This window comes from Stutzerimonas stutzeri (assembly GCF_002890915.1).
In the GTDB taxonomy this organism is placed as follows: Bacteria; Pseudomonadota; Gammaproteobacteria; order Pseudomonadales; family Pseudomonadaceae; genus Stutzerimonas; species Stutzerimonas stutzeri_AF.
The window spans coordinates 57,672-113,986 of the sequence record NZ_POUT01000005.1 but is presented as its reverse complement, the minus strand read 5'-3'; the positions used below and the strand labels follow the sequence as shown (position 1 = coordinate 113,986).

Below are 56,315 nucleotides of genomic sequence, written 5' to 3'. Positions count from 1 at the left end.
GGCAGGTTGAAGCGGCCGTTGAGTCGGCGGGCGAATTTTTCCGCGCGGGCGCTCATCTCGCTCGGGCTGCCATCCATGTTCAGTGGCAGTCCGACCACCAGCGCATCGGGTTGCCATTCGCGCAGCAGCGCTTCGACCTGCTGCCAGTCCGGCACGCCATTCTGCGCCTTGAGCACGCACAGCTCGCGGGCCTGGCCGGTGACGACCTGGCCGACGGCCACGCCGATCTGCTTGGTGCCGTAGTCGAAGCCGAGCAGCAGACGAGGCCCACTCATGCGTGGCCGACCTGGGTGCTGAGCAGGCGCAGGTCGATGCCCAGGGATGCGGCGGCGGCATCCAGGCGCTGCTCGTGCGGCAGGTCGAAGAGGATGTCCGGGCGCGCCGGGCAGCTCAGCCAGGTATTGTCGGCCAGTTCGGCTTCGAGCTGGCCGGCTTCCCAGCCGGCGTAGCCGAGTGCGACGAAATAGCGCTCGGGGCCCTGGCCATCGGCGATGGCGAACAGCACGTCCTGAGAGGTGGACATGCCCAGCGGGCCGAGCGAAAGGGTCGCCTGGAACTGCTGGTCGGCCGGGTGCAGGACGAAGCCGCGATCGGTCTGCACCGGGCCGCCGGAGAAGATCGGCAGGCTCTGGCAGGGCGCGGGTACCGGCTCGTCCGGGCGCAACTGCTCGAGGATGTCGGCCAGGCTCAGGCCGCTCGGGCGATTGACGACCAGGCCCATGGCGCCTTCCGGCCCGTGCTCGATCAGGTAGACCAGGGCCTGGGCAAAGTTCGGATCGGCCATCTGTGGCATGGCGATCAGAAAGTGATGCTTGAGGTAGCTGGGCGCGGTGTTTTTCATGCGCGTTAGCTTAAGCGTTGCACTGCTTTCCGGCTACAGCTGCGACGCTTCGTCCGGGGCCCGAATCAGCGGCTCGACAGCCTGTCGCCGCGCTCGAAACGCCAGGTGCGGATGATCTCCACCTGGTCGAACTTCTGCGCCAGCTCGCCGGTGAACGGCGCGAAGGGCGCGGCCAGGCGCACGATGCGCAACGCGGCTTCGTCCAGCACGGCCTGCCCGGAGGATTCGATGACGCGCAGTTCGTGCACCGTGCCGTCGCTCTTGATCGTCACCAGCATGCGCAGGCTACCGTAGATCCGCTGGCGGCGGGCCTCGTCCGGGTAGTTGAGATTGCCGATGCGCTCGACCTTCTTGCGCCATTCGTCGCGGTACCAGGCGCTGATGTCGCGCATGGTGGCGGCGCTGTTCTGCCGGCTGACCCGTGGTCGTTTGGCGTAGCGTTCGACCTCCTGTGCCAGTTCCGCCTCCAGGCTGGCGATCTCGGCGCTCAGCTGCGAACTGTCGAACGCCGGGGCCGGCTGCGGCTTGGGTTGCGGTTGCGCCTGCTGCTTGACCTCGGTCTTGTCCGGCTGCGGGCTGCGCGTGGCAACGGCGGTCTTGGCCGGTTCCGGACGCGTACTGCGCGGCGGCGTGGCGGGCGGGGTGACCTTGCGCACCTCGGTGTCCTGGAACGGCGCCTGCTCGGTGGTCTTCGGCGAGGCCTTGTGCTCGAGGGTGCCGCTGCCCTGCTGGTTGTCCTGGGCGAGGAAGTCGGCTTCCTTCGGCTTTTCCTCGCTCTTGAAGGTCGAGAGGGTGATCTCCAGCGTCTTGCTGACCTGTTTCGGTTCGGCCAGGGTGAAACCCAGGCCGAGGATCAGCGCCAGGTGCAACGCGGCGGCCAGGAACAGGGTGAAGCCGAGCCTGTCCGCCGGGCGGACTCGGGTGATTTCAGGCGCGGGATGGCGGGTAACTGCGTTCATCGCATACAGGGTCGGCTCGGAGTGCCGCGCAGTCTGCCGGCTTTGAGCGCGAAGCCGCAAGCTTGGCGCTCAAAGCTGTTAGCTGGTTCAAGCTTGCAGCTTGGCGGCGATGGCTTCCATCAGTCGCTCGCCGATGCGGGTGTCGAAGGCGTTGTCGATTTCGCGGATGCAAGTCGGGCTGGTGATGTTGATTTCGGTGAGGTAGTCGCCGATCACGTCCAGGCCGACGAACAGCAGGCCGCGCTTGCGCAGCTCGGGGCCGACGATGGCGGCGATCTGGCGATCGCGGTCCGACAGCGGCTGCGCGACCCCGCGGCCGCCGGCGGCCAGGTTGCCGCGGGTTTCGCCGGCCGCCGGAATCCGCGCCAGGCAATAGGGTACCGGCTCGCCGTCGATCATCAGGATGCGCTTGTCGCCATCCTTGATCGCCGGGATGTAGCGCTGCGCCATGATCTGCCGGCTGCCGTGCTCGGTGAGCACCTCGAGGATGACCGAGAGGTTCGGGTCGCCCTCGCGGTGGCGGAAGATCGAGGCGCCGCCCATTTCGTCCAGGGGTTTGAGAATGATGTCACGCTGCTCGCGGGCGAACTCGCGCAGAATGTCTGACCGCCGGCTGACCAGCGTCGGGGGCGTGCACTGCGGAAATTGCGTGGCGAAGAACTTCTCGTTGCAGTCGCGCAGGCTCTGCGGGCGATTGACCACCAGCGTCCCGGCCTTCTCCGCCAGCTCGAGCAGATAGGTCGCGTAGACGTATTCGCTGTTGAAGGGCGGGTCCTTGCGCATGAGGATCACGTCCAGATCGGCGAGGGCGGCGTCGAACTCCTCGTCCGCCTCGAACCAGTGCTGCGGATCGTTGAACACCCTGAGCGGCCGCATGCGGGCGCGGGCCTGGTCGCCGAACTGATAGAGGTCGCGCTGCTCCATGTAGAACAGCGTCCAGCCGCGGGCCTGGGCGGCCAGCAGCATGGCCAGCGAGCTGTCCTTCTTGAAGGCGATCTGCGCGATAGGGTCCATGATGATCCCGACGCGAACGGTCATGAGTTGTTCTCCGCAAGTGGGGCAGCAGAGGCTGCCAAATGGCTGAAATGTCGCTGCAGATTGGCGGCGGTTGTGCACTGGGTCAAGGAAAATCCCGCTGCTTTTGCGGTTGATAGCATGGGCTTGAGGAGTGTGCTAAAAAGGTCCCGCGATTGGGTGCAGCCCATCGATGGCAGGGCCTGCGGCGCACTGACATAACGATAAACTACGACTCACCGAGGCGATGGTAGGGCGAAATGGAACAGCACTCCGAGGGCTTGAAGGTCATGGTGATCGACGACTCGAAAACGATTCGTCGCACCGCTGAAACCCTGCTGAAGAAAGTAGGTTGCGATGTCATCACCGCAGTGGACGGTTTCGATGCGCTCGCCAAGATAGCGGACACTCATCCCCGCATAATCTTCGTCGATATTATGATGCCGAGGCTGGATGGTTATCAGACCTGCGCCCTGATCAAGAACAACAGTTCCTTCAAGTCGACGCCGGTGATCATGCTGTCCTCCAAGGATGGCCTGTTCGACAAGGCGAAAGGGCGTATCGTCGGCTCCGACCAATACCTCACCAAACCGTTCAGCAAAGAAGAGCTGCTCGGTGCGATCAAGGCGCACGTGCCGGATTTCGCACCGGTGGAGCAAGCATCCTGAAGTTCGGCATAGTGTGCCGCTGAAGCCTTCCTATGGAGAAAACATGGCTCGCGTTCTGATTGTTGATGATTCGCCGACCGAAATGTACAAGCTCACCGCCATGCTGGAGAAGCACGGTCACGTGGTGCTCAAGGCCGAGAATGGCGCCGATGGCGTCGCCCTGGCCCGCCAGGAGAAACCGGACGCGGTGCTGATGGATATCGTCATGCCGGGTCTGAATGGCTTCCAGGCCACCCGCCAGCTGACCAAAGATGCGGAAACCAGTCACATTCCGGTGATCATCGTCACCACCAAGGACCAGGAAACCGATAAGGTCTGGGGCAAGCGTCAGGGCGCCAAGGATTACCTGACCAAGCCGGTGGACGAGGCGACGTTGCTGAAAACCCTGAATGCCGTTCTGGCAGGCTGACGCCGGGGTAACCCAAACTCGGACAAAGGGACATGGCCAGCATGGCTGACATGCAAACGCCGTTTCAGCGATTGCTGGAGCTGGACAACCGTTGCCGCGCACTCGCGGCAGGCCTGCCTTCTCGGCAGGAAGCCGTACAGACCTGGGGAGGGATCGGTTTTCGCATGGGGGGGCGGCTGTTCGTCGCGCCGATGGGGGAGGTTGGCGAGATTCTGCACGAGCCTCGCTACACCCTGCTGCCTGGCGTCAAGAGCTGGGTCAAGGGTGTCGCCAACGTGCGTGGCAGGCTGCTGCCGGTGATGGATCTTTGCGGCTATTTCGGCCTGGAGCTGTCGCCGTTGCGCAAGCAGCGGCGGGTGCTGGTGGTCGATCACCAGGAAGTGTTCGCGGGCCTGACCGTCGACGAGGTCTTCGGCATGCAACATTTCCCGGTGGAGACCTTCTCGGAGCAGTTGCCTCCGATCGAGGCGTCGATCCAGCCGTTCATTCATGGTGTGTTCCAGCGCGAGCAACCCTGGCTGGTCTTCAGCCCGCACGCGCTGGCTACGCATCAGGCGTTTCTGGACGTCGCTTTTTGAGTTGTAGGTGGGGTCGACCGAGGTCGGCCTTTTGGTTCTTGGATGGAAGCGCACGGAGGTCCAGGCGGGGGCCGGATAATGAAAAGAATGAATGCAAATGCTTTGTTGAGCGGTGTACGCAGCACGACGCTGACCACCGGTCTGTTCATCGTGCTGATCGTTTCGATCGTGCTGCTGTTCGCGAACTTCGCGTACGTCAACACGCAAGCGGACCACGATAACGAGTACATCGCTCACGCGGGAGAGCTGCGCGTTCTGTCCCAGCAGATCGCCAAGGACGCCGTGGAAGCGGCGGCGGGTACCCAGGAGGCATTCGCCTCGCTGAAGCAGGCCCGCAACGAATTCAACCAGCGCTGGGGTTATCTCGCGCAGGGTAACGAGAGCATCGGCCTGCCGGCCGTGCCCGAGTCGCTGAGCACCGAGGTCAACGCGGTGGAGCAGGACTGGAACACCCTGCGTCGCGACACCGACGCCATTCTCGCCAGCGAGCAGACCGTTCTCTCGCTGCATCAGGTGGCCAGCACCCTGGCCGAAACCATTCCGCAGCTGCAGGTCGAGTACGAGGAAGTCGTCGACATCCTGCTCGAGAGTGGCGCCCCGGCGGCCCAGGTCTCGGTGGCCCAGCGTCAATCGCTGCTGGCCGAACGTATTCTCGGCTCGGTGAACAAGGTGCTGTCCGGCGATCAGGACTCGGTACAGGCCGCGGACATGTTCGGTCGCGATGCCAGCCTGTTCGGCCGCGTATTGAACGCGATGATCGAGGGCAACGTGGCGATGGGCATCACCGCGGTATCCGACGCGGAAGCGCGGGACCGGCTGGCCGAGATCGCCGAGCTGTTCCAGTTCGTCTCCGGCTCGGTGGACGAGATTCTCGAAACGTCGCCGGAGCTGTTCCAGGTCCGCGAATCGGCCAACAGCATCTTCGAGGTTTCGCAGACGCTGCTGGACAAGACCTCCGCCCTGTCGCAAGGCCTGCAGAACCGCGCGGACGCCCGCTATCTCAATACCATCCTCGGCTACGTGCTGGGCGCGCTGGCATTGGCCTCGATCATCCTGATCGGCCTGGTCATGGTTCAGGAGGCGCGTCGCCGCCTGAGCGAGACCGCCGAGAAGAACGAACGCAACCAGGCCGCGATTCTGCGTCTGCTCGACGAAATCGGCGACCTCGCCGACGGTGACCTGACCGTGGCCGCGACGGTGACCGAGGACTTCACCGGTGCGATCGCCGACTCGATCAACTACTCCATCGACCAGCTGCGCGAACTGGTTGCCACCATTAACCAGACCGCCGTCCAGGTATCGGGTGCCGCCCAGGAAACCCAGGCGACCGCCATGCACCTCGCCGAGGCATCCGAGCACCAGGCGCAGGAAATCGCCGGCGCTTCGGCGGCGATCAACGAGATGGCCGTCTCCATTGACCAGGTATCGGCCAACGCCGCGGAATCGTCGGCGGTAGCGGAGCGCTCGGTAGCCATTGCCAACAAGGGCAACGAGGTGGTGCACAACACCATTACCGGCATGGACAACATCCGCGAGCAGATCCAGGACACCTCCAAGCGGATCAAGCGTCTCGGCGAATCGTCCCAGGAGATCGGTGACATCGTCAGCCTGATCAACGACATTGCCGACCAGACCAACATCCTCGCCCTCAACGCGGCGATCCAGGCCTCCATGGCCGGTGACGCGGGTCGCGGCTTCGCGGTGGTAGCGGACGAAGTACAGCGCCTGGCGGAACGTTCCTCGGCGGCGACCAAGCAGATCGAGGCACTGGTCAAGACCATTCAGACCGACACCAACGAGGCGGTGATCTCCATGGAGCAGACCACCTCGGAAGTGGTGCGTGGGGCGCGTCTGGCCCAGGACGCCGGTGTGGCGCTGGAAGAGATCGAGAAGGTATCCAAGACACTCGCGGCGCTGATCCAGAACATCTCCAACGCGGCGCGCCAGCAGGCGTCGTCCGCCGGCCACATCTCCAACACGATGAACGTGATTCAGGAGATCACCTCGCAGACTTCCTCGGGTACCACCGCTACCGCCAAGAGCATCGGTAACCTGGCGAAGATGGCCAACGAGATGCGCCATTCCGTTTCCGGCTTTACCCTGCCGGATGCTCAGGATCAGGCCTGACTTGACGAGCGCGGCAGTCGCTGAAGGCTGCCGCCGATGATCATGCGCGAGGGGCAGGGCATGCAGCCGAGGTTTGACTGGGCATTGGAGCCCTTGGCCGATATGTCGCCGGCGGAATTCCATGACTGGCAGGCGCTTCTCGAAGAGCGCTCCGGCATGGTGGTCAGCGAGCGCAGGCGCACGTTTCTGCAGACCAATCTGAGCGCGCGCATGCGTGAAGTCGGGGTGCGCGATTACGCTAGCTACTATCGTCAGGTTACCTCCGGCCCGCGCGGGGCGGTGGAATGGTCGACGCTGATGGACCGACTGACCGTGCAGGAGACGCGTTTCTACCGCCATCCGGCATCCTTCGAACTGCTCGAAGGCTACCTGCGCCAGCGCCTCGAACAGGGCGCGCTGGAGCGCCCCTGGGCGCTGTGGAGCGTGGGCTGCTCGAGTGGCGAGGAGACCTACTCGCTGGCCATCACCGCCGCCGAGGTGTTGCGCGATGGCGAGGCTGCCGGCCGCTTCGGCGTCACCGGTACCGACATCAGCCTCAGCGCCCTGGAAAAGTCGCGCGCGGCGGTCTATGGCGCGCGCCGGCTGGAACAGGTGGCGACGGGCTTGCGCGAGCGCTATTTCCAGCCGCTGCTGCCCGATCGCTTTCAAGTCTTGCCCAGCCTGGCCGCACGCGTGTGCTTCGCCAGGCTCAACGTGCTGGAGCTGGCGAATGCGCCGCTTTCCGGCATGGACGTCATTTTCTGTCAGAACCTGTTGATCTACTTCCGCCGCTGGCGTCGCCGCGAAATCCTCAACCGCCTGGCCGAGCGCCTGGCGCCGGGAGGTCTGCTGGTGATCGGGGTCGGTGAAGTGGCTGGTTGGCAGCATCCGGAGCTGTTGCCGGTGGCCAACGATCAGGTTCTGGCCTTTACCCGGAAAAGTTTATGAGCGGAGTCGCTATGGGTGATCGGCATGATTATGTCGCCCTGGAGTGGGTGAAAGGCGAGATTGCCGAAACGCTTAAGCAGGCGCGTCAGGCGCTGGAAGCCTTCGTCGAGAATCCGCAGGACTCGACCCGGATGCGCTTCTGCCTGACCTATGTGCATCAGGTCCATGGCACTCTGCAGATGGTCGAGTTCTTCGGTGCGGCACTGCTCGCCGAGGAGATGGAACAGCTGGCACAGGCGCTGCTCGACGAGCGCGTGGCCAACCAGGCCGAGGCGCTCGAGGTGCTGATGCAGGCGATCCTGCAGATGCCGGTCTATCTGGACCGCATCCAGAGCGCGCGCCGCGACCTGCCGATGGTGGTGCTGCCGCTGCTCAACGACCTGCGGGCCGCCCGTGGCGAGAAGCTGCTTTCGGAAACCAGCCTGTTCTCGCCCGACCTGTCCGGGCGCACCCCGGCATTGCCGAGCGAGTCGGTCGAGCGCCTGCGTACCGAGGGCTTGCCGGTGCTGCTGCGCAAGCTGCGGCAGATGCTGCAGGTCGCCCTGGTGGGGGTGATCCGCAACCAGGAGCTGCCGACCAACCTGGGCTACATGGCCCGCGTCTTCGCCCGTCTGGAGATGCTCTGCAAGGACGCGCCGCTGGGCGCCTTGTGGCAGATCGCCTCGGGCATGGTCGAGGGCCTGGCCAGTGGTGGTGTGGCCAACGGCACCTCGGTGCGCACGTTGTTGCGCCAGGTGGACAAGCAGCTCAAGCGACTGGTCGAACAGGGCGCCGATGGCCTCAATCAGGCCGCGCCCGACGAGCTGATCAAGAACCTGCTGTTCTATGTCGCCAAGGCCCCGGGGCAGACGCCGCGCATCCAGGCATTGAAGGCTCACTACCGGCTCGATGACGCGCTGCCCGACAGCGCCGTGGTCGATCAGGAGCGCGCCCAGCTGGCGGGACCCGACCGTGGCGCGATGCGCTCGGTGGTGGCCGCGCTGTGCGAGGAACTGGTTCGGGTCAAGGACAGTCTCGACCTGTTCGTGCGCAGCGATCGCAAGGTCATCACCGATCTGGCCGGCCTGGAAGTGCCGCTCAAGCAGATCGCCGATACCCTGGCGGTGCTCGGCTTCGCGCAACCGCGCAAGATCGTGCTCGACCAGATCGCCCTGGTCCAGGCACTGGCCCAGGGGCGGCGCGAGCCCGACGACGCCGTGCTGATGGATATCGCCGGGGCGCTTTTGTATGTCGAGGCGACGCTGGCCGGCATGGTCGGCGGGCCAGCCGAGGAGCGCAACGAAGACAGCCACCTGCCGACCACCGATGTGGCGCAGATCCACCAGCTGGTGATCCGTGAGGCGCGCACCGCTCTGGAGCAGGCCAAGGACGCGATCATCGAATTCATCGCCTCGCAATGGAATCACGAGCACCTGGCCCGGGTGCCGGAACTGCTCACCCAGGCCCGCGGCGGTCTCGCCATGATCCCGCTGGAGCGTGCTGCGGCATTGCTCGGCGCGTGTAACGGCTACATCCAGGAACAGCTGCTGGCGCACCAGGCCGTGCCCGACTGGCAGAGCCTGGATACGCTCGCCGATGCGATCACCAGCGTCGAGTATTACCTCGAACGCCTGAGCGAGGACTGCGGTACTCAGGGCGACCTGATCCTCGACGTCGCCGAGGAGAGCCTGCAGAACCTCGGCTATTCCCTGCGCGATGCGCAGCTGGCGCCAGCGATGCAGCCCTTGGCCGCTGCCGGGCTCGACGATCCGCTGGAAGAGATCGAGGTATTGCCCGAAGAGCTGGAGCCTGAGCCGAGCGGCGAGGCGTTCGAGTCAGCCGCCGCCAGCGAAGCGGAGCCGGCGTTTTACGCCGAGCCGGAAATGCCGTTCGAAGCGGCGGCTTTTCCGGTCGATGCCCAACCGGCGACTGACCTGGCCGGCGAGTCGTTCGAGGAAGAGATCGTTTTCAGCCTGCCCGAGGAGCCGCAGGCCGAGCGGCCAGGCATCGCCGAAGCTGCCGCGCCGGCTGAGCCCGACGAGCCGGCGCTGGCTGACTGGAGCGAGGCGCAGTTCGCCGAGCTCGAGCTGCCGGAAGTCACCCTGCCAGCCTTCGCCGAGCCGGAGCCCACGCAGCCTGCAGACGCCGAGCCGACGATCAGCCTGGAACAGGTCATGGCCGCCCCGGTTGCGGCGATCAACCCGCCGGCCCAGGACGTCCCGCCGAGCCTGTTGCCGCCGCCTGCCGACGAGGAGCCGGTCGACGAAGACCTGCTGGATGTCTTCATCGAGGAAGCCGCCGAGGTTCTGGAAACCATTGCCGAGCACCTGCCCGCCTGGGTCGCGAACCCCGAGGACAAGGACGCGCTGGGCGAGGTACGCCGCGCCTTCCATACGCTCAAGGGCAGCGGCCGGATGGTGCGGGCACTGATCATCGGCGAGCTGGCCTGGTCCATCGAGAACCTGCTCAACCGCGTGCTGGATCGCAGCATCGAGCCCGCCGAGCCGGTCAAGCAGGTGGTGAAGGATGTCGTCGCGCTGATGCCGGAGCTGGTCGAGGAATTCGCCGCCAAGGCCCAGCGCCAGCGCGATGACGTCGACCGCCTGGCCGCGATGGCACATGCCTTGGCCAAGGGACAGCCGATCCAACCGCCGCCGGCCGGCACAGTGCCGTCCAAACCCGAGCAGCCTGGCGCCGGTGCGGCGGCGTCCGACGAGAATGCGCTGGACCCGCAACTGCTGGAGATCTTTCGCAACGAGGCCGAAGCACACCTGAGCACGCTGGTCAGCTTCCTCGCCGATTGCGCGCAGCGCCTGCCGCAGCCGGTGACCGACGCCCTGCAGCGCGCCCTGCATACGCTCAAGGGTAGCGCGCACATGGCCGGCATCCTGCCGATGGCGGAGATCGCGATGCCGCTGGAGAAGATGGTCAAGGAGTTCAAGACCAACCTGATCCAGATGGACCTGGCCGAAGCCGAGCTGCTGCACGATGCCGAACAACTGCTGCGCCAGGGCCTGGCCAATCTCGAGCATGAGCCGCTGGCGCCGATCGAGGGGGCGGCCGCATTTCTCGAGCGGGTACATGCCCTGCATCAGGCCCGGCTGGCCGAGGCCGGCGCACGCAAGGAAAACGAGACCGGCGAGACGCGCGATCCGAGCATGATCGCCCTGTTCCTCTCCGAGGGAATGGACATCCTGCTGGATGCCGAGAACCTGCTGCGCAGCTGGCGCGAACACCCTGCCGAGCGTCAGGAGCTCTCCGCGTTGCTGCAGGAGCTGACCACGCTCGGCCAGGGCGCGCGAATGGCCGATCTGCCGCAGATGGACGCACTCTGCCAGGTGTTGCTGCGGCTGTATGCGGTGGTCGAGGAGGGGCGCCTGGCGGTCAGCGAGCGCTTCTTCGATGACGTCCAGCAGGGCCATGAGGCGCTGGTCGGCATGATGGACCAGGTGGCCGCGGCGCTGCAGGTCAGCGAGCAGGCGGAACTGGTCGCTCGGCTGGAGGCATTGCTCGATGAGGCGGTCGATCCGCTGGCGCTCGAGCAAGAGACGCTGGAAGAACTGCAACCGGCTGCCGTCGAGGCTCCCTTGCCGATGGCAGGCTCCTTGGCCGAAGCCGAAGCCGAAGCCGAAGCCGAAGCCGAAGCCTGGCCTGCCGCCGATGTCCCCGCTGCCATCGATGACGACGAAGAGGATCTCGACCAGGAAATGGTGGAAATCTTCCTCGACGAGGCCGTCGACCTGATGGAAAGCGCGGGGCATGCACTGGACCGTTGGCTGGCCGATCCGGCCAACCAACTGGCGCTCTCGTCGCTGCTACGCGACCTGCATACCCTCAAGGGTGGCGCGCGGATGGCCGGCATCCGACCGATCGGCGATCTGGCGCACGAGCTGGAGTCGCTCTACGAGGGGCTGTCCGACGGCCGCTATACGCATTCCGCACCGCTGGCTGCGTTGCTGCAGCGCAGTCACGATCATCTGGCGCTGCAGCTCGAACAGTTGCAGCGCCAGCAACCGATGACCAGCGCCGGCGAGTTGATCGCATCGATGCGCGCCTTCCGCCAGGGCGTCATGCCGACGTTCGACACCGTCGACATGGGGCGAGCCGAAGACGCCGCAGTGCCCGAAACCAGCGAGCCGGACGCGGCCGGGATCGCGGATGCTCCGGCCGAAGCCGAAGCCGAAGCCGAAGCCGAAGCCGAACTCGATGAGCCGCTGCCGGAGTTCGACTCCTTTGAACTTTCGGCGATCGATTTCGACGAGGTGGCGCCCGAAAAAAAAACGATGGACGACCAACCGCTGGTGATTGACCTTGCGCCGGCGCCCGCCGAAGCCGAGCCGCCGTCGGCGGATGGCCCGACCGGGCCGCAGGCGGTGCCGGACGAGCGCGATGCCGAACTGGTGGAAATCTTCCTCGAGGAAGGTTTCGACCTCATCGAAAGTGCCGCGGGCGGTTTGCAGCGCTGGATGGCCGATGTCGACAACAGCCTCGAGCTCGAGGCGCTGCAACGCGACCTGCACACCCTCAAGGGTGGTGCGCGCATGGCCGACATCCGCGAGATCGGCGACCTGGCCCATGAACTGGAGTATCTCTACGAAGGGCTGTGCGCCGGCAACTATCGCGCCAGCCCCGAGCTGTTCGGCCTGCTGCAGGCGTGTCAGGATCGCCTGGCCGAAATGCTCGAGGCCGTGCGCGACCAGCGGGCCGTGCCCGCCGGTGATGGCCTGATCGAAACCATCCGGCGCTTTCGCAGCAACCCCGATGAACAGCTGAGCATGCCCAGCAGCGTTTCGCTGAAGGCGGCCCAGGACGACGCCCAGCCGGCTGCCGAGGCGGAGATCCTCGACATCTTCGTCGAGGAGGCGGATGACCTGCTGGAGGAAATGGAGTCGGCCCTCGGGCGCTGGGATGCCGTGCGTGACGATGCCGCGCCGCTGGGTGACATGCTGCGCGTCCTGCATACCCTCAAGGGCGGTGCGCGGCTGGCCGGGCAGAGCGCCCTGGGCAACCTGGCGCACGATCTGGAACAGCGCCTGAGCGAGGCGCAGCTGCAAGGCGCGCCCTGGCCGGACAGCCTGTTCCTCGACATACAGCAGGGTTACGACGCGCTGCTCAAGGACGTCGAACAGCTGCGGGCGAGCCTCGCCGTGGACGGCGCCGATGAACCCGTGCCGGCGCCTGCCGAGCCGGAGCCGGCGCGTCCGAGCGCGCCGCCGGCGCTGCAGCAGCCGATCGTCGCGGTCAGCACCCAGTCCGCGCCGACCAGTACGCCGGCCAAGGTACTGCCGTTCATCCGCCGGGCACAGCAGGCCGCTCAGGAGGCCGCCGCGCGGCGCGCACCGCAGGAACTGGTCAAGGTCCCGGCGGAATTGCTCGAAGGGCTGGTCAACCTCGCCGGCGAGACCTCGATCTTCCGGGGCCGCGTGGAACAACAGGTGAGCGACGTCGGCTTCACCCTCGGCGAGATGGAAGCCACCATCGAGCGTGTACGCGATCAGTTGCGCCGGCTGGATACCGAGACCCAGGCGCAGATCCTCAGCCGCTACCAGGCCGAAGCCGAGCGGGCCGGCTACGACGACTTCGATCCGCTGGAAATGGACCGCCACTCGCAATTGCAGCAGCTGTCGCGGGCGCTGTTCGAGTCGGCTTCCGACTTGCTCGACCTGAAGGAAACCCTGGCGGCGCGCAACCGTGACGCCGAAACCCTGCTGCTGCAGCAGGCTCGGGTCAACACCGAGCTGCAGGAGGGCCTCATGCGCACGCGCATGGTGCCGTTCGAACGGCTGGTGCCGCGGCTGCGGCGGATCGTTCGGCAGGTCGCCGGCGAGCTGGGCAAGCAGGTCGAGTTCCTCGTCGGCAATGCCACCGGCGAGATGGACCGCAGCGTGCTGGAGCGCATCGTCGCGCCGCTGGAGCATATGCTGCGCAACGCGGTGGATCACGGCATCGAGTCGGTGGAGCGCCGCCGCGCCGCCGGCAAGCCCGAACAGGGGCGCATCCGCCTGGATCTGGCGCGCGAGGGTGGCGATATCGTCCTGACCCTGGCCGATGACGGTGCCGGTATCAACTTCGACGCGGTACGCCGCAAGGCGATCGAGCGCGGGCTGATGACCGCCGATAGCGATCTCACCGAGCACGAGATCCTGCAGTTCATCCTCGAGGCCGGCTTCTCCACCGCCGAGCGGGTCACGCAGATCTCCGGCCGTGGCGTCGGCATGGACGTGGTGCACTCGGAGGTCAAGCAGCTCGGCGGCTCGATGAGCATCGAGTCGACGCTGGGCCAGGGCACCCGCTTCCTGATCCGCCTGCCGTTCACCGTGTCGGTCAACCGCGCGCTGATGGTCTATTCCGGCGAGGACCTCTATGCGATCCCGCTGAACACCATCGAAGGCATCGTGCGGGTCTCGCCCTACGAGCTGGAAGCCTACTACCAGCCCGGCGCGCCGCGCTTCGAATATGCCGGGCAGGCCTACGAGCTGCGCTACCTGGGCGAGCTGCTGAACAACGGGCAGAAGCCCAAGCTGGTCGGGCAGAGCCTGCCGCTGCCGGTGATCCTGGTGCGCTCGAAGGAGCACAGCGTCGCGGTGCAGGTCGACAGCCTGGCCGGCTCGCGGGAAATCGTGGTGAAGAGCCTCGGCCCGCAGTTCGCCGGAGTCCACGGCATTTCCGGCGCGACCATCCTCGGTGACGGGCGCGTGGTGGTGATTCTCGACCTGCTGGCGACCATCCGCGTGCTCCATGCGCACCTGCTGACGCAAATGCAGCAGCCGCGCCTGCTCGACCAGGCGCCGGAGGCCGTCGAGGTGGAGAGCGAGCGGCCGACGCTGGTCATGGTGGTGGACGACTCGGTTACCGTACGCAAGGTCACCAGCCGCCTGCTGGAACGCAACGGCATGAACGTGCTGACCGCCAAGGACGGGGTCGACGCCATTACCCAGCTGCAGGAGCGCAAGCCGGACGTCATGCTGCTGGATATCGAGATGCCGCGCATGGACGGCTTCGAAGTGGCCACTCTGGTACGCCACGACGAGCGCCTCAAGGACCTGCCGATCATCATGATCACCTCGCGTACCGGCGAGAAGCACCGCGATCGGGCGCTGGGCATCGGCGTCAACGAATACCTCGGCAAGCCGTACCAGGAGTCGCTGCTGCTCGAGACCATTCAACGGCTGGTCAAGAGCGATGACTGAAGCCATGGCCGCTCGCATCGCGGTCCTCGCCGACACCTCGCTGCAGCGCCATGTGTTGCAGCAGGCGTTGAGCGCCAATGGCTACCAGGTCGTGCTGAACAATGACCCGGGGCGCCTGGAACCGGCGGACCTGGACGGCACCGAGGCCGACCTCTGGCTGGTCGACCTGGCGCAGACCGAGGATTCGCCGCTGGTCGATGCCTTGCTCGAGCGCGACCGCACGCTGGTGCTGTTCGGCGAGGGGCACGCGCCCGAACGCAACTCGGAGCATTATCCGCGCTGGGAGCGGCGCCTGTTCGGCAAGCTCAAGCGGCTGGTCGGCGATTCCACCCATGCGGTGGGGCCCCGTCTCGAAGTGCTGAAGGGCGAGGCACAGCGCCCCGCCCGGCTGGAATTGCCGCGGGCGCTGGCCGGCAGCGAATCGCAAGCCGGTGCGCCCGCGGCCCAGGTCTGGCTGCTGGCCGCCTCGCTGGGGGGGCCGGAAGCGGTCAAGGCTTTTCTCGATGCCTTGCCCGGGGGGCTGCCGCTGGGTTTCATCTATGCCCAGCATATCGAGGCCAGCTTCGAGTCGGCCTTGTCCCAGGCGGTCGGGCGGCACAGCCAGTGGCAGGTCCGGCAGGTGGGTACGGACGAGCCGGTGCGTTGTGGCGAGGTGATCATCGCGCCGATCGGCGAGGAACTCTGTTTCGCCCCCGATGGCAGCCTGCGGCTCAGCGGTCGCTGCTGGCCGGAGCCCTACAGCCCCTCGATCGATCAGATGATGCTCAACCTGGCCCAGCAGTTCGGCGAGCGCTGCGGCGTCATCGCATTCAGCGGCATGGGCAGCGACGGTAGCGCTGCCGCCGCCTACGTCCTGCGCCAGGGCGGACGGGTCTGGACCCAGCGCGCCGATTCCTGCGCCTGTTCCAGCATGCCCGACACCCTGCGCGAAGGGGGCTACAGCTCGTTCAGCGGTAGCCCGCGCGAGCTGGCGCAGGCCCTGGTCATTCATCTCGCGAAGCAGGCCGCTCCGGTCGCCGCGCTCCTCGAACAGGATATTTCATGAGCCAATCGGTTGTTTCCCAGGATAGCCAGAGCAGTCTCACCGGGTTGCTGGTGCCCCTGTCCGATCGCACCCTGCTGCTGCCCAACGTGGCGGTGGCCGAGCTGATTCCCTACCGCGCGCCGCAGGCGGCGCAGGGGGCGCCGGCATGGCTGCTCGGCCAGGTGCAGTGGCGCGACCTGAGCCTGCCGCTGCTGTCCTTCGAGGCGGCTTCCAGCGGTCAGCCGGTGCCGATCGGCAATGGCGCGCGGGTCGCCGTGCTCAACGCGATCGGCGGCCGCGAGCACGTCAAGTTCATCGCTCTGCTGGTACAGGGGATTCCGCATTCGATCAAGGTCGACGATAGCCTGGCGCGGGCGGAGGCCGAGCTTGCGCCGCTGGAGCTGGACGCGGTGAACCTGGGCGATGTGCAGGCACGGATTCCCGACCTGGTCGGGCTCGAGCAGAAACTGGCGGATGCCGGGCTGATCTGAATCCGCCTGTTGGGGTCATGTGGGTCGGTTGGCGCTGGGGGTGGGGACCGACGTGAAGGCGTTGGGCTTCGTCGCTGCGCTCCTCAGCGGAACGCCGCCCGCCCCAACCTACATGCCCGACTTGACCTGCGCTCTGACTCCGCCTGTCGGTGCCACGGGTAGGTTGGCGCTGAGCGCAGCGAAGCCCAACAAGGATTGGCGTGAGGCTGCACGCCCCAAGGTCTGGTGGGCCTCTAGAAATCGCCCCACAACTGCTGCGCCACGCTCAGCGCCACCACCGGTGCCGTCTCGGTACGCAGCACCCGCGGGCCGAGGCGGGCGGGGTGGAAGCCGGCTGCACCGGCGCGTTCGACCTCGACATCGCTCAGGCCGCCCTCGGGGCCGATGAGGAACGCCAGCGTCTGCGGCCTGGCATGACTCGCCAGCGGTGCGGCGACCGGATGCAGCACCAGTTTCAGTTCCGCTTCGACACTCAGCCAGTCGTCGAGGGTGCGTGGCGTATGGATAACCGGTAGTACCGAGCGGCCGCACTGTTCGCAGGCACTGATGGCGATCTGGCGCCAGTGCGCCAGGCGCTTGTCGGCACGCTCATCGTTCAGGCGCACCTCGCAGCGTTCGCTGACGATCGGGGTGATCTGCGCGACGCCCAGTTCGGTCGCCTTCTGGATGGCCCAGTCCATCCGCTCTCCACGCGACAATCCCTGCCCGAGGTGGATTCGCAGCGGTGACTCCGGCTGGCCGGGCAGCTGTTCCTGCAACTCGACGACCACCGACTTCTTGCCGACGTCGGCGAGCACGCCGCGGAATTCGCTGCCGCTGCCGTCGAACAACTGCACCGCGCAACCGGCGGACAGCCGCAGCACCCGGCTGATGTAGTGAGCCGCTGCCTCGGGCAGCGGGTGCTGGCCGAGGGCTAGCGGGGCATCGATGAAGAAGCGAGAGAGGCGCATAAGGGCAGCTGTAAGCGGCAAGTTGGAAGCGGCAAGTCTAAAGCATCAGTGGACTGGCTCGCAGGCGCATTTCTTGAAGCTTGCCGCTGCCGTCAGCCCGGATCCCGAAACCCCGGATACCGGCCGGCCGGTACCGCCACGCTCACCGCCTCGCGGGTCGCGATGTCGATGCCTTCGCTGGCAACCTCGGCGAGGAAATCGATCTGTTCCCCGGTGATGCAGTAGGGCGGCAGGAAATACACCACGCTGCCCAGCGGGCGCAGCAGGGCGCCGCGCTCCAAGGCGTGCTGGTAGACCTTGAGGCCACGTCGCTCCTGCCAGGGGTAGGGGGTGCGGCTGGCCTTGTCCTGGACCATCTCGATGGCCAGCGCCATGCCGGTCTGGCGCACCTCGGCGACCTGCGGGTGCTCGGCCAGGTGCGCGGTGGCGCTGGCCATGCGTGCGGCCAGCGCCTTGTTCGCCTCGATGACGTTGTCCTCGGCGAAGATGTCCAGCGTCGCCAGCGCCGCGGCGCAGGCCAGCGGGTTGCCGGTGTAGGTGTGCGAGTGGAGGAAGGCGCGCAGGGTCGAATAGTCGTCGTAGAAGGCCTGGTACAGCCGGTCGGTGGTGAGTACCGCGGCCATCGGCAGGTAGCCGCCGGTCAGCGCCTTGGACAGGCAGAGGAAATCAGGGGTGATGCCGGCCTGCTCGCAGGCGAACATCGTCCCCGTGCGGCCGAAGCCGACGGCGATCTCGTCATGGATCAGGTGCACCTCGTAGCGGTCGCAGGCTTCGCGCAGCAGCTTGAGGTAGACCGGATGGTACATGCGCATGCCGCCGGCGCCCTGGATCAGCGGCTCGACGATGACCGCGGCGATCTCCCGGTGATGCTCGGCCAGGGTGCGCTCCATGTACGCGAACATGGCGCGCGAGTGCTCTTCCCAGCCCATGCCCTCGGGCCGCAGGTAGCAGTCCGGGCTCGGCACCTTGAAGGTGTCCAGCAGCAGCGGTTTGTAGGTGTCGGTGAAGAGCGCGACGTCGCCCACCGACATCGCTGCGACGGTTTCGCCGTGGTAGCTGTTGCTCAGGGTGACGAAGCGCTGCTTCTCCGGCCGGCCGCTGTTGCGCCAGTAATGGAAGCTCATCTTCAGCGCGACCTCGATGCCGGTCGAGCCGTTGTCGGTATAGAACACCCGTTCCAGTCCGGCCGGCGTCAACGCGACCAGCCGCTCCGACAGCTCCACTACCGGCTGGTGGCTGAAGCCGGCGAGCATCACATGTTCCAGTTGATCGACCTGATCCTTGATGCGCTGGTTGATGCGCGGGTTGGCATGGCCGAAGACGTTCACCCACCAGGAACTGACTGCATCCAGGTAGCGCTTGCCGTCGAAATCCTCCAGCCACACGCCCTCGCCGCGGCGGATGGGGATCAGCGGCAGCTGTTCGTGGTCCTTCATCTGGGTGCAGGGGTGCCAGAGCACGGCGAGGTCGCGTTGCATCCAGCTGTCGTTCAGGCTCATCGTCGCTCCTTTGCAGTGTGTCGGCGCAGCCTAGCAGAAGTGCGCCGCCGCGATTGAGTTGGGTAATTCCTATCGACTAGTTCGATGTTTCAGAGCGAAAAAATGCGCTCTATACCGATATATGACGGGCTAGGCTAGTGGCCTTCGAATTGAAGGAACAGGTCGATGCACTGGCGCAACTCCCCCACCCACTATGGATTGACCAGCATCCTGCTGCACTGGCTGGTCGCCGTCGCGGTATTCGGCCTGTTCGGCCTGGGCTTGTGGATGGTCGGCCTGAACTACTACAGCAGCTGGTATCGCACTGCTCCGGAGCTCCACAAGAGCATCGGCATCGTGCTTTTCGCCGTGATGCTGCTACGGGTGCTGTGGCGCCTTCTCAGCCCCGGCCCGGCCGCGCTGGCCAGTCATGGGGCGCTGACCCGGCTGACGACCAAGCTTGGCCATGGCCTGCTGTATGCCGGGCTGTTCGCCGTGATGATCTCGGGTTACCTGATTTCCACCGCCGACGGCCGGCCCATCGGCGTGTTCGGCTGGTTCGAGGTGCCGGCGCTGATCAGCGGCCTGCCCAGGCAGGAAGATATCGCCGGCCTGGTTCACGAATATCTCGCCTGGGCGCTGGTGATTCTCGCGGGGCTGCATGCCCTGGCAGCGCTCAAACACCATTTCATCGATCACGATACGACGCTCAAACGCATGTTCGGGCGCGTGGATGGTTAATCGAAGTCCGTCAGGAGAACCCATGATGTTGAAGAAAACCCTCGCCGCATTCGCCCTGGGCTCAGCCCTGTTCGCCGGTCAGGCCATGGCCGCCGACTATGTCATCGACAAGCAGGGCCAGCACGCCTTCGTCAACTTCAAGATCAGCCACCTCGGCTACAGCTGGTTGTGGGGGACCTTCAAGGACTTCGACGGCCGCTTCAGTTTCGATGCCGCCCAGCCGGAAGCGAGCAAGGTCAACGTCACCCTGAAGACCGCCAGCGTCGATACCAACCATGCCGAGCGTGACAAGCACCTGCGCAGCGACGATTTCCTCAACGTCGGCAAGCACCCGACCGCGACCTTCGAATCCACCTCGGTGAAATCCACCGGAGAAGGCACCGCCGACATCAGTGGCAACCTCACGCTGAACGGTGTGACCCAGCCGGTGGTGATCGCCGCCCGCTTCATCGGCGAAGGCGACGATCCCTGGGGTGGCTACCGCGCCGGTTTCGAGGGCAGCACCACGCTGACGCTCAAGGACTTCGGTATCAAGATGGACCTCGGCCCGGCGTCGCAGACGGTCGACCTGATCATCTCCGTCGAAGGTGTGCGGCAGTAGGTTGCACGGGATGTGTCATGGACGCCGGCGTATGCCGGCGTTCTGTTTTGTGGCGCAGCGACAGGTGCAGTGATGGACAGTGGACAGAGCCTGTCTGGCTCAGAGGTTTTGCAACATTTAGTCAGCCCTGAACGGTTTACAGACAGTCTTGGATGTAAGTATATTCCCGTAATTCCGCCAGCCGCGTCTGCGCTCGGCCGTCATTCTTTGCGCCTGCAGCTTTTCAAGAGGTTTCCCATGCCAATCAAGCCAGCCAGTGCTGCCCTGATCTCCATTCTTGCCGTGGCTGTTTTCCTTGCAGGCTGCGAGGAGCAGGCGCCGCCGCCTGCCCAGGAGGCGCCGCGGGTCGGCATCGTCACGCTGCAGGCCGAGCCGTTCGCGCTGACCACCGAGTTGCCCGGGCGCACCCGCGCCTACCGCATCGCCGAGGTTCGGCCGCAGGTCAATGGCATCATCCAGAAGCGCCTGTTCACCGAAGGCAGCGACGTGAAGGCCGGCCAGCAGCTGTACCAGATCGACGCGGCGGTATACGACGCGACGCTCAAGAGCGCGCAGGCCAGCCTGGCGTCGAGCAAGTCGCTGGCCGAACGCTATGCCGAGCTGGTCAAGGACCAGGCCGTCAGCCGGCAGGCCTACGACGAGGCGCGTGCCGCCAGCCTGCAGGCCGAGGCGGACGTCGAGCGCGCTCGCATCGACCTGCGCTACACCAAGGTGCTGGCGCCCATTTCCGGGCGCATCGGCCGCTCCGCCGTTACCGAAGGAGCACTGGTCAGCAATGGCCAGGCGCAGGAGCTGGCGACCATCCAGCAGCTGGATCCGATCTACGTCGACGTCACCCAGCCGGCGCGCGAGCTGCTCGCCTTGCGGCGTGACCTGGCCGAGGGCCGTCTGCAGAAGGCCGGCGAGAATGCCGCCAAGGTGACCCTGACGCTGGAAGACGGCAGCGCGTACCCCCATGAAGGCAAGCTCGAATTCAGCGAGGTCACGGTGGATTCCGGCACCGGTTCGGTGACCCTGCGGGCGGTGCTGCCCAACCCCGACAAGGTGCTGCTACCCGGCATGTTCGTGCATGCGCAATTGGTGGCGGGCCTGAAGAGCGAGGCGATCCTGGTGCCGCAGCAGGGCGTGACCCGCAATGCCAGGGGCGAGCCCACGGCAATGGTGGTCAATGCCGAGAACAAGGTCGAGCTGCGCCGGATCAGGACCGAGCGCACGGTCGGCAATCGCTGGCTGGTGGGCGAGGGGCTGCAACCGGGCGATCGGGTGATCACCGAGGGGCTGCAGTTCATCCAGCCGGGCGTCGAGGTCAATGCCGTGCCGGCGACCAATGTCGACAATATCGGGGCGCCTGCCGGGCCCCAAGGCCAAGAAGGCTGAGGGGTTCCTAGTTCATGTCCAGATTCTTTATCGACCGGCCGATCTTCGCCTGGGTGATCGCTCTGGTGATCATGCTGGCCGGTGGCCTGTCCATCCTCAATTTGCCGGTCAACCAGTACCCCAGCATCGCCCCGCCGGCGATCGGCATCCAGGTCAACTATCCGGGCGCCTCGGCACAGACGGTGCAGGACACCGTGGTGCAGGTCATCGAGCAACAGCTCAATGGCATCGACGGGCTGCGCTACATCAGCTCGGCGAGCAACTCCGACGGCAGCATGGAAATCACCGTCACCTTCAACCAGGGCATCAATCCGGATATTGCCCAGGTGCAGGTGCAGAACAAGCTGCAGCTGGCCACGCCGCTGTTGCCGCAGGAGGTCCAGCAGCAGGGCATCCGCGTGACCAAGTCGGTGCGAAACTTCCTCATGGTGGTCGGGGTGGTTTCCAGCGACGGCAGCATGACCCAGAGCGACCTGGCCGACTACATCGTCTCGAATATCCAGGACCCGCTGTCGCGTACCCGTGGCGTCGGCGACTTCCAGGTGTTCGGTTCGCAGTATGCGATGCGCATCTGGCTGGACCCGGCCAAGCTGAACAATTTCCAGCTGACCCCGGTGGACGTGAGCAACGCCATCCGCGAGCAGAACGTGCAGATTTCCTCGGGCCAGTTCGGTGCGTTGCCGGCGGTGCCGGGGCAGCAACTGAGCGCGACCATCATCGGCAAGACCCGCCTGCAGACCCCCGAGCAGTTCCGCGAGATTCTGCTCAAGGTCAACAGCGACGGTTCCCAGGTGCGCCTGAAGGACGTCGGCCAGGTCGAACTCGGTGCCGAGCGCACGGCCATCACCGCCTTGTACAACGGCAAGCCGGCCGCCGGTATCGGTATCAAGCTGGCTACCGGTGCCAATGCGCTGGATACCGCCAAGGCGATACGCCAGACGCTGGCCGAGCTGCAGCCGTTCTTCCCGCCGGGCGTGGAGGTGGTCTATCCCTATGACACCTCGCCGGTAGTGGCGACCTCGATCAACAACGTGGTGCACACGCTGTTCGAGGCCATCGTGCTGGTGTTCCTGGTGATGTACCTGTTCCTGCAGAACTTCCGCGCGACCCTGATTCCGACGCTGGCGGTGCCCGTGGTACTGCTGGGCACCTTCGGCCTGCTGGCCGCCTTCGGTTTCAGCATCAACACCCTGACCATGTTCGCCATGGTCCTGGCCATCGGTCTGCTGGTGGACGATGCCATCGTCGTGGTGGAGAACGTCGAGCGGGTGATGGCCGAGGAAGGCCTGTCGCCGGTGGAGGCCACGCGCAAATCCATGGGGCAGATCCAGGGCGCGCTGGTGGGGATCGGCCTGGTGCTTTCGGCGGTGTTCGTGCCGATGGCCTTCTTCGGCGGCTCGACCGGCATCATCTATCGCCAGTTCTCCATCACCATCGCCTCGGCGATGGGCCTGTCGGTACTGGTGGCACTGATCTTCACGCCGGCGCTGTGCGCCACCATGCTCAAGGCCAGCGACGGCGAGCACCAGCAGAAGCGCGGCTTCTTCGGCTGGTTCAACCGCACCTTCGACCGCGGCGTGCATCGCTACGAGCGGGGCGTGGCCGGGGTGCTGAAGCGCAAGCTGCCGTTCCTGGTGGTCTACCTGGTGATCGTCGCGGCCATGGCGCTACTGTTCACCCGCCTGCCCAGCGCCTTCCTGCCGAACGAGGACCAGGGCGTGCTGTTCGTCCAGGTGCAGACGCCGGCCGGCTCCACCGCCGAGCGGACGCAGAAGACCGTGGACGCCATGCGCGAGTACCTGCTGGAGGAAGAGGGCGATGTGGTCCGCTCGGTGTTCACCGTCACCGGCTTCAACTTCGCCGGGCGCGGGCAGAACTCGGCCATCGCCTTCGTCAGCCTCAAGCCCTGGGGTGAGCGTACCGCAGCCGGCTCCAGCGTCTTCGAGCTGGCGCAACGCGCGCAGCAGCGTTTCTTCCAGTTCCGCGACGCGCAGGTATTCGCCTTCGCCCCGCCGGCGGTCATGGAGCTGGGCAACGCCACCGGCTTCAACTTCTACCTGCAGGACCAGGCGGGCCTCGGCCACGACGCCCTGATGCAGGCGCGCAACCAGTTCCTGCAACTGGCGGCGCAGAGTCCGGTGCTGCAGGCCGTGCGGCCCAACGGGCTGAACGACGAACCGCAGTACCAGCTGCTGATCGATGACGAGAAGGCGCGCGCGCTGGGCGTATCGCTGAGCGACATCAACAACACCCTGGCGGTTGGCTGGGGCTCCAGCTACGTCAACGACTTCATCGACCGTGGCCGGGTGAAGAAGGTCTACGTGCAGGGCGATGCGCCTTCGCGCATGACGCCCGAGGACCTGGACAAGTGGTTCGTGCGCAACGACCAGGGCGAAATGGTGCCGTTCAGTGCCTTCGGCAGTGGCGAATGGATCTACGGCTCGCCGAAGCTCGCGCGCTACAACGGCGTGCCGGGGATGGAAATCCTCGGCGAACCGGCGGCAGGCTACAGCACCGGCGATGCCATGGCCGAGGTGGAGCGGCTGGCACAGCAGCTGCCGTCCGGCGTCGGGGTGTCCTGGACCGGGCTTTCCTTCGAGGAAATCCTCTCCGGCGGCCAGGCGCCGGCGCTCTATGCGCTCTCGCTGCTGGTGGTGTTCCTCTGCCTGGCGGCGCTGTACGAGAGCTGGTCGATCCCCTTCGCGGTGATGCTGGTGGTGCCGCTGGGCGTCATCGGCGCGGTGCTGGCGACCACCGGCCGCGGCCTGACCAACGATGTGTTCTTCCAGGTCGGCCTGCTGACCACCATCGGCCTGACGGCGAAGAACGCCATCCTGATCGTCGAGTTCGCCAAGGACCTGCACCGCGACGGCATGGAACTGTTCGAGGCGACGGTGCAGGCCTGCCGCATGCGTCTGCGCCCGATCATCATGACCTCGCTGGCCTTCACCCTCGGCGTGGTGCCACTGGCCATGGCCAGCGGCGCCGGCGCCGGTAGCTCGCACGCCATCGGTACCGGGGTGATCGGCGGGATGGTCACCGCCACCGCGCTGGTGATCTTCTGGGTGCCGCTGTTCTTCGTGCTGGTGACCTCGATTTCCAGTCGCAAGTCCGAGCAAGGTGAACAAGCGAAGGGGGATGCCCAGTGAACAAGTCCTTATTGAGCCTGGCATTGCTGGCCGCCCTGAGCGGCTGCTCGCTGATCCCCGACTATCAGCGGCCGCAGAGTCCGGTCGCCGATGCCTGGCCCGAGGGGCCGGCCTATGCCGCCAGCGCGGCACAGGCGCAGCGCGAGCTGGGCTGGCGCGAATTCTTCCGCGACCCGACGTTGCAGCAGCTGATCGAAGTGGCGCTGGAGAACAACCGCGACCTGCGCGTGGCGGCGCTCAACGTCGATGCCTACCGTGCGCTGTACCGCGTCCAGCGCGCCGACCTGCTGCCGGCGGTGAGTGCCGATGGCGCGGGCAGCCGCAGCCGCACGCCCGGCGATCTGAACATGACCGGCGAGCCGGCGATCAGCAGCCAGTACAGCGCCACCTTCGGCGTATCCTGGGAGCTCGACCTGTTCGGCCGGCTGCGCAGCCTGCGCGACCAGGCGCTGGAAGAATTCTTCGCCAGCGAGGCCGCGCAGCGCAGTACCCAGATCAGCCTGATCGCCAGTGTCGCCAACGCCTGGCTGACGCTGCAGGCCGACCAGGCACTGCTGCAGGTGACCCGCGACACGCTCAAGACCTACGAGCAAAGCTTCGACTTGACCCAGCGCAGCTTCGATGTCGGCGTCGCCTCGGCGCTGGAGCTGCGCCAGGCGCGCAGCGCCGTCGACACCGCGCGGGTGAGCATCGAACAGTACACTCGCCAGGTGGCACAGGATCGCAACGCCCTGACCCTGCTGCTCGGGCAGAACCTGCCCGCCGGTTTGCCGAGCGAGGGCGGCCTGGAGCGCACCCAGCTGGCGGCCCTGCCGGTCGGCCTGCCCTCCGATCTGCTCTACAAGCGCCCGGACATCCTCCAGGCCGAGCACCAGCTCAGGGCGGTCAATGCCAGCATCGGCGCGGCGCGGGCTGCGTTCTTCCCGCGCATCAGCCTGACCGGTGCGGCGGGTACTGCCAGCAGCGAGCTGTCCGGCCTGTTCGATGGGGGCTCGGGTTACTGGAATTTCGCGCCGAGCATCAGCGTGCCGATCTTCAATGCCGGTCAGCTGCGGGCCAATCTGGATTACGTCCGGATCAGCGAGAACATCCAGGTGGCGCAATACGAACAGGCCATCCAGACCGCGTTCCGCGAGGTCGCCGACGGCCTGGCCGCCCAGGCCACCTACAGCCGCCAGGTCCAGGCGCAGCGCGATCTGCTGGAAACCAGTGAGGCCTACTACAACCTCGCCGAACGTCGTTATCGCACCGGCGTGGACAGCTACCTGACCCTGCTCGACGCCCAGCGCCAGCTGTTCAGCGTGCAGCAGCAGCTGATCGGCGACCGCCTCGCGCAGATGGTCAGCGAGGTCAATCTGTTCAAGGCGCTCGGCGGCGGCTGGCAGGAAAACGGGCAGGCGCAGGCCGGAAACGACTGAGGCGCCATCGGCGGTCACGGGGGGTCGTGACTGGCCGGAGCGCAGACCGGCAAAGCGCACAAACGAAAACGCCGCCCATTCGGGCGGCGTTCTTGTATGCGCTTCGGTTCAGCGATTGCGCGTCAGCAGCGCCGGTTTCTCGCCGCGCGGCCGGCTCGGCAGTTGCTCGAGCTGCTCCAGGCTGGGCAGGCGGTCGATCTTCGACTCCTTGTGGATGATCACCGGCTGCTTCTCGCGCGGCTTGGCCGCTTCCTGGCGCGTCACCGCCGGCTCTTCGATACGGCGGCCCTCGTTCTTGCGCCGCGGCTGGCCGTTGCGCCCCTGGCCCTGGCCACCACGGGCGGCCTGCCCCTGCCCCTGGCGCTTGCCTTTGCCCGAGGCGGCACCCGCGCCGGCAGCATGCGGCTGGGCATTGCCCTGGCGAGCGGAAGCGCCTGGGCGACGGCCGCGGTTCTGTTTGTTCTGGTACGGGCTGACGTAGTCGACGCGATTGCCGAAATTGTCCACGTCGTCGTCGAGAAACTCCTCGGGATCACGATCCGCTGGCAGTTGCGGTGGCCGGGTGATGGCCTGGGCCTCGCCGGTCGCCCCATCGCGTGCGGGCTTGCGGGCCTTGCTCTTGTTGCGGCGGTTGCGTTCCTTCTGTTCGGCGCCTTTCTCGGCCGGCTTGTCGCGCTCGCCGCGGGCCTTGCGTTCGCCGCGCTGCGGCCGGGGCTGGCGCGGTTCGCGGGCTTCGGGCTTTTCCGCCTCGATGCTGCTGGCGTCGAAGCCCATCGGATCGCCATCGGCAATCTTCTGCTTGGTCAGGCGCTCGATGCCCTTGAGCAGCTTCTCCTCGTCCGGCGCGACCAGAGAGATGGCTTCACCGCTGCGCCCGGCACGGCCGGTACGGCCGATGCGGTGCACGTAGTCTTCCTCGACGTTGGGCAGCTCGAAGTTGACCACATGCGGCAACTGGTCGATGTCCAGGCCGCGGGCGGCGATATCGGTCGCCACGAGGATGCGCACCTGGTTGGCCTTGAAGTCGGCCAGGGCCTTGGTCCGGGCGTTCTGGCTCTTGTTGCCGTGGATCGCGGCGGCCGGCAGGCCGTGCTTCTCCAGGTACTCGGCCAGGCGGTTGGCGCCGTGCTTGGTACGGGTGAACACCAGCACCTGTTCCCAGGCGCCCTGGGTGATCAGGTGCGCGAGCAGGGCGCGCTTGTGGCTGGCGGCAACGCGGAACACGCGCTGCTCGATGCGCTCGACGGTGGTGTTCGGCGGGGTGACCTCGATGCGCTCGGGTTCGTGCAGCAGCTTGGCGGCGAGGTCGGTGATGTCCTTGGAGAAGGTGGCCGAGAACAGCAGGTTCTGGCGCTTGGCCGGCAGCTTGGCCAGCACCTTCTTGACGTCGTGGATGAAGCCCATGTCGAGCATGCGATCGGCTTCGTCGAGCACGAGGATTTCCACGTGGGCCAGGTCGATGGCCTTCTGGTTGGCCAGGTCGAGCAGGCGGCCCGGGCAGGCGACCAGCACGTCGAGGCCCTTGGCCACGGCCTGGATCTGCGGATTCATGCCGACGCCGCCGAAGATGCAGGCGCTTTTCAGCGGCAGGTCGCGGGCATAGACCTTGAAGCTGTCATGGACCTGGGCGGCAAGCTCGCGGGTCGGGGTCAGCACCAGTACGCGCGGCTGTTTCGGGCCGTAGCGGTGCTCGCGGTCCGGGTGGCCGCCGGGGAACAGCAGTTCGAGTACCGGCAGGGCGAAGCCGCCTGTCTTGCCGGTTCCGGTCTGGGCGGCGACCATCAGGTCGCGGCCTTGCAACACGGCGGGGATGGCCCGCTGTTGCACGGGAGTAGGCTGGGTATAACCGGCGGCCTCGACGGCACCGGCCAAAGCCTCGGAGAGACCGAGGGAAGCAAAGGACATGAGTAATCCTGTCTTGTTAGGGGCGTGGCCCTTGGGATGATCATGCCTGGCTTGAATCGCGACTGGCGTGCGATCCCGTCCGGTCCTGCCGCGATCTGCTGATGGCGGCATCCGGGCGTAAGCCTGGCGGAAGCGCGGAGTATAACAGAGCCTGTCAACGCCGCATTGCTTTGACAGTGTCGCAGGTCACGGGTTCATTAGCCAGCTCCGTATTGCTACGGAGCCGGGAAATTTCACCGAGGCAGCTTCAGGTTGTTCCAGATCGCCAGGCTCGGCTCGGCCTGGTTCAGCGTGTAGAAGTGCAACCCCGGCGCGCCGCCGGCCAGCAGCTTCTCGCACATCTCGCTGATGACCTGCTCGCCGAAGGCCTGGATGCTGTCGATGTCGTCGCCGTAGGCCTCCAGCTGCTTGCGCACCCAGCGCGGGATCTCGGCGCCGCAGGCATCGGAGAAGCGCGCCAGCTTGCTGTAGTTGGTGATCGGCATGATGCCCGGAACCACCGGGATGTCGACGCCCAGCTTGCGTACGCGCTCGACGAAATAGAAGTAGCAGTCGGCATTGAAGAAGTACTGGGTAATGGCGCTGCTGGCACCGGCCTTGGCCTTGTGCACGAAGTTCGTCAGGTCGTCCTCGAAACTGCGTGCCTGCGGGTGCATCTCCGGGTAGGCGGCGACCTCGATGTGGAAGTGGTCGCCGGTCTCAGCACGGATGAATTCCACCAGGTCGCTGGCGTGGCGCAATTCGCCGTTGGCCAGGCCCATGCCGGATGGCAGGTCGCCGCGCAGGGCGACGATGCGCTTGATGCCGGCGTCGCGGTAGATGTTAAGCAGCTCGCGCAGCTCCTGCTTGCTGTCGCCGACGCAGGACAGGTGCGGCGCGGTCGGCACCTTCACCTCGCTGTCGAGTTGCAGCACGGTGTTCAGGGTGCGATCGCGGGTCGAGCCGCCGGCGCCGTAGGTGCAGGAGAAGAAATCGGGCTGGTAGCCGGCCAGCTGGCGAGCCACATTCAGCAGTTTTTCATGCCCGGCTTCGGTCTTGGTGGGGAAGAACTCGAAGCTGATCGACGGGCGATTCGCAGAAGTCATCAGTAATTCCTTTGACTGCTTCAGGCGCAGGGTGGAAAGCGCGCGCAGCACTTTCCACCGCCTGGGATGGGCAGGTGGAAAAGGCCTGTGGCCGTTTTCCACCCTACGGCTATCAGTAGCGGTAGCTGTCCGGCTTGAACGGGCCTTCGACCGTTACGCCGATGTACTCGGCCTGCTTGGCGGTCAGCTGGGTGACCACGCCACCGAAGCCCTTGACCATTTCCAGCGCCACTTCTTCGTCGAGCTTCTTCGGCAGCACCATGACGGTGACGTTCTTGCTCTTCTCGGCCACCGGCAGGTTGGCGAACTTCTCGTTGTAGAGGTGGATCTGCGCCAGCACCTGGTTGGCGAAGGAACCGTCCATGATCCGGCTCGGGTGGCCGGTGGCGTTGCCCAGGTTCACCAGGCGGCCCTCGGCCAGCAGGATCAGGTAGTCGTCGTTGGCCGGGTCGACGGTCTTGCCGGTGCGGTGGATCTTGTGCACCTGCGGCTTGACCTCTTCCCAGCCCCAGTTGGCGCGCATGAAGGCGGTGTCGATCTCGTTGTCGAAGTGGCCGATGTTGCACACCACGGCGCGCTTCTTCAGCGCCTTGAGCATATTGGCGTCGCAGACGTTGACGTTGCCGGTGGTGGTGACGATCAGGTCGATCCGGCCCAGCAGGGCGCTGTCGACGCAGGTCTCGGAGCCGTCGTTGATGCCGTTCTGGTACGGGGAGACGACTTCGAAGCCGTCCATGCAGGCCTGCATGGCGCAGATCGGATCGACTTCCGAGATCTTGACGATCATGCCTTCCTGGCGCAGCGACTGCGCCGAGCCCTTGCCCACGTCGCCGTAGCCGATGACCAGCGCCTGCTTGCCCGACAGCAGGTGGTCGGTGCCGCGCTTGATGGCGTCGTTGAGACTGTGGCGGCAACCGTACTTGTTGTCGTTCTTGCTCTTGGTGACCGAGTCGTTGACGTTGATCGCCGGCACTTTCAGGGTGCCGCCCTTGAGCATGTCGAGCAGGCGGTGCACGCCGGTGGTGGTTTCCTCGGTGATGCCGTGCACGCGCTCGAGCACCTGCGGGTACTTGTCGTGGAGAACCTGGGTCAGGTCGCCACCGTCGTCCAGCACCATGTTGGCGTCCCATGGCTGGCCGTCCTTGAGGATGGTCTGCTCGATGCACCACTCGTACTCTTGCTCGGTCTCGCCCTTCCAGGCGAACACCGGGATGCCGGCGGCGGCGATGGCGGCGGCGGCCTGGTCCTGGGTGGAGAAGATGTTGCAGCTCGACCAGCGCACCTCTGCCCCCAGCGCGACGAGGGTCTCGATCAGCACCGCGGTCTGGATGGTCATGTGGATGCAGCCGAGGATTTTCGCGCCCGCGAGCGGCTGCTCGGCGGCGTACTTGCGGCGCAGGCCCATCAGCGCCGGCATTTCCGATTCGGCGATGATGATCTCGCGGCGGCCCCAGGCGGCCAGGGAAATGTCGGCGACCTTGAAGTCGGTGAAACCGGCAGGCGTCATGACAGCACTCATCGAAGAGTTCTCCATTCGTAGTATGCGAATGGGCGCCGTTGATGCGTTCGAGGAAACGCCCCATCCGAGCCTGACAGGCGAGAACCGGATTCGACCTTCGCCAGGTTCGAAACGGTTCTCCATCTGCTGCAGCGCCCCTCGGACGGGTGGCGGGCACGGCCGAAGCGGAGTCGACCGGGAAAAGCCCGGCGATTATAGCCGCGCCGGCGGGCAATCCCAAGCCCGGCGCCGGCGAACTCGGCCGTGTGCTCGGGGGTCGTAATTTCAGGTTCGGTGCAAAGGCGCCGGGCGAGATCCAGGAGAACGCCATGAACCTTTTGCTGCGCATTGCGCCCCTGTTCCTGCTCGGCGCCTTCAGCCTGCCGGCCGCTGCCCAGTCCTGCTATGTCCGCAGCGAAGCCTCCGGTGCGGTGCCGTCGCCGGTGGTGACCGAGCACTGTTTCGAGTTCCACAACCTGGATAAGGACGACGCCATGGACTGGCTCTGCCAGGACGACGGGGCGGTCGAAAGCTCGCGACGGGAAATCCGTGCCAGCTGCCCTGCGGGGTACTTCGGCATCTGCACCGCGCCGATGACCCCGGAGACCCTGGCCAACGAGCGCGCCGCCGGCTCCCAGGCGGCCAATGGCACCTGGCCGACCACCGTCGATGACGATGCGCGGATCGTGACCTATCACTACCAGGCCACGAACCGGGCGCAGGCGCGGGCCGAATGCGAAAGCGCGGGCGGCACCTGGTCGCGCTAGGCGCGAACGGCGGTGTCCGCGCAGCCGATGCCCGAGCGATTTGTTCAACCGCGCCGGGGCGGGGATAATCCCGCGCTTTGCATCGATGAGTGGTTGAACCATGAAGCTGAGACTGCTGAGCCTGTCCCTGATCGCCGCCCTGGCCCTGAGCGCTTGCGATCGGGTCGACCCCAACTCACCGCTCGGCAAGCGCAAGGCGATCTACCAGCAGATGCTCGACACCAAGGAGGACCTTGGCGGGATGCTGCGCGGTCGCCTGGCCTTCGATGCGGAGGGGTTCGCTGCCGGCGCGGCCAGGCTCGACGAACTCTCGCGCCAGCCCTGGCAGCACTATCCCGAGGCCAAGGAGAAGCAGAGCGACGCGCGCGACGACGTCTGGCAGCGCCAGGAACGCTTCAACGAGATGGCGCGTGAACTGGAAGGCACCACTGCCGCGCTGGTCGAGGTGACCCGCGCCTCGACGCCGACGCCCGAGGGTGTGGCGCCGGCCTTGCAGCGGGTCGAGGATGCCTGCGAAGCCTGCCACAAGGAATTTCGCGCCTACTGACCGGCATTCACTGCCGCAGGGCGCCGAGCTTGTGCCGGGCCTTGGCCAGCTGGTTCCTGCGCAGTTCGATCAACTGCGCATCGCCGGTACCCAGCGCCTCCCGCAGGAGCGTCTCGCGGCGCTCCACCCGGCGGACGGCCTGTTCGTACTCGACCTGGTGAGGGTGCAGCGCGACCAGCCCCTGGCACCGTTCGGTCAGGCCCTGCAGTTCGCCGTTCAGGTGGGCCTGGCGCAGCTTGTCGCCCCGCAGGCGCGCCTGCTGTAGCTGCTCGCGCAGTGACTGGCGCTGTTCGTTGCAATAGGCGTCGGGTTGCGCCGCCGCCGGCAGCGGACTGGTGGCAGCGCAGGCGAGTAGCAGGGCAAGCGGCAGATGCCTGGCAGTCATGCCTTGCCTCCGTAGTTGTTATTCAGCTTCTATCGACCGCGGCGCCGGGCGAAAGTCCCTCAGAAGCCGGATATCCCGGCGCCATGCAGGCGCTCGCGCAGGGGCTGTAGCTCGTCGGCGCTGAAGAAGGCCTGCAACTGGCGGGCCCGACCCGGCCCGATGCCGGGCTCGGCCTGCCATTGGGCGGTGCTGCGCGCGGCCAGGGTGTTCCAGTCGGTCGTGGCGGCGAGCGATACCTTGGCCGGCAGGCCGAGCGCCCGCAGCCATTGCGGCAAAGACCTGCTGCGTGCCTGGGCGAAGCTGGCGGCCAACGCTTGCGCCCGCGCCGCGCCGATGCCGGGCAGCTGGCGCAGTGCCGCGGCGTCCAGTTCCAGCCAGGCGAGCAGGTCCGGCAGCAGGCCCGCCTCCAGCAACGCCTGCCAACTGCCGATGCCGACGCCGGGAAGGTCGAGGCCCTGCTTGCCGCTCAGCCAGGCCAGGCGGGCGAGGAACTGCTGGCGACAGCCCGGCGTCGGTCGCCAGCAACTGTGGGCGTGATGCAGCGCCGGATCGGGCGCCACCACCACAGCGCGTTCGTGGGTGCGCCAGACCACGGCATCCAGCTGCGGGATGGCCTGGCCGGCGAGCACGATGGAAATCTGGTCGCCCGGGCGCAGGTCCAGCGCCTGCCAGCGTTGCAGCGATCCCAGGCTGAGCCTGCCGATGCGCCGATCGTCCAGTTGCACCGGTTCGAGCTGCAGCAGCGGCGTGATCCGGCCGCTGCGGCCGATGCGAAACTCCACGGCGCGTACCTGCGCCAGCGCCCTGCGCAGCGGGTACTTCCAGGCTGCCGCCCAGTGCGGTTCGGCCTGCCAGCGTTCGGCCGGCGGCCGCTGCCCCTGGCGCAGCACCACGCCGTCGCTGGCGAAGGGCAGCGGCTGGCGATACCAGTGCTGGCGCAGGCGGCTGGCCTGGGCGGCGTCCTGCAGGCGCCGGGTGAAGCGTTGGCTGTCGCCGAAGCCCAGCGCCGCCAGGCGTTCGAGCCGCGTGGGCATGGCCTGCGGACCATTGGGCCAATCCCAGACGAACAGGCCGATCCGCGCGGCGCTGGCGGTTTCGAGCTGGCGGCTCGCCATGGCCCCGGCGACCCGACTGCGTGCGCCCCCGCTACCGGCCACGGCTTGCACATGCCGCTCCAGCCGCCAGTAGAGTTCGCCCTGCAGAATCACCTCGCCCGGCTCCGCCAACTGCTGCGGGATCATCGGCAACTGCCGGGCCCTGGCGGTCCAGTCCTGGCCGCTGCGACCGTCGCCGCGGCTGATGGCCTGCTGCAGGTGGCCGTCGCGATAGACCAGGGTGACGGCTACGCCGTCGACCTTGGGCTGGATCCACAGGTCCGAGCGCTGCGCGATCCATGTGCGAACGGCGTCTTCGTCGGCGAGTTTGGCCAGCCCGGTCTGCCGCACCGGATGCACCAGCGGCCCGCCGGCACTGGTCAGCGGGTCGGTCTGCCGATAGCCGTCCGTGGAAAAGCAGCGCTGCCAGCCGTGCAGGCGGGCGCGGCTCTGGTCGTAGAGTTCGTCGTCCACCAGTGACAGGCCGCGTCGGTGATAGGCCTCGTCCCAGCGGACGAGTTGCTGCTGGAGATGGAGGATTTCCCGTTGTGCCCGCGCGGGAGTCCAGTCCGGGCAGGCGGCGAGGAAAGGCGAGACGAGGCACAGCGATAACGCGATCAGGCGTTGCATGGTGAGCTTCCTTGCTCCGATAGCGGGATACGCCTGCCGTGACGGCAGGCCGAGGCGCCATTGTCGCCGGCTTGCCGCTGGCTGGCCGTGCGTCAGCGCATATTGAACAATTCCTGGTGGAAATCCTTCGGCGGCAGGCCGTGGCGCTGCAGATCCTGGCGCAGATCGTGGCCGAAGCCGGCCGGGCCGCAGAACCACAGGTCGCAGTCCTGCCAGTGCGGCGCCAACTGGCGCAGGCGCTCGGGGGACAGCCGGCCGTTCTCGCTGGCCACCAGCACGTGCAGGCGCACGCGGGCGCGCTCGGCCAACTGTTCGATGCGCTCGATGAAGCCACGGTCCGGCGCGCTGGTGCAGTAGAACAGATCGGTGTTGCCGCCCTGGCCGCTGTCCGCCAGGACCTGCAGCCGGCCGATGAAGGGAGCGATGCCAATGCCGCCGGCCACCCAGATCTGCCCGGGCTTGTCGCCGTGGAAATCGAAGCAGCCGTAGGGCCCCTCGACCGTGACCAGATCGCCCACCTTCAGGGTGTCCGGCAGGGTACGGGTGTAGTCGCCGAGCCCCTTGATGGAGAATGCCAGCCGGCCGTCATTGCGCCAGGCCGACGAGAGGCTGAACGGGTGCGGGCCCTCCCTGGGGTCGAAGGTGACGAAGGCGAACTGCCCGGCCTCGTGGCCCGGCCAGGCGCCGTCGAGCTGGATTTCGACCCGCAGGACGCGGTTATCCTGATGGTGGGTCAGTGCCTCTATGCGGCCGACCACCTGGTGCTTGCGGCCGATGCGACGCAGCAGCGAGATGCACGCGGCCACCGAGCCGGCGGCCAGCATCAGCGCCAGCACCACGCCCAGCGGCGAGCGCCAGTACGCCGCCGGCGTCAGCACCAGCGAATGCAGCACCAGCAGCAGGTAGATCAGCGCCAGCCAGCGGTGCGTCTTGAAGAACCAGCGGTAGGGAAAGCGCTTGACCAGCGCCAGCACGATCAGGATCGCACCGGCGTAGAAGGCCCACTCGCCGAGATCCTCGGCCGGCCCATGGAGGTCGCGCAGGAGGCCGGCGATACCTCCGGCCGCTTGTTCGGCGCCGCGACGTGCCGGCCGCTCCAGCCAGCCGAAGCCGACCAGCCATTTCGGTATCTGCCCCCAGCCCCAGTGGACGGTGGCGATCACCAGGGCGCTGATGCCCAGCCATTTGTGCAACCGGTAGGTCTTGTCCAGGCCGTCGAAGAAGCGTTCGAACCGTTTCGGCCGGGCGGCCAGTACCACCGCGACGCTCATCGCACCGATGGCCAGCACACCGCTGTAATTGACCAGCGCCTTGCGCAGGGGCCAGAACGGGTAGCGCGCCATGATGAAGTCATCGACCAGCAGCCATAGCAGGGTCAGGCCGACGAACAGGGCTGCATAGGTCAGTTTGATCGATCTCATAGGGACAGGTCTCCTCGCTGGCTCGGGACGCCAGCTTTTCCGAGCATGCGCCACATGGGTGCGCGGCCGCCATGATCACGGTCAGTAGTTACCCCCTGGATGTCTGAAAGGGAACGCCCCTGGCCGGGCTTTTTATCTACAATTCGGCCCCTCAATCCCTCGAAGAGAAGCGCCCGTGCCCTCCGTCATCTCCATCGAGCAGCTCACCAAGACCTACGCGTCCGGCCATCCGGCGCTGAAGCGGATCGACCTGCAGATCCGCAAGGGCGAGATCTTCGCCCTGCTCGGCCCCAACGGCGCCGGCAAGACCACGCTGATCAGCATCATCTGCGGCATCGTCAACCCCGGCAGCGGGCAGGTGCGGGTGGATGGCCACGACATCATCCGCGACTACCGCGCCGCGCGCGCGAAGATCGGCCTGGTGCCGCAGGAACTGTACAACGAGGGCTTCGAGAGCGTCTGGGCGACGGTGCGCTTTTCCCGCGGGCTGTTCGGCAAGGCACCGGACGACGCCTATCTGGAGCGGCTGCTGCGCGACCTGTCGCTGTGGGACAAGCGCGATGCGCGCATCCTGGAGCTTTCCGGCGGCATGAAGCGCCGGGTGATGATCGCCAAGGCGCTGTCCCACGAGCCGTCCATCCTGTTCCTCGACGAGCCCACCGCCGGCGTCGACGTCGAGCTGCGCCGCGACATGTGGGAGATGGTCCGCGGCCTGCGCGCGCGCGGGGTGACCATCATCCTCACCACCCACTACATCGAGGAGGCCGAGGAGATGGCCGACCGCATCGGGGTGATCAGCAAGGGCGAGATCATTCTCGTCGAGGACAAGGCCGTGCTGATGCACAAGCTCGGCAAGAAGCAACTGACGCTGCAACTGCAGCGCCCGCTGGCGGCGATCCCGCCCGAGTTCGCCGACTATCCGCTGCAACTGGCGGACGAAGGCAACCAGCTGGTCTACACCTTCGATGCCCAGCACGAGCACACCGGCATCGCCGAGCTGCTCAAGCGCCTCGCCGAGCACGGCATCGACTTCAAGGACCTGCAGTCCAGCCAGAGCTCGCTGGAAGAGATTTTCGTCAGCTTGGTAAAAGGCAGCCGCACATGAATCTTTATGCAATCCGCGCCATCTACCTGTTCGAGCTGGCGCGTACCTGGCGCACCCTGCTGCAGAGCATCGCCACCCCGGTGATCTCCACTTCGCTGTACTTCGTGGTGTTCGGCTCGGCCATCGGCGCGCGGATGGAGGCGATGCACGGCATCCCCTACGGCGCCTTCATCATTCCCGGGCTGATCATGATGGCGCTGCTCACCGAGAGCATCTCCAACGCCTCGTTCGGCATCTACATGCCGCGCTATTCCGGAACCATCTACGAGGTGCTGTCGGCGCCGGTGTCGTACATCGAGATCGTCATCGGCTATGTCGGCGCGGCGGCGACCAAGTCGATGATCCTCGGTGTGATCATCCTGCTCACCGCGCGGTTGTTCGTCGATTACCAGATCCAGCATCCGCTGACGATGGCGCTGTTCCTGGTGCTCACCGCGGTGACCTTCTGCCTGTTCGGTTTCATCATCGGTATCTGGGCCGACGGCTGGGAGAAGCTGCAGATCGTGCCGGCGCTGATCGTCACGCCGCTGGCGTTCCTCGGCGGCAGCTTCTACTCGATCGAGATGCTGCCGCCGCTGTGGCAGAAGATCACCCTGTTCAACCCGGTGGTGTACCTGATCAGCGGCTTCCGCTGGAGCTTCTACGGCGTCTCGGACATCGACGTCGGCGTCAGCCTGGCGATGATCCTCGGCTTTCTCGCCGCCTGCCTGCTGGCGGTATGGTGGATCTTCCGGACCGGCTACCGGCTGAAGAGCTGATACGAGCCGATCTCATTCCCACCCGCATCGCAGGTAGTATGGCGGTGCATCATTCATTTCGAGGCAAGCATGAAATTCGTTCCTTCTCTCGCCGTTCTGGCCGTTCTCAGCCTGGCGGCCGGTTCCGCCGCCGCCTTCAACCTCGGCGAGGCCGCCCGGGCGGTGTCGGGCATCACCGACAACGGCACCACGCAGAGCACGTCGCAGACCCAGGCACTCGGCCTGATCGGCCAACTCGACGAACTGGGTGTCACGCCCACGCAGGCACTGGGCGGCAGCGGTGCGCTGCTGCAATTGGCCAAGCAGCAGCTGAGCAGCACCGACTACGCCCAGCTCGCCAAGTCCGTTCCCGGTATCGACAAGCTCACCGGCGACAGCGGGCTGGAGCAGCTTGGCCAACTGGGTGCACTGACCGGATTGCTGGGCCAGTCGGATACCCGCGTCGATGCACAGACCGCCGCCGCGGTGGACGATGTGCAGAGCCTGGCCGACGTCAACCAGGCGTTTTCCGCGCTGGGCATGGATGCCGGCATGGTCGGCCAGTTCGCGCCGATCCTGCTGCAGTACCTGGGCAACCAGGGAGTGGACGGTTCGCTGCTGCAGAGCCTGGGCGGCATCTGGGGCGTCGGCGGCGCCTGATTCGCACCCGCCAGGATAAAGGAGCCCCGTCCGGCATTGCCGTCGGGGCTTTTTCATTCCGTCGTGCGCGTGCTACCAGGAGCCATAAGGGATGCCGTGCTTTTCGATATAGGCTCTGGAGGTTTCCGAGAGGGGACGGTGGCCTCCGTGGGAGGTTCCTTCATAGGGTCCCTTGGGCTCGATTTCCGCCTGTGCGCGCAGGACTTCGATGGGCCCGCCGCAGGTGCTCATGACCCAGCCCCTGACCACGCCGCCAGGGGCGAGGCCCAGCGCCAGGGCATGGCGGTATTCGCTGGTGCGGCAGGGCGGATCGAGGCGCTCGCTCATCAACTGCCGCGCGCGTTCGGGGATATCGACAATGACCCGGTAGGTCTGGGGCTCGGCCAGGGATTGCCAGCGGACGTAAATGCGTTTGGGCAGGTCGGCGCCGTTGACGTGGCGGCCTGCGCCCCAGCCTAGGCCTCTGCGCCAGCCAGCGGCGTTCCCGCTGCCATCGGACGGTCTGGCGATCGATACCGTGCCCCCGCCCATCCGATAGAAGAGGTTGCCATGTATATCCTCCACATCGGCGGTTTCCACCCAGACTTCCATATAGTCCGGGGCCAGGAAACCCAGGCGCCAGTATTTGTAGGGCAGGCTGCCGGGGTTCCTCTCGGCGCCGGCGCAGCCGCCGAGCAGCAGAAGGAACAGGACAAACAGCGGTGCTCTCATCGCTTTTTCTCCCGGGGCCTGTCGGCATGGCGTATCCGTCCGCGCTCGGCCGGGGCATTGACGAAGACCACATCGAGCACACTGCCGCCACGTCCGGCGGCGGCATTCCAGTTGGCCGACAGATGGACGTAGCGCTGGCGCAGCAGGCGTTCCTCTTCCATATCCAGCGCGCCGCTGCCGCTTCTGGCCCAGGCCAGCAGCTTGTCGCTGATAGGTACAAGCTCTGCGGGTAGAGAGAGTTTACTGTCTTGCTCGTCGATGAAATCGAGCGGGACGCCTGCCTCCACCGCCAGCGCATGCATGACCCGCATATACACCCGCGAAAGATGTCCATAAACCCGGCGCTCCAGATAGGGCGCCGCCAGCACGTATTTCATCTGGTCACTACGCCCGCCGCTGAAGGGTGTGAAGTGTTCCCAGACGTCCGTTTCCAGCCGCGCGGTACGGTCCTGCGGGTCGAGCAGGTCGGCCTGGCGGGCATATTCGGTATCGCGTTGCGCCTGCTGGTAGGCCAGGGTGCTGAATGGGCTGGTCGCCCGGCTGACCCAGTTGCTGCGCGGGCGTATCGGGTAGAGCCGCTCGCTGTCCAGCGGCGGATAGCCGCCGCCCAGGTCCGAATGGGCGCCGGGCAGGACGATTTCCCGGTGCGGCGGGGAGACCTGATTGAGGGCGAAATTGCGCCGGTATTCGTCGCGGGCGACCAGATGCACCACCTGGCGGGCCGCATCGGGCGCCAGATAAAGGTCGATACCGCCGTTGACGTTATCGCTGGGATCGCCCCAGTCGTCCCAGCCGCCGAGGGCGGCCACGGTATCGAACAGGCCGATGAAGTTGATGACGACGTCGTCCCGCCAGTCGAAGCCGGATACCAGGCCGAGCTTGCCCGCGCGGCGCAATGTGCCCAATGGTCCCCGCTCGCGCAGGAGGATCTGATTGGCGAAATGCCGGGCCGCCGCCGCGCCGCGGCTGAAACCGAAGATATCCAGTTCCAGCTTGGCCGGAGTGGAGCCGGGGTTTTCCTCTTCGAAACTGTCCAGGGCTTGTGCGAGAAGCGTCAGGCCTTCGTCGACCTTGGCCAGCACCCCCGTCGCGCCGCGACCGAAGGCCTGGCCGGGAAAGCGGGTGTCCGGCTTGCCGGTGGTCGTACCGACACCCGTGACATAGACGCGGAAAATGCTGGGATTTCCTGCTTCCTTGGGTACCGGTTCGTCGCGGTACAACTCATACAACCGCCAGATATTGCTCACATCGTTGGCATAGCTGCTGTCCGGGTCGAGATGATGCGCTTCGCAGCGCTGGACCATGGCCAGGGCCTCCTGCTCGCCGAGGCCGAGCGCGGGTGCGCGGCACTGGGCGCCGATGGCGCTGTTGGCGGCATTGTTGCCGGTGCCGTCGAAGAACACGCCGATGCGCAGGGTGACGGCCTGGCGGCTGCCCAGCTCTTCCTCCTCGTCTTCCTCTTCCAGCCCGTACGGCGCGGGATCGCCGGGCTCCTGCTGCCAGGCGCGGGCATTGGGCGACGCTGGTCGTTGCGGCAGTTCCGGCGCGGCGGGCGCCCGTGCCACAGGCGCGCCGTCGAGGTTCAGCGGCTCGGGCGGCACGAAGGGCGCCGGGGTGTGCGAGGTGCCGATGATGACGGTGCCCGAGCCGCCGATGACCAGATTGCCATGGTCGCCGAGGCTGCCCTGGACGACGGCGGGTCTGCCATTGATCAGCACGTTGGGGATGATATTGCCCGTCAGGACGCTGCCGCATGCGGTGGTATCGCCGGCACGGGCGGCGGGCAGGCCGTCGAAGAAGACGTCGGGCGAGCCGCTGACGATGGGGTTGTCGCCATGCCCCTTCTTCGGGCAGGAAGTGGCGTCGCCGAGGCGGGCGGCGGGTTTGCCGGTCATGACCAATCTCCTTATCGGTATGCGAGCCGGCACCTTGCCGCACGGGCAATGGCGAACGCAAACGCCGCTCGGTTTTTTATGGACTGGTTCGCGGGTTGCAAGCTGGTTGCGCCAGAACTTGCGCAGTAGCGGAATGCAAAAAGCCCCGTACGACCTTCGCCGGCGGGGCTTTTCTTGCAGCTTGAGGCTTGCAAAAGCAGTGATGAGCTTCAAGCCACAAGCTGCAAAAAGCATGGCCAGCAGCCACACTGGTTCTTCGCTTGCAGCTGTAGGTGGGGTCACGCTTCACCGACCCGACGAGCGTAGGGTGGATGTAAAAGGCGACATCCACCCTACGCTCGCTTGTAGCTTGCAGCTGCTTTACAGTCCCGCTGCCGCGCGCAGGGCGTCGGCCTTGTCGGTGCGTTCCCAGGTGAAGGCGGTGAAGGTGTCGGCACCCACCGTCATCTCGCAGGGGTTGCGGCCGAAGTGGCCGTAGGCCGCGGTGGCGCGGTACATCGGGTGCAGCAGGTCGAGCATGCGGGTGATCGCGTAGGGGCGCAGGTCGAAATGCTCGCGCACCAGGGCGATGATCTTGTCGTCGCCGATCCTGCCGGTGCCGAAGGTGTTCAGCGAGATGGAGGTCGGCTGGGCCACGCCGATGGCGTAGGACACCTGGATCTCGCAACGGTCGGCCAGGCCGGCGGCGACGATGTTCTTGGCCACGTAGCGGCCGGCGTAGGCGGCGCTGCGGTCGACCTTGGACGGGTCCTTGCCGGAGAAGGCGCCGCCGCCGTGGCGGGCCATGCCGCCGTAGGTGTCGACGATGATCTTGCGTCCGGTCAGGCCGCAGTCGCCCACCGGGCCGCCGATGACGAACTGGCCGGTCGGGTTGATGTGGTACTGGGTGTCCTTGTGCAGCAGCTCGGCCGGCAGGCAGTGCTTGATGACCAGCTCCATCACCGCTTCGCGCAGGTCGCTCTGCTTGACGTCCGGGTTGTGCTGGGTGGACAGCACCACGGCGTCGATGCCGGCGACCTGGCCGTTCTCGTAGCGGCAGGTGACCTGGCTCTTGGCGTCCGGGCGCAGCCACGGCAACAGACCGTTCTTGCGCGCTTCGGCCTGGCGCTCGACCAGCGCGTGGGAGAAGCGGATCGGTGCCGGCATCAGCACGTCGGTCTCGTTGCTGGCGTAGCCGAACATCAGGCCCTGGTCACCGGCGCCCTGGTCTTCCGGACGCGAACGGTCGACGCCCTGGGCGATGTCCACCGACTGCTTGCCGATGATGTTGATGATGCCGCAGGTGGCGCCGTCGAAGCCGACGTCCGAGCTGTTGTAGCCGATGTCGACGATGACGTCGCGCACCAGTTGCTCCAGATCGACCCAGGCGGAGGTGGTGACTTCGCCGGCGACGATCGCCACACCGGTCTTGACCAGAGTCTCGCAGGCCACGCGGGCATGCTTGTCCTCGGCGATGATGGCGTCGAGCACCGCATCGGAGATCTGGTCGGCGATCTTGTCCGGATGCCCTTCGGACACGGACTCGGAGGTGAAAATCGAGTATTCGCTCATCTATCGGTTCCTAATTACCGGTGGGTGAGTCGGTCGTCAGGGGCGGGCCGGAAAAAGTGCCGGGCCTGGATCTGAAAACCGTTCTTCAAGCCAATGTAGAGACTCTCGCCGGGCGTGAGCCCCGCGGCATCGGCCCAACGGGCCAGATCGTCCTGTTCGAAGCCCAGCCAGAGATCGCCGCAGGCCTCCCTGGCCCAACTCTGGTTGTGGCTGCACAGCTCGGTGACCAGCAGGCTGCCGCCCACCTTCACCAGCCGTGCCAGTTGTTTCATCGCCTCGCCCGGTGCCGCCAGGTGATGCAGGACCATGTTCAGCACCACGCAATCGGCTGCCGGGCAGTCGTCGTGCAGGGCGTCGGCGAGCTTCAGCTCGACGTTGTCCAGGCCCGCCTGCTCGCAGCGCATGCGCGCCAGCTCGAGCATGGCCGGGCTGTTGTCCAGCGCCACCACGCGGGCGAAGCGCCGCGCCAGCTCCGGCAGGAAGCTACCATCGCCGGGACCGACCTCCAGTGCCGTGGCGCTAGCGTCGAGATTCAGCGTATCGAGCAGGGCCAGTACGCTGTCGCGGTACTGCGGCAGGCCGGCGATCAAATCCTGGCGGGCCTGGAAGCTGCCGGCCATGCGCGCGAAGAAATCCTCGCTGGCGGCGCTGCGCTGGGCGTGCACCGCGGCGATGCGCGCCTCGATCTCGCTCGGCAGCTGCAGCCGGTCGGCCTCCTCGAGCAATGCCGCGTGCAGCTTGCCGCCCAGGCTGTCGGGTTGCGGCAGGCTGCGCCGGTAGAACACCGCGTTGCCTTCGCGGCGGGTGGCGAGCAGGCCGACCTGGGTCAGCACCTTGAGGTGGTGGCTCATGCCCGACTGCCCGGTGGCGAAGATCTGCGCCAGTTCCAGCACGCCGAAGGAGTCGCTGGCCAGCGCCCGCAGCACCTTCAGGCGCAGCGCGTCGCCGCCGGCCTTGCACAGCGCGGCGAGCTGGTCGCTGACATCGAAACGGATCTGGGGAATGCGCAGGCTCATATGGCGCGCAGTCTAGTCGGTCACTTTTCGTACAGCAAGATCAATATCAAAAACTTTTGATATTGCCTCGGCGGCCCGCGTTCACGGCAGCAGGCGCGACAGGCCGAGGGCGCAGGACACCAGGCCGAGGCCCAGCAAAAAGAAGTTGGGCAGGATGTCCAGCAGCCGCTGGAGCCGGCCGGCGCCGCTGAGGCGGCGCGACAGCAGGCTGTAGGCCAGCAGGATGCTCAGGTCGATGGCCGCCCAGATGGCGATCAGCGCCGTCGCCTGCGGCGCGAACGGCTGCGCGGGCAGGATGAAGCCGGGCAGGAAGGCGAGGAAGAACAGGATGTCCTTGGGGTTCGACAGGCCCACGGCCATGGCCCGCCAGAAATAGTGCGATTCGCGCCGGCGCGGTGGCGCGGCTTCGCTGGCGCCGCCGCAGAGCCCGTCGCAGCCCAGCCAGATCAGGTAGAGCCCGCCGAGCACCTGCCCGGCCTCGAGCACCACCGGCTCCAGGTCCAGCGCCAGGTAGATCATCGCCAGCGCGGCGACCATCAGCACCTGGGCGGATACCACGCCGCCGAGAATGGTCCACAGCGGCCAGCGGCGCCGGGCGTCGGCGACCACCAGCGCGACCACCGGGCCGGGGGAGGCGATCAGCAGGGCGACTGCGGCGGCGAAGGCGAGATAGGTGGCGTTCATAGCTCGGTCACCAGTTCGAAGACCCGCGTCTGCTTGCCCAGCCGCTCCGCATAGAAGCGCGGGTTGCAGATGGCGAAGGCGCGCTGCATCCAGCGGTCGCTGCCGTCGAAGCGAGCGTCGAAGCGGCTGCGGGCGTGGGCGGTACGGCGGTTGTCGATGATCAGCAGGTCGCCGCGGGCCAGCCGTATCGGCTCGGCCACCTCCCAGGCGATGCGCCGCAGTTTTTCCAGCAGGCTGCGCGCATGCTCGCTCGGCGCCAGCATGAACTGCGGGTCGAAACGGAAGAAGGGTGCGTCCGGGTCGCCGTAGAGCACGCTCTGGTGGCGGCCGATATCGATCCGCTGGTTCTTTTCCCGTGGGCCGTAGTCGGAGAGGAAGTTGTAGGGCTCGTTGAGCAGAAATGCCTGTTCTTCATAGCTCAGGCGCTCGAGGATCGGTTCGACCGAAGCGACGTAGGTGATCGCTTCGGCCGCCGGGTCCTGGCGCAGGCAGAGCAGCACCAGGTAGTCCGGCAGGATGGCGTGGAAGGCGTTCTCGGTGTGCAGGTCGAGCTCGGTGTCGAAGCTGTCCGAGGTGGCGGCACGCGATTGCGCCTGCTGGGCGAAGAAGTTGTTGACGATGCTGCCGCCGGACTCCTGGACGTAGCCGATCGGCTCGCCGAGCAACGCCGTCGCCTGCAGCAGCAGGCGCTCGCTGCTGTCGTCGTCCTTGCGTATCCGCTCGCGGCACGGCGGGGTGGGTGGAATATCGCCGATGGGCAGGTCTTGCAGCAGCACAAAGCCTTGCCGGTTGCCGAACAACTTGAAGTGAAGGATCTGCGCGATCTGCTCCTGCTGCAGGCCGCCGCTGCGGATGGCGGAGGCCAGGAGATGGTCGAATGGGTCATGAAACATGGCATCCTTCCCTTGAGTTTTAGTTATCGTGGTTGTGACTGGCGTTTTCGCTGTAGGCAGCATCGGGATGCAGTATTGAGAGAGCTTCGGTGCTTTAAAAACGGAAAAAACGAGCAGTAAGGATGAGTTTTAATCATGCTTGAGCAAGACATCCCGGCTCCGCGGATGCCGCCCCTGTATGCGCTGCGCGCTTTCGAAGTGGCGGCCCGTTTCGGCTCCTTCACCCAGGCGGCACAGAGCCTGTACATCACCCAGAGCGCCGTCAGCCGGCATGTGAAGACGCTGGAAGAGCACCTCGGCTGCCAGCTCTTCGAGCGCCGCGGCTCGCGATTGACGCTGACCGATGCCGGGCGGCTGCTGGCGCAGGAGCTGAAGATCGGCTTTCGCACCATCGAAAGCGCCTGCATCGCCGTCACCCGCCAGCGCGGCGCGCTGCGGCTCAAGGCGCCCTCGACCCTGACCATGCGCTGGCTGCTCAAGGCCCTGGACGCCTTCCAGCAGGCACATCCGCACAATCGAGTGCAGCTCACCAGCGCCTGGATGGACCTGGATGCGGTGGACTTCCACAGCGAGCCGTTCGACTGCGCGATCCTGCTCGGCCACGGCGGTTTCCCGGCGGACTGGCAGCGCGTGAAGCTGTTCGACGAATGGCTGGTGCCGGTCTGCGCGCCCGCGCTGCGCGGCGACCGGCCCTGGGATATGCGACAACTGGCCGCTGCCGAGCTGATCCATCCGTCGCGCGACTGCCGCGACTGGCGCCGCTGGCTGCAGCGCACCGGGCTGGCCGACCAGGTCGCCTGGCAGCAGGGCAAGCTCTTCGACACCCTGGAGCTGGGCATCTCCGCCGCGGCGCAGGGGCATGGCGTATCGATCGGCGATCTCGCGCTGGTCGGCGCCGAACTGCAGCGCGGCAGCCTGGCGCTGCCGTTCGGGCAGGCGGTGAAGTCCGGCGACAGCTACTACCTGGTCTGGCCGGCCGGTGGCGACGAGTCGGCCACGCTGATGCGCATGCGCGACTATCTGCTCGAACACCTGCCGGATATTTCCGGCCAGGGTGTCGAGCTGCTCGAGTGATGTCGGTGGCCGGCGGGATGGCCGAGCCATTTCAGTCATTGCCGCGCCCACCCTCGGTAGGGGAAAATGGCGGCCTTTTTCTACGTGCCACCCGCAGGAGATTCAGCGATGCCCAGCCGTCGTGAGCGAGCCAATGCCATCCGCGCCCTCAGCATGGATGCCGTGCAGAAAGCCAACAGCGGCCACCCCGGTGCCCCCATGGGCATGGCGGACATCGCCGAAGTGCTCTGGCGTGACCACCTCAAGCACAGCCCGACCAACCCGCAGTGGGCCGACCGCGACCGCTTCGTGCTGTCCAACGGCCACGGCTCGATGCTGATCTACTCGCTGCTGCACCTGACCGGCTACGACCTGTCGATCGACGACCTGAAGAACTTCCGCCAGCTGCACAGCAAGACCCCGGGCCATCCGGAGTTCGGCTACACCGCCGGCGTTGAGACCACCACCGGCCCGCTCGGCCAGGGCATCGCCAACGCCGTGGGCTTCGCCCTGGCCGAGAAGGTCATGGCCGCGCAGTTCAACCGCCCCGGCCACGAGATCGTCGATCACAACACCTACGTGTTCCTCGGCGACGGCTGCATGATGGAAGGCATCTCCCACGAGGTCTGCTCGCTGGCCGGCACCCTCGGGCTGAACAAGCTGATCGCCTTCTACGACGACAACGGCATCTCCATCGACGGCGAGGTGCATGGCTGGTTCACCGACGACACCCCGCGCCGCTTCGAGGCCTACGGCTGGCAGGTGATCCGCAACGTCGACGGGCATGACGCCGACGAGATCCAGATGTCCATCGAGACCGCGCGCAAGAGCGACCAGCCGACGCTGATCTGCTGCAAGACCATCATCGGCTTCGGCTCGCCGAACAAGCAGGGCAAGGAGGAATCCCACGGCTCGGCGCTGGGCGAGGCCGAGATCGCCCTGACCCGCGAGGCGCTGGGCTGGACGTACGGCCCGTTCGAGATTCCCGCCGAGATCTATGCCGAGTGGGATGCCAAGCAGAAGGGCGCCGAGGCCGAAACCGCCTGGAACCAGCGCTTCGCCGCCTACGAGGCCGAGTTCCCGGCGCTGGCCGCCGAGTTCAAGCGGCGCATGGCCGGCGAGCTGCCCGCCGACTTCGCCGAGAAGGCCAGCGCATTCATCCGCGAAGTGGCCACCAAGGGCGAGACCATCGCCAGCCGCAAGGCCAGCCAGAACTGCCTGAACGCCTTCGGCCCGCTGCTGCCGGAACTGCTCGGCGGCTCGGCCGACCTCGCCGGTTCCAACCTGACCCTGTGGAAGGGCTGCAAGCCGGTGGTGGCCGAGGATGCCTCGGGCAACTACATGTACTACGGCGTGCGCGAATTCGGCATGAGCGCCATCATGAACGGCGTCGCCCTGCATGGCGGCCTGATTCCCTACGGCGCGACCTTCCTGATGTTCATGGAGTACGCGCGCAACGCCGTGCGCATGTCGGCGCTGATGAAGCAGCGCGTGCTCTACGTGTTCACCCACGATTCCATCGGCCTCGGCGAGGACGGCCCGACCCACCAGCCGGTCGAGCAGCTGACCAGCCTGCGCACCACGCCGAACCTGGACACCTGGCGCCCGGCCGACACGGTCGAGTCGGCGGTGGCCTGGAAGCATGCCATCGAACGCAAGGACGGCCCGAGCGCGCTGATCTTCTCGCGGCAGAACCTGCCGTTCCACGTGCGCGACAACGAGACCGAGGCGGCCATCGCCCGCGGCGGCTACATCCTGAAGAACTGCGCCGGCGAGCCGGAACTGATCCTCATCGCCACCGGCTCGGAAGTCAGCCTGGCGGTGCAGGCCGCCGACCAGCTGGCCGAACAGGGCCGCCAGGTGCGCGTCGTCTCCATGCCCTGCACCAGCGTGTTCGACGCCCAGGACGCGGCCTACAAGCAACTGGTGCTGCCGGTGGAAGTCGGTGCGCGCATCGCCATCGAGGCGGCGCATGCGGACTACTGGTACAAGTACGTCGGCCTCGACGGCCGCATCATCGGCATGACCAGCTACGGCGAGTCGGCCCCGGCCGGCCAGCTGTTCGAGGAATTCGGCTTCACCGTCGACAACATCCTCGCGGTGGCCGAGGAGCTGCTGGAAGACTGAACCGAGCCGCGGTGGATGACTGCGGTCATCCACCCTACGTAACTCCACCTTCCGTAGGGTGGAAAACCCGCGCAGCCGGTTTTCCACCGGCAGGACCGACGAAGATCCCATGGCCAACGCCCGTCCCTATCGCGTCGCCCTCAACGGCTACGGCCGCATCGGTCGTTGCGTGCTGCGCGCCTTCTACGAGCGCGGTGCGGCCTTCGACTTCCGGTTCGTCGCGCTCAACGACCTGGCCGACATGGCCAGCCTGGAATACCTCACCCGTTTCGACTCCACCCATGGCCGCTTCCCCGGCGAGGTCGGTGTGCAAGGCGACTGCCTGCACCTCAATGGCGACTGCGTGAAGGTGTTGCGCGAATCCACGCCGGAGGCCGTCGACTGGCGCGCGCTGGGCGTGGATCTGGTGCTGGAGTGTTCCGGCGCCTACCACAGCCGCGCCGACGGCCAGCGCTTCATCGACGCCGGCGTGCCGCGGGTGCTGTTCTCGCAGCCGATGGCCAGCGCTGCGGACGTCGACGCCACCGTGGTGATGGGCATCAACCACGAGCAACTGAGCGGCGCCGAGACGCTGGTTTCCAACGCCTCCTGCACCACCAACTGCGGCGTACCGCTGCTCAAGCTGCTCAATGACGCGGTCGGCCTGGACTACGTGTCCATCACCACCATCCACTCGGCGATGAACGACCAGCCGGTGATCGACGCCTACCACCATGAGGACCTGCGCCGCACGCGCTCGGCCTTCCAGTCGGTGATCCCGGTGTCCACCGGTCTTGCGCGCGGTATCGAACGCCTCTTGCCGGAACTCTCCGGGCGGATACAGGCCAAAGCGGTGCGGGTGCCGACGGTGAACGTGTCCTGCCTGGACATCACCCTGCAGACCAGCCGCGACACCGATGCACGGACGATCAACCGCGTGCTGCGCGAGGCCGCCGAATCCGGCCCGCTGAAAGGCCTGCTCGCCTACACCGAGCTGCCCCACGCCAGCTGCGATTTCAACCACGACCCGCATTCGGCGATCGTCGACGGCAGCCTGACCCGCGCTTCCGGGCCGCGGCTGGTGAACCTGCTGGCCTGGTTCGACAACGAATGGGGGTTCGCCAACCGCATGCTCGATGTCACCGAACACTACCTGCGCGTCGCCCGACGCGGCCGACCCTGACTCATCGCTGCTTCTCGACCTTTAAGGAAGACCAACATGACCGTTTTGAAGATGACCGACCTCGACCTCCAGGGTAAGCGCGTGCTGATCCGCGAGGACCTCAACGTGCCGGTGAAGGATGGCGCGGTGAAGAGCGATGCGCGCATCCTGGCCTCGTTGCCGACCATCAGGCTGGCGCTGGAGAAGGGCGCCGCGGTGCTGGTCTGCTCGCACCTGGGCCGTCCGGAAGAGGGCGCCTACAGCGAGGAAGACAGCCTCAAGCCGGTCGCCGATTACCTGTCCAAGGCCCTCGGCCGTGAGGTGCCGCTGGTCAAGGACTACCTGGGCGGCGTCGAGGTCAAGCCGGGCGAGCTGGTGCTGCTGGAGAACGTGCGCTTCAACAAGGGCGAGAAGAAGAACAGCGACGAGCTGGCGCAACAGTACGCCGCGCTGTGCGACGTCTTCGTCATGGACGCCTTCGGCACCGCGCACCGCGCCCAGGGTTCGACCCATGGCGTGGCCAAGTTCGCCAAGGTCGCCTGCGCCGGCCCGCTGCTGGCCGCCGAGCTGGAGGCGCTGGGCAAGGCGCTGGACAAGCCGGCGCGGCCGATGGTGGCCATCGTCGCCGGCTCCAAGGTCTCGACCAAGCTCGACGTGCTGACTTCGCTGGCCGACATCTGCGACCAGCTGATCGTCGGCGGCGGCATCGCCAACACCTTCCTCGCCGCGGCCGGCTACAAGGTCGGCAAGTCGTTGCACGAGGCCGACCTGCTCGACACCGCCAAGGCCATCGCCGCCAAGGTCGCCGTGCCGCTGCCGGTGGACGTGGTGGTCGCCAAGGCGTTCGCCGAGAGCGCCGAGGCCACGGTCAAGGCCGTCGGCGACGTCGCCGACGACGACATGATCCTCGACATCGGCCCGCAGACCGCCGCGCAGTTCGGCGAGATGCTCAAGGCCTCGCAGACCATCCTCTGGAACGGCCCGGTCGGCGTGTTCGAGTTCGACCAGTTCGGCAACGGCACCCAGGTGCTGGCCCAGGCCATCGCGCAGAGCCCGGCGTTCTCCATCGCCGGTGGCGGCGACACCCTGGCGGCGATCGACAAGTACGGCGTCGCCGAGCAGATCTCCTACATTTCCACCGGTGGTGGTGCTTTCCTCGAATTCGTCGAAGGCAAGGTGCTGCCGGCGGTCGAGGTGCTGGAGCAGCGCGCGGGTTGAGCCCGCCGCTTCGTCGCGCGAGGCGCCAGGGCAACCCCCGTGGCCTGCAGTGGTCCCTGTTCTATCGGGAACGAGGAAAGGGGATGCACCATGCGTTATGCCGTTCTTGCTGTTTGCTGCCTGGGCCTGGCCGCTTGTGCCGGCGGCTCGCCGGACAGTGCCTGCCAGGTGCTCGATCCGCCTGCCGCCATCGGGCCGACCGCCGAGCATGAGCAGCGCGTCGAGATGCAGGCGACCGGCGATCCGACTGCTACCACCCGGGGCGGCCTGCAGGATTGCCCCTGAATGCTGAGGTAAAGCAATGAAAAGCCTGTCGATTGCGCTCGTGGCGCTACTGTCGTTGGCCGGCTGCGGCCACTGGCAGTCCGGGCCCGATGCACCCTTCGTGCGCTGGAAGTGCCAGGGCCAGCAGCACATCGCCTGGCGCTACGCCGATAGCGGACGAACCGCGGTCGACCTGAAGATCGGTAATAGTGCGCAGATTCATACCCTGCGCAAGGAACCTGCCACGCATGGCAGTTTCTATAGCGATGGCGTACTCGCCTTTCACGACAAGGGTAACGAGGCGCTGGTCTACCGTGTGGCCGACGATGAACTGCTGGCCCATGGCTGCAGCGCTTCGCTGATCAACCTGTAGCGCAGCGAGTAACTGCACCCCGCCGCATTGTTGCGGGGCGCCCTATTAAAAGCGGTGGCGGCGCTGGCATTTGCCGCCCCCGCCACTACAATGCCGCGCCCAGCGTGTGGCGCTTGAACGGCGCCGGCCACTGCGGCAGGCTTTACACGATTAACGACCCAGACCGGGAGAAAGGAAAACATGGCACTCATCAGCATGCGCCAGATGCTCGACCACGCCGCCGAGTTCGGCTACGGCGTACCGGCCTTCAACGTCAACAACCTCGAGCAGATGCGCGCCATCATGGAAGCGGCCGACAAGACCGATTCCCCGGTGATCGTCCAGGCTTCCGCCGGTGCGCGCAAATACGCCGGTGCGCCGTTCCTGCGTCATCTGATCCTGGCGGCGATCGAAGAATTCCCGCATATCCCAGTGTGCATGCACCAGGACCACGGCACCAGCCCCGATGTCTGCCAGCGCTCGATCCAGCTGGGCTTCTCCTCGGTGATGATGGACGGCTCGCTGAAGGAAGACGGCAAGACCCCTGCCGACTACGACTACAACGTGCGCGTGACCCAGCAGACCGTGGCCTTCGCCCATGCCTGCGGCGTCTCCGTGGAAGGCGAGCTGGGCTGCCTGGGTAGCCTGGAAACCGGCATGGCCGGCGAGGAAGACGGCGTCGGCGCCGAGGGCGTGCTCGATCACAGCCAACTGCTGACCGACCCGGAAGAGGCCGCCGACTTCGTCGCCAAGACCAAGGTCGACGCCCTGGCGATCGCCATCGGCACCAGCCACGGCGCCTACAAGTTCACCAAGCCGCCGACCGGCGACACCCTGTCGATCCAGCGCATCAAGGAAATCCATGCGCGCATCCCCGACACCCACCTGGTGATGCACGGCTCCTCCTCGGTGCCGCAGGAATGGCTGAAGGTCATCAACGAGTACGGTGGCGAGATCGGCGAGACCTACGGCGTGCCGGTCGAGGAAATCGTCGAGGGCATCAAGTACGGCGTGCGCAAGGTCAACATCGACACCGACCTGCGCCTGGCCTCCACCGGCGCGATCCGCGAGTTCCTGGCGAAGAACCCCAGCGAGTTCGACCCGCGCAAGTACCTGGCCAAGACCGTCGCCGCCATGCGCGACATCTGCATCGCCCGCTACGAGGCCTTCGGTACCGCCGGCAATGCCAGCAAGATCAAGCCGATCTCGCTGGAAGGCATGTTCCAGCGCTACGCCAACGGCGAGCTGGACCCGAAGATCAACTGATCGTTCGGCCATGAAGAAGCCCGCGTTTGCGGGCTTTTTCGTTTCTGCGCCGTATGCGTGCTCAGCTGGCGAGCAGCGCCTGGATCTGGCAGCGCAAGGTGTCCAGCGCGAAAGGCTTGGCCAGGACCGGAGCCGACCGCGCGATGGCGCTGCCGGACTCGTAGATCTCGATGGGATGGCCGCTGATGAAGATCACCTTGAGGTCCGGGCGCAGCTTGAGCGCCGGCTCGGCGATCATCACGCCGGAGACGTTGCCCGGCAGCCGGAAGTCGCTCACCAGCAGATCCAGCTGCGGCTTGCTGGCGAGAATCTCGAAGGCCTCGGCGGCATTGCTCGCCTCCAGTACCCGGTAGCCTTCGCCAACGAGGTAATCGGACAGCAGCGCGAGGACGTGGGGCTCGTCCTCGACGAGCAGCACGATTTTGGTCGAAGGCTGGTTCATAGCGGTGATTCTCGTTCGGTTCTATGAACGTTCCATTGCATGGCGCTGAAACGAGGGCAGGGCTCGAACATTGCTTGGAGCGGCCGTGCCCGTGCAAGTTCAGCAATTGCCGGCCATGAGTCAATCACGACCTTCGGCCCCCGACCTTCGGCTGGGCCGGCTTTCGGCATTGGCAGTGGCCTGGGCGCGGTTTAGGCTTCCGGGAGCCCGCCAGGAATGTTGCCCATGACCGACGAGAAGCAGTTGCACGTCATCGCCGAGCGTACCCTCGATCACTATCGCCATCGTGCCGAGGCCTTCCGCGAGGGGACCCGCGACCACGATGTCAGCCAGAACATCGAGGCCCTGCTGCGTCATATCCAGGCCGAGCCGCCGCTGCGCATCCTCGACCTGGGCTGCGGTCCGGGGCGCGATCTCAAGGCGTTCGCCGCCCGCGGGCATACGGCTGTCGGCCTCGACGGCACCGAGGCGTTCGTGGCCATGGCCCGGGCCGAGAGCGGCTGCGACGTCTGGCATCAGGATCTGTTGCAGTTGGACCTGCCGCGCGAGGCCTTCGATGGCATCTTCGCCAATGCCGTGCTGTTCCATGTCCCCAGCAGCGCCCTGCCCAGGGTGCTGCTGCAACTGCGCGAGACGCTGAAGCCCGGCGGCGTGCTGTTCTGTTCCAACCCCCGCGGACAGGACGAGGAAGGCTGGAGCGGTGAGCGCTATGGCGTCTGGTACAGCTGGCCGACCTGGCGCGAGCGGCTGCTGGCGGCCGGTTTCAGCGAGCTCGAGCACTATTACCGTCCTGTCGGCTTGCCGCGTGCGCAGCAGCCCTGGCTGGCCAGCGTCTGGCGCCGGCCGTGACGGCCGCTCGACATGGACTGCCTGGCCCTGGCATTCGAGTACGACCGGTTCCTGGAACGCCCCGCAGAATGCAAGCCATGCCGGTTGCCGTCATGCGTTTTGCACGGCTTAATCCGTTCGTCGAATATCCATAACTTATTGTTTTTAAACGATAAACAAGTTCTCTGTGTGGTTGGCACGAACGCTGCTCTGTAACGCTCGCTGGAGTCTAATCGGAGTACAGAACAATGACCGCCGCACAACGCTTCCTTACTGCCGCTTTCCCTGAATTCGAAGTGCTGACCGAGCCGCGTCCGGATGGTGGGTTGCTGCTCACCCTGCGCAACGACGACCGCACGCTGGTCAGGCGCGCCCTCTCCAAGGGCCAGACCCAGGCCAGGAGGCAGCTCGAATGGGTCGTCAGCTCGGTTCGTCGCGACCTCGCGCTGGAAGCCGGCATGTCGCCATCCATCGCGCATCTGCAGAGCCAGAGCCGAACGGCGCTGCCGACTTACGAATACGCCTGAGACCGCGGCTGCGGTACCCAAGCCGCAGCCAGCGCGACCGGGCCGTCGAGCCTGGCGCCCATACCGTGAAGCCTGAGGAGGAGTTCCGCATGAACGCCATCGACCTGCTGATCGAGGATCATGAGCGCGTGAAGGACCTGCTGACGCGCCTGAGCGAATCCACCGAGCGCGCCCTGAAGACGCGCGCCGAGCTGCTGCACAAGCTGGACGTGGAGGTGACCATCCATACCCAACTGGAGGAGCAGATTCTCTATCCGGCCTACAAGGAAGCCGGCGGCAAGGAAGAGCTGAAGATGTACCACGAGGCCAAGGAGGAGCACCGCGCCGTCGATTCGCTGGTGCTGCCCGACCTCAAGGCCACCGATCCGGGGAGCGTGCAGTTCTCCGGGCGGGTCAAGGTCTGCAAGGAGTTGCTGGAGCATCACATCGAGGAAGAGGAGTCCGAGATGTTCCCGCATGCCCGCGAATTGCTCGGCGACCAGCGCCTGCAGGAGATGGGCAGGCAAATGGCCGAACTGAAGGCGCGCCTGAAAAAGGAATTCGCCGGCCGGCAGGCGGCCTGAGGCTTGGCTTGCCCTTGCCGGGGCGCTTTGCCCCGGCTCGTTCGACCATGGGCGAAGCGGCCTTTTTCGGCTTTGCTGATCTGCATCAATAACCTGTGCGGGCCCCGCTGAGACCCTAGATGGCTCAATGGCATCACGCATGAGTGGCTCCTGCAACCGATTCCCTGACAGGCGAAAAACACCCGCCCGGCAGCCGGGAGTGACATGCGCAATGGGACAGGGGCGGGCATGGAAGACGAGCTGAAGGCGTTGTTGCAACGGGTCGGGCTGGGGGCGGAGCAGATTCTTACGCGCAAGCGTTTCCTCCAGTGGCAGGCCGCGGATGCGCTGCGCCTGAACCGGGCCGCGGTGGATGTCGATGCGGCGCACCAGCGTTTCATCGACAAACTCTACGGACACCTCGCGGAATTCGACGTACCGGCGGAAATCCTCAACGATCCCGCTGGCGTGGCACGCCTCAAGCACAGCCAGCGGAGCTATTACCAGCGCCTGTGGAATGGTCCCTACGAGCGCGACTACGTGAAGGACCGCCTGCTGGTCGGGCTGGTGCACCAGCGGGTCGGCGTCGATCTGGAATGGTACCTGGGTGCTTATCGGCTGTACCTGTCGGAAATGCTGCGACTGCTGCTGGGCGATGCCGAGCAGCATGCGGTCTACGACAGTCTGCTGAAGATCGTGTTCTTCGACATGATCCTCGCCATCGATACCTACAGCGCGGCCCAGCGACACGCCCTCGAAGATAGCGAGGCGCGGCTGGCACGTGCGCTGCGCGGCTCCGAGGACGGCATCTGGGAATGGGACATCGAGCACGACCGGCTGCACCTCTCCGAGCGCTGGACCGGCATGCTCGGCCTGCCGACGGAGCCGAGCTACTGCAGCCGCAGCTGGTTCGAGCGGGTGCATCCGGATGACCTGCCGGGCCTGCGCGAGGCCATCAGCGCCCACCTGAACGGCCGCAGCCCGACCCTGGCCCACGAGTACCGCATCCGCACCCGCTTCGGCGAATACCTCTGGGTACTGGTGCGCGGTGTGGTCGAACGCTGCGAGCAGGGCGCGCAGCGCATGGCGGGTTCGCAGACCGACATCAGCGCCCGCAAGGCCGCCGAGGAATGCCTGCGGCATGCCGCGCGGCACGACTCGCTGACCGGGCTGGCCAACCGCCTGCATCTGGACGAGCTGCTCCAGCAAGCCCAGCAGCGTGCCCACGGCCGGGCCTCGGCGCTGCTGTTCGTCGACCTGGACCGTTTCAAGCTGATCAACGACAGTCTCGGCCACCGCGTCGGCGACCAGGTGCTGGTGGAAGTCGCGCAACGCCTCGCGCACTGCCTGCGGCCGGGCGATCATCTGGCGCGTTTCGGCGGCGACGAGTTCGTCGCCCTGCTCGGCGACCTGGCCTGCGAGGCCGATGCCGAGCGGGTGGCACAGCGGATGCTCAATGCGCTGCGCCAGCCATTGCAGCTCGGCGAGCGCACCCTCTCGGTCAGCGCCAGCATCGGCATCGCACCGTTGTACCGCAACGGCCAGGCACTGGATGCGCTGCAGGCGGCGGACCTCGCCCTGTACCGCGCGAAAAGCGCCGGCAAGAACCAGTTCGCGCTGTTCTGCGAAAGCCTGCATTCCACGGCGGCGCGCCAGCTGGAGTTGGAAAGCGCGCTGGCGCAGGCGCTGACGCGCAACGAGTTCGTCCTGTACTTCCAGCCGATCTGCCGCATCGACCGCGGGCAACCCTATCTGGTGGGGGTCGAAGCCCTGCTGCGCTGGCGTTACAACGATGCGCTGGTGGCGCCGAACGAATTCATTCCGGTACTGGAGGAGTCCCGGGAGATCGTCCGGGTCGGCGAATGGGTGCTGCGCGAGGCCTGCCGGCAGGTCCGTTGCTGGCAGCAGGCCGGACAGGCGCAGCTGTACTGCACGGTGAACCTGTCGATCCGCCAGCTGCAGGCGCCCGGCTTCACGGCGCTGCTGGCGCGCGTGCTGCGCGAAACCGAGTTGCCGCCCGCCAGCCTGGTGCTGGAGATCACCGAGACCC

At 66.3% G+C, this 56,315-nt stretch carries 48 protein-coding genes and 1 riboswitch (2 of these 49 cut by a window edge); of the genes, 29 read left to right on the top strand and 19 right to left on the bottom strand.

What is annotated here, in order from left to right; genetic code table 11:
• The 4 genes from ruvX to gshB all read right to left on the bottom strand — a co-directional run.
• On the bottom strand, nucleotides 1-275 hold the 5' portion of the coding sequence (ruvX, locus tag CXK94_RS10980) for a Holliday junction resolvase RuvX (RefSeq protein WP_037037973.1). Its footprint begins 154 nt before the window's first position; only the first 275 of its 429 coding nucleotides appear in the window; it begins with the start codon at nucleotides 273-275; its stop codon lies off the left edge, out of view.
• The gene (locus CXK94_RS10975; protein WP_102894375.1) at nucleotides 272-841 is read right to left on the bottom strand and encodes a YqgE/AlgH family protein; all 570 of its coding nucleotides are present in this window, start codon (nucleotides 839-841) and stop codon (nucleotides 272-274) included. The genes ruvX and CXK94_RS10975 overlap by 4 nt, the downstream gene beginning before the upstream one ends.
• 65 nt (nucleotides 842-906) lie before the next feature.
• Nucleotides 907-1,800 carry an energy transducer TonB gene (locus CXK94_RS10970; RefSeq protein ID WP_037037971.1) on the bottom strand — a complete coding sequence of 298 codons (894 nt, stop codon included), beginning with the start codon at nucleotides 1,798-1,800 and terminating at the stop codon, nucleotides 907-909.
• An 87-nt stretch (nucleotides 1,801-1,887) separates the two neighbouring features.
• Nucleotides 1,888-2,838: a glutathione synthase gene (gshB, locus tag CXK94_RS10965; RefSeq protein ID WP_102894374.1), complete on the bottom strand. Its 951-nt coding sequence runs from the start codon at nucleotides 2,836-2,838 to the stop codon at nucleotides 1,888-1,890.
• 236 nt (nucleotides 2,839-3,074) lie between these two features.
• Between gshB and pilG the strand changes: the two genes are divergently transcribed.
• From pilG to CXK94_RS10925, 8 genes are all read left to right on the top strand, one after another.
• Nucleotides 3,075-3,482: a twitching motility response regulator PilG gene (gene pilG / locus CXK94_RS10960; RefSeq protein ID WP_003282729.1), complete on the top strand. Its 408-nt coding sequence runs from the start codon at nucleotides 3,075-3,077 to the stop codon at nucleotides 3,480-3,482.
• A gap of 43 nt (nucleotides 3,483-3,525) precedes the next feature.
• The gene (gene pilH, locus CXK94_RS10955) at nucleotides 3,526-3,891 is read left to right on the top strand and encodes a twitching motility response regulator PilH (RefSeq protein ID WP_021206021.1); all 366 of its coding nucleotides are present in this window, start codon (nucleotides 3,526-3,528) and stop codon (nucleotides 3,889-3,891) included.
• A gap of 41 nt (nucleotides 3,892-3,932) precedes the next feature.
• Nucleotides 3,933-4,469, top strand: coding sequence for a chemotaxis protein CheW (locus CXK94_RS10950; RefSeq protein ID WP_102894471.1), 537 nt, complete (start codon nucleotides 3,933-3,935; stop codon nucleotides 4,467-4,469).
• A gap of 78 nt (nucleotides 4,470-4,547) precedes the next feature.
• Nucleotides 4,548-6,596, top strand: a complete 2,049-nt coding sequence (locus CXK94_RS10945) for a methyl-accepting chemotaxis protein (protein ID WP_102894373.1) — start codon at nucleotides 4,548-4,550, stop codon at nucleotides 6,594-6,596.
• Nucleotides 6,597-6,656: 60 nt separating this feature from the next.
• Nucleotides 6,657-7,523, top strand: a complete 867-nt coding sequence (locus CXK94_RS10940; RefSeq protein WP_037038020.1) for a CheR family methyltransferase — start codon at nucleotides 6,657-6,659, stop codon at nucleotides 7,521-7,523.
• Nucleotides 7,524-7,534: 11 nt separating this feature from the next.
• A complete protein-coding gene (locus CXK94_RS10935) occupies nucleotides 7,535-14,692 on the top strand; it encodes an Hpt domain-containing protein (protein WP_102894372.1) in 7,158 nt (2,385 codons plus the stop codon).
• On the top strand, nucleotides 14,685-15,737 hold the full coding sequence (locus tag CXK94_RS10930; RefSeq protein ID WP_102894371.1) for a chemotaxis protein CheB: 1,053 nt from the start codon (nucleotides 14,685-14,687) through the stop codon (nucleotides 15,735-15,737). Before CXK94_RS10935 ends, CXK94_RS10930 begins: the two co-directional genes overlap by 8 nt.
• A complete protein-coding gene (locus tag CXK94_RS10925; RefSeq protein WP_102894370.1) occupies nucleotides 15,734-16,207 on the top strand; it encodes a chemotaxis protein CheW in 474 nt (157 codons plus the stop codon). Before CXK94_RS10930 ends, CXK94_RS10925 begins: the two co-directional genes overlap by 4 nt.
• 233 nt (nucleotides 16,208-16,440) lie before the next feature.
• Here the strand turns inward: CXK94_RS10925 and CXK94_RS10920 are convergent, their stop codons facing one another.
• Both CXK94_RS10920 and CXK94_RS10915 read right to left on the bottom strand, forming a co-directional pair.
• The gene (locus tag CXK94_RS10920; protein WP_102894369.1) at nucleotides 16,441-17,157 is read right to left on the bottom strand and encodes a 16S rRNA (uracil(1498)-N(3))-methyltransferase; all 717 of its coding nucleotides are present in this window, start codon (nucleotides 17,155-17,157) and stop codon (nucleotides 16,441-16,443) included.
• A gap of 92 nt (nucleotides 17,158-17,249) precedes the next feature.
• Nucleotides 17,250-18,656 (bottom strand): adenosylmethionine--8-amino-7-oxononanoate transaminase, encoded by a 1,407-nt coding sequence (locus CXK94_RS10915; RefSeq protein WP_102894368.1) that lies wholly within the window; start codon nucleotides 18,654-18,656, stop codon nucleotides 17,250-17,252.
• Nucleotides 18,657-18,821: 165 nt separating this feature from the next.
• Between CXK94_RS10915 and CXK94_RS10910 the strand changes: the two genes are divergently transcribed.
• The 5 genes from CXK94_RS10910 (at nucleotide 18,822) to adeC (ending at nucleotide 25,921) form a co-directional block, all read left to right on the top strand.
• Complete coding sequence (locus tag CXK94_RS10910; protein ID WP_102894367.1) at nucleotides 18,822-19,376, top strand: cytochrome b; 555 nt, start codon at nucleotides 18,822-18,824, stop codon at nucleotides 19,374-19,376.
• A gap of 25 nt (nucleotides 19,377-19,401) precedes the next feature.
• Complete coding sequence (locus CXK94_RS10905; RefSeq protein ID WP_102894470.1) at nucleotides 19,402-19,977, top strand: YceI family protein; 576 nt, start codon at nucleotides 19,402-19,404, stop codon at nucleotides 19,975-19,977.
• 237 nt (nucleotides 19,978-20,214) lie between these two features.
• Nucleotides 20,215-21,354: an efflux RND transporter periplasmic adaptor subunit gene (locus tag CXK94_RS10900; protein WP_037037964.1), complete on the top strand. Its 1,140-nt coding sequence runs from the start codon at nucleotides 20,215-20,217 to the stop codon at nucleotides 21,352-21,354.
• Between the two features lie 14 nt (nucleotides 21,355-21,368).
• A complete protein-coding gene (locus CXK94_RS10895; RefSeq protein WP_102894366.1) occupies nucleotides 21,369-24,503 on the top strand; it encodes an efflux RND transporter permease subunit in 3,135 nt (1,044 codons plus the stop codon).
• Nucleotides 24,500-25,921 carry an AdeC/AdeK/OprM family multidrug efflux complex outer membrane factor gene (adeC, locus tag CXK94_RS10890; protein WP_037037962.1) on the top strand — a complete coding sequence of 474 codons (1,422 nt, stop codon included), beginning with the start codon at nucleotides 24,500-24,502 and terminating at the stop codon, nucleotides 25,919-25,921. The genes CXK94_RS10895 and adeC overlap by 4 nt, the downstream gene beginning before the upstream one ends.
• A 108-nt stretch (nucleotides 25,922-26,029) precedes the next feature.
• On the opposite strand, the gene CXK94_RS10885 is transcribed toward adeC, so the two are convergent.
• The 3 genes from CXK94_RS10885 to ahcY form a co-directional block, all read right to left on the bottom strand.
• Nucleotides 26,030-27,826 (bottom strand): DEAD/DEAH box helicase, encoded by a 1,797-nt coding sequence (locus CXK94_RS10885; RefSeq protein ID WP_102894365.1) that lies wholly within the window; start codon nucleotides 27,824-27,826, stop codon nucleotides 26,030-26,032.
• A 233-nt stretch (nucleotides 27,827-28,059) separates the two neighbouring features.
• Nucleotides 28,060-28,911: a methylenetetrahydrofolate reductase [NAD(P)H] gene (gene metF / locus CXK94_RS10880; RefSeq protein ID WP_180984414.1), complete on the bottom strand. Its 852-nt coding sequence runs from the start codon at nucleotides 28,909-28,911 to the stop codon at nucleotides 28,060-28,062.
• Nucleotides 28,912-29,023: 112 nt separating this feature from the next.
• Complete coding sequence (gene ahcY, locus CXK94_RS10875) at nucleotides 29,024-30,430, bottom strand: adenosylhomocysteinase (protein ID WP_102894364.1); 1,407 nt, start codon at nucleotides 30,428-30,430, stop codon at nucleotides 29,024-29,026.
• Nucleotides 30,431-30,453: 23 nt separating this feature from the next.
• Nucleotides 30,454-30,576, bottom strand: a riboswitch (S-adenosyl-L-homocysteine riboswitch).
• Between the two features lie 162 nt (nucleotides 30,577-30,738).
• On the opposite strand from ahcY, the gene CXK94_RS10870 reads away from it, so the two are divergent.
• Together CXK94_RS10870 and CXK94_RS10865 are read left to right on the top strand one after the other, a co-directional pair.
• Nucleotides 30,739-31,176: a hypothetical protein gene (locus CXK94_RS10870; RefSeq protein ID WP_102894363.1), complete on the top strand. Its 438-nt coding sequence runs from the start codon at nucleotides 30,739-30,741 to the stop codon at nucleotides 31,174-31,176.
• A gap of 100 nt (nucleotides 31,177-31,276) precedes the next feature.
• The gene (locus CXK94_RS10865; protein ID WP_102894362.1) at nucleotides 31,277-31,723 is read left to right on the top strand and encodes a c-type cytochrome; all 447 of its coding nucleotides are present in this window, start codon (nucleotides 31,277-31,279) and stop codon (nucleotides 31,721-31,723) included.
• Nucleotides 31,724-31,730: 7 nt separating this feature from the next.
• Here CXK94_RS10865 and CXK94_RS10860 read toward each other — a convergent pair whose 3' ends face one another.
• The 3 genes from CXK94_RS10860 to CXK94_RS10850 all read right to left on the bottom strand — a co-directional run bounded on the left by CXK94_RS10860 (nucleotide 31,731) and on the right by CXK94_RS10850 (nucleotide 35,253).
• Nucleotides 31,731-32,108, bottom strand: a complete 378-nt coding sequence (locus tag CXK94_RS10860) for a DUF1090 domain-containing protein (RefSeq protein WP_102894361.1) — start codon at nucleotides 32,106-32,108, stop codon at nucleotides 31,731-31,733.
• A 59-nt stretch (nucleotides 32,109-32,167) separates the two neighbouring features.
• Complete coding sequence (ligB, locus tag CXK94_RS10855; protein ID WP_102894360.1) at nucleotides 32,168-33,832, bottom strand: NAD-dependent DNA ligase LigB; 1,665 nt, start codon at nucleotides 33,830-33,832, stop codon at nucleotides 32,168-32,170.
• Between the two features lie 92 nt (nucleotides 33,833-33,924).
• Nucleotides 33,925-35,253, bottom strand: a complete 1,329-nt coding sequence (locus tag CXK94_RS10850) for a ferredoxin reductase family protein (RefSeq protein ID WP_102894359.1) — start codon at nucleotides 35,251-35,253, stop codon at nucleotides 33,925-33,927.
• A gap of 175 nt (nucleotides 35,254-35,428) precedes the next feature.
• On the opposite strand from CXK94_RS10850, the gene CXK94_RS10845 reads away from it, so the two are divergent.
• The 3 genes from CXK94_RS10845 (at nucleotide 35,429) to CXK94_RS10835 (ending at nucleotide 37,755) form a co-directional block, all read left to right on the top strand.
• On the top strand, nucleotides 35,429-36,358 hold the full coding sequence (locus CXK94_RS10845) for an ABC transporter ATP-binding protein (protein ID WP_102894358.1): 930 nt from the start codon (nucleotides 35,429-35,431) through the stop codon (nucleotides 36,356-36,358).
• A complete protein-coding gene (locus tag CXK94_RS10840) occupies nucleotides 36,355-37,116 on the top strand; it encodes an ABC transporter permease (RefSeq protein WP_102894357.1) in 762 nt (253 codons plus the stop codon). Before CXK94_RS10845 ends, CXK94_RS10840 begins: the two co-directional genes overlap by 4 nt.
• Before the next feature lie 69 nt (nucleotides 37,117-37,185).
• On the top strand, nucleotides 37,186-37,755 hold the full coding sequence (locus CXK94_RS10835) for a DUF2780 domain-containing protein (RefSeq protein ID WP_102894356.1): 570 nt from the start codon (nucleotides 37,186-37,188) through the stop codon (nucleotides 37,753-37,755).
• A 72-nt stretch (nucleotides 37,756-37,827) separates the two neighbouring features.
• Here the strand turns inward: CXK94_RS10835 and CXK94_RS10830 are convergent, their stop codons facing one another.
• From CXK94_RS10830 to CXK94_RS10805, 6 genes are all read right to left on the bottom strand, one after another.
• Nucleotides 37,828-38,466 carry a DUF2931 family protein gene (locus CXK94_RS10830; RefSeq protein ID WP_003282697.1) on the bottom strand — a complete coding sequence of 213 codons (639 nt, stop codon included), beginning with the start codon at nucleotides 38,464-38,466 and terminating at the stop codon, nucleotides 37,828-37,830.
• Nucleotides 38,463-40,361 carry a PAAR domain-containing protein gene (locus tag CXK94_RS10825; RefSeq protein WP_102894355.1) on the bottom strand — a complete coding sequence of 633 codons (1,899 nt, stop codon included), beginning with the start codon at nucleotides 40,359-40,361 and terminating at the stop codon, nucleotides 38,463-38,465. The genes CXK94_RS10830 and CXK94_RS10825 overlap by 4 nt, the downstream gene beginning before the upstream one ends.
• Before the next feature lie 360 nt (nucleotides 40,362-40,721).
• Nucleotides 40,722-41,912, bottom strand: coding sequence for a methionine adenosyltransferase (gene metK, locus CXK94_RS10820; RefSeq protein WP_102894354.1), 1,191 nt, complete (start codon nucleotides 41,910-41,912; stop codon nucleotides 40,722-40,724).
• A gap of 14 nt (nucleotides 41,913-41,926) precedes the next feature.
• Complete coding sequence (locus CXK94_RS10815) at nucleotides 41,927-42,928, bottom strand: ArsR/SmtB family transcription factor (protein ID WP_102894353.1); 1,002 nt, start codon at nucleotides 42,926-42,928, stop codon at nucleotides 41,927-41,929.
• 81 nt (nucleotides 42,929-43,009) lie between these two features.
• Complete coding sequence (locus CXK94_RS10810) at nucleotides 43,010-43,612, bottom strand: LysE family translocator (RefSeq protein WP_102894352.1); 603 nt, start codon at nucleotides 43,610-43,612, stop codon at nucleotides 43,010-43,012.
• A complete protein-coding gene (locus CXK94_RS10805) occupies nucleotides 43,609-44,505 on the bottom strand; it encodes a TauD/TfdA family dioxygenase (RefSeq protein ID WP_102894351.1) in 897 nt (298 codons plus the stop codon). The genes CXK94_RS10810 and CXK94_RS10805 overlap by 4 nt, the downstream gene beginning before the upstream one ends.
• A 135-nt stretch (nucleotides 44,506-44,640) precedes the next feature.
• Here CXK94_RS10805 and CXK94_RS10800 point away from each other — a divergent pair, with 135 nt between their 5' ends.
• From CXK94_RS10800 to fba, 7 genes are all read left to right on the top strand, one after another.
• A complete protein-coding gene (locus tag CXK94_RS10800) occupies nucleotides 44,641-45,579 on the top strand; it encodes a LysR substrate-binding domain-containing protein (RefSeq protein WP_102894350.1) in 939 nt (312 codons plus the stop codon).
• A 108-nt stretch (nucleotides 45,580-45,687) separates the two neighbouring features.
• A complete protein-coding gene (gene tkt / locus CXK94_RS10795; RefSeq protein ID WP_102894349.1) occupies nucleotides 45,688-47,685 on the top strand; it encodes a transketolase in 1,998 nt (665 codons plus the stop codon).
• Nucleotides 47,686-47,794: 109 nt separating this feature from the next.
• Complete coding sequence (epd, locus tag CXK94_RS10790) at nucleotides 47,795-48,847, top strand: erythrose-4-phosphate dehydrogenase (RefSeq protein WP_102894348.1); 1,053 nt, start codon at nucleotides 47,795-47,797, stop codon at nucleotides 48,845-48,847.
• Nucleotides 48,848-48,883: 36 nt separating this feature from the next.
• The gene (locus CXK94_RS10785) at nucleotides 48,884-50,044 is read left to right on the top strand and encodes a phosphoglycerate kinase (protein ID WP_102894347.1); all 1,161 of its coding nucleotides are present in this window, start codon (nucleotides 48,884-48,886) and stop codon (nucleotides 50,042-50,044) included.
• Nucleotides 50,045-50,134: 90 nt separating this feature from the next.
• Entirely contained in the window at nucleotides 50,135-50,329 is a 195-nt protein-coding gene (locus CXK94_RS10780; RefSeq protein ID WP_102894346.1) for a hypothetical protein, read from the top strand.
• A 16-nt stretch (nucleotides 50,330-50,345) separates the two neighbouring features.
• A complete protein-coding gene (locus CXK94_RS10775; RefSeq protein WP_037037931.1) occupies nucleotides 50,346-50,681 on the top strand; it encodes an MliC family protein in 336 nt (111 codons plus the stop codon).
• A gap of 180 nt (nucleotides 50,682-50,861) precedes the next feature.
• Nucleotides 50,862-51,926 carry a class II fructose-bisphosphate aldolase gene (fba, locus tag CXK94_RS10770; protein ID WP_037037929.1) on the top strand — a complete coding sequence of 355 codons (1,065 nt, stop codon included), beginning with the start codon at nucleotides 50,862-50,864 and terminating at the stop codon, nucleotides 51,924-51,926.
• Between the two features lie 61 nt (nucleotides 51,927-51,987).
• Here the strand turns inward: fba and CXK94_RS10765 are convergent, their stop codons facing one another.
• Nucleotides 51,988-52,368: a response regulator gene (locus CXK94_RS10765; RefSeq protein WP_037037927.1), complete on the bottom strand. Its 381-nt coding sequence runs from the start codon at nucleotides 52,366-52,368 to the stop codon at nucleotides 51,988-51,990.
• A gap of 225 nt (nucleotides 52,369-52,593) precedes the next feature.
• On the opposite strand from CXK94_RS10765, the gene CXK94_RS10760 reads away from it, so the two are divergent.
• From CXK94_RS10760 to CXK94_RS10745, 4 genes are all read left to right on the top strand, one after another.
• A complete protein-coding gene (locus CXK94_RS10760; protein ID WP_102894345.1) occupies nucleotides 52,594-53,217 on the top strand; it encodes a class I SAM-dependent methyltransferase in 624 nt (207 codons plus the stop codon).
• A gap of 227 nt (nucleotides 53,218-53,444) precedes the next feature.
• Complete coding sequence (locus CXK94_RS10755; protein ID WP_037037924.1) at nucleotides 53,445-53,723, top strand: DUF3509 domain-containing protein; 279 nt, start codon at nucleotides 53,445-53,447, stop codon at nucleotides 53,721-53,723.
• An 89-nt stretch (nucleotides 53,724-53,812) separates the two neighbouring features.
• Nucleotides 53,813-54,286: a hemerythrin domain-containing protein gene (locus CXK94_RS10750; protein ID WP_037037922.1), complete on the top strand. Its 474-nt coding sequence runs from the start codon at nucleotides 53,813-53,815 to the stop codon at nucleotides 54,284-54,286.
• Between the two features lie 228 nt (nucleotides 54,287-54,514).
• On the top strand, nucleotides 54,515-56,315 hold the 5' portion of the coding sequence (locus CXK94_RS10745) for a putative bifunctional diguanylate cyclase/phosphodiesterase (RefSeq protein WP_037037920.1). It continues 437 nt past the right edge of the window; only the first 1,801 of its 2,238 coding nucleotides appear in the window; the start codon lies at nucleotides 54,515-54,517; the stop codon falls past the right edge of the window.

Excerpts from the sequence above, each read along its gene's own strand:
- CXK94_RS10895 (WP_102894366.1), top strand. The coding sequence starts at position 21,369 with ATGTCCAGATTCTTTATCGACCGGCCGATCTTCGCCTGGGTGATCGCT.
- CXK94_RS10760 (WP_102894345.1), top strand. The coding sequence starts at position 52,594 with ATGACCGACGAGAAGCAGTTGCACGTCATCGCCGAGCGTACCCTCGAT.
- CXK94_RS10830 (WP_003282697.1), bottom strand. The coding sequence starts at position 38,466 with ATGAGAGCACCGCTGTTTGTCCTGTTCCTTCTGCTGCTCGGCGGCTGC.
- CXK94_RS10910 (WP_102894367.1), top strand. The coding sequence starts at position 18,822 with ATGCACTGGCGCAACTCCCCCACCCACTATGGATTGACCAGCATCCTG.
- metF (WP_180984414.1), bottom strand. The coding sequence starts at position 28,911 with ATGACTTCTGCGAATCGCCCGTCGATCAGCTTCGAGTTCTTCCCCACC.
- CXK94_RS10950 (WP_102894471.1), top strand. The coding sequence starts at position 3,933 with ATGGCTGACATGCAAACGCCGTTTCAGCGATTGCTGGAGCTGGACAAC.
- CXK94_RS10940 (WP_037038020.1), top strand. The coding sequence starts at position 6,657 with ATGCAGCCGAGGTTTGACTGGGCATTGGAGCCCTTGGCCGATATGTCG.
- fba (WP_037037929.1), top strand. The coding sequence starts at position 50,862 with ATGGCACTCATCAGCATGCGCCAGATGCTCGACCACGCCGCCGAGTTC.
- CXK94_RS10920 (WP_102894369.1), bottom strand. The coding sequence starts at position 17,157 with ATGCGCCTCTCTCGCTTCTTCATCGATGCCCCGCTAGCCCTCGGCCAG.
- gshB (WP_102894374.1), bottom strand. The coding sequence starts at position 2,838 with ATGACCGTTCGCGTCGGGATCATCATGGACCCTATCGCGCAGATCGCC.
- CXK94_RS10750 (WP_037037922.1), top strand. The coding sequence starts at position 53,813 with ATGAACGCCATCGACCTGCTGATCGAGGATCATGAGCGCGTGAAGGAC.
- CXK94_RS10915 (WP_102894368.1), bottom strand. The coding sequence starts at position 18,656 with ATGAGCCTGAACGACAGCTGGATGCAACGCGACCTCGCCGTGCTCTGG.
- epd (WP_102894348.1), top strand. The coding sequence starts at position 47,795 with ATGGCCAACGCCCGTCCCTATCGCGTCGCCCTCAACGGCTACGGCCGC.
- CXK94_RS10815 (WP_102894353.1), bottom strand. The coding sequence starts at position 42,928 with ATGAGCCTGCGCATTCCCCAGATCCGTTTCGATGTCAGCGACCAGCTC.
- pilG (WP_003282729.1), top strand. The coding sequence starts at position 3,075 with ATGGAACAGCACTCCGAGGGCTTGAAGGTCATGGTGATCGACGACTCG.
- CXK94_RS10900 (WP_037037964.1), top strand. The coding sequence starts at position 20,215 with ATGCCAATCAAGCCAGCCAGTGCTGCCCTGATCTCCATTCTTGCCGTG.
- CXK94_RS10780 (WP_102894346.1), top strand. The coding sequence starts at position 50,135 with ATGCGTTATGCCGTTCTTGCTGTTTGCTGCCTGGGCCTGGCCGCTTGT.
- CXK94_RS10945 (WP_102894373.1), top strand. The coding sequence starts at position 4,548 with ATGAAAAGAATGAATGCAAATGCTTTGTTGAGCGGTGTACGCAGCACG.
- CXK94_RS10905 (WP_102894470.1), top strand. The coding sequence starts at position 19,402 with ATGTTGAAGAAAACCCTCGCCGCATTCGCCCTGGGCTCAGCCCTGTTC.
- CXK94_RS10835 (WP_102894356.1), top strand. The coding sequence starts at position 37,186 with ATGAAATTCGTTCCTTCTCTCGCCGTTCTGGCCGTTCTCAGCCTGGCG.
- CXK94_RS10870 (WP_102894363.1), top strand. The coding sequence starts at position 30,739 with ATGAACCTTTTGCTGCGCATTGCGCCCCTGTTCCTGCTCGGCGCCTTC.
- CXK94_RS10785 (WP_102894347.1), top strand. The coding sequence starts at position 48,884 with ATGACCGTTTTGAAGATGACCGACCTCGACCTCCAGGGTAAGCGCGTG.
- CXK94_RS10765 (WP_037037927.1), bottom strand. The coding sequence starts at position 52,368 with ATGAACCAGCCTTCGACCAAAATCGTGCTGCTCGTCGAGGACGAGCCC.
- CXK94_RS10805 (WP_102894351.1), bottom strand. The coding sequence starts at position 44,505 with ATGTTTCATGACCCATTCGACCATCTCCTGGCCTCCGCCATCCGCAGC.
- CXK94_RS10775 (WP_037037931.1), top strand. The coding sequence starts at position 50,346 with ATGAAAAGCCTGTCGATTGCGCTCGTGGCGCTACTGTCGTTGGCCGGC.
- CXK94_RS10865 (WP_102894362.1), top strand. The coding sequence starts at position 31,277 with ATGAAGCTGAGACTGCTGAGCCTGTCCCTGATCGCCGCCCTGGCCCTG.
- pilH (WP_021206021.1), top strand. The coding sequence starts at position 3,526 with ATGGCTCGCGTTCTGATTGTTGATGATTCGCCGACCGAAATGTACAAG.
- CXK94_RS10810 (WP_102894352.1), bottom strand. The coding sequence starts at position 43,612 with ATGAACGCCACCTATCTCGCCTTCGCCGCCGCAGTCGCCCTGCTGATC.
- CXK94_RS10825 (WP_102894355.1), bottom strand. The coding sequence starts at position 40,361 with ATGACCGGCAAACCCGCCGCCCGCCTCGGCGACGCCACTTCCTGCCCG.
- ligB (WP_102894360.1), bottom strand. The coding sequence starts at position 33,832 with ATGCAACGCCTGATCGCGTTATCGCTGTGCCTCGTCTCGCCTTTCCTC.
- CXK94_RS10885 (WP_102894365.1), bottom strand. The coding sequence starts at position 27,826 with ATGTCCTTTGCTTCCCTCGGTCTCTCCGAGGCTTTGGCCGGTGCCGTC.
- CXK94_RS10860 (WP_102894361.1), bottom strand. The coding sequence starts at position 32,108 with ATGACTGCCAGGCATCTGCCGCTTGCCCTGCTACTCGCCTGCGCTGCC.
- ahcY (WP_102894364.1), bottom strand. The coding sequence starts at position 30,430 with ATGAGTGCTGTCATGACGCCTGCCGGTTTCACCGACTTCAAGGTCGCC.
- CXK94_RS10925 (WP_102894370.1), top strand. The coding sequence starts at position 15,734 with ATGAGCCAATCGGTTGTTTCCCAGGATAGCCAGAGCAGTCTCACCGGG.
- CXK94_RS10970 (WP_037037971.1), bottom strand. The coding sequence starts at position 1,800 with ATGAACGCAGTTACCCGCCATCCCGCGCCTGAAATCACCCGAGTCCGC.
- CXK94_RS10930 (WP_102894371.1), top strand. The coding sequence starts at position 14,685 with ATGACTGAAGCCATGGCCGCTCGCATCGCGGTCCTCGCCGACACCTCG.
- metK (WP_102894354.1), bottom strand. The coding sequence starts at position 41,912 with ATGAGCGAATACTCGATTTTCACCTCCGAGTCCGTGTCCGAAGGGCAT.
- tkt (WP_102894349.1), top strand. The coding sequence starts at position 45,688 with ATGCCCAGCCGTCGTGAGCGAGCCAATGCCATCCGCGCCCTCAGCATG.
- CXK94_RS10840 (WP_102894357.1), top strand. The coding sequence starts at position 36,355 with ATGAATCTTTATGCAATCCGCGCCATCTACCTGTTCGAGCTGGCGCGT.
- CXK94_RS10935 (WP_102894372.1), top strand. The coding sequence starts at position 7,535 with ATGGGTGATCGGCATGATTATGTCGCCCTGGAGTGGGTGAAAGGCGAG.
- CXK94_RS10975 (WP_102894375.1), bottom strand. The coding sequence starts at position 841 with ATGAAAAACACCGCGCCCAGCTACCTCAAGCATCACTTTCTGATCGCC.
- CXK94_RS10850 (WP_102894359.1), bottom strand. The coding sequence starts at position 35,253 with ATGAGATCGATCAAACTGACCTATGCAGCCCTGTTCGTCGGCCTGACC.
- CXK94_RS10800 (WP_102894350.1), top strand. The coding sequence starts at position 44,641 with ATGCTTGAGCAAGACATCCCGGCTCCGCGGATGCCGCCCCTGTATGCG.
- CXK94_RS10755 (WP_037037924.1), top strand. The coding sequence starts at position 53,445 with ATGACCGCCGCACAACGCTTCCTTACTGCCGCTTTCCCTGAATTCGAA.